The sequence below is a fragment of the Thermoleptolyngbya sp. C42_A2020_037 genome, assembly GCF_015272455.1.
Lineage (GTDB): Bacteria > Cyanobacteriota > Cyanobacteriia > Elainellales > Elainellaceae > Thermoleptolyngbya.
This window is the reverse complement of record NZ_JACYLP010000006.1, coordinates 57,284-114,954: the sequence shown is the minus strand read 5'-3', so window position 1 is coordinate 114,954 and position 57,671 is coordinate 57,284. Positions and strand designations below refer to the sequence as shown.

47 protein-coding genes (2 of these 47 running past the window's edge) are annotated in these 57,671 nt (G+C 56.7%); 17 read left to right on the top strand and 30 right to left on the bottom strand.

What is annotated here, in order from left to right; translation table 11 throughout:
* Together IGS16_RS01780 and IGS16_RS01775 are read left to right on the top strand one after the other, a co-directional pair.
* Positions 1-788 carry the 3' portion of a sodium:solute symporter family protein gene (locus IGS16_RS01780; protein ID WP_297082805.1) on the top strand. It extends 994 nt beyond the left edge of the window, so only the last 788 of its 1,782 coding nucleotides appear in the window; its start codon lies beyond the left edge, outside the window; its stop codon occupies positions 786-788.
* A 64-nt stretch (positions 789-852) separates the two neighbouring features.
* On the top strand, positions 853-1,875 hold the full coding sequence (locus tag IGS16_RS01775; protein ID WP_297082803.1) for an ABC transporter substrate-binding protein: 1,023 nt from the start codon (positions 853-855) through the stop codon (positions 1,873-1,875).
* A gap of 405 nt (positions 1,876-2,280) precedes the next feature.
* On the opposite strand, the gene IGS16_RS01770 is transcribed toward IGS16_RS01775, so the two are convergent.
* The 5 genes from IGS16_RS01770 to IGS16_RS01750 all read right to left on the bottom strand — a co-directional run bounded on the left by IGS16_RS01770 (position 2,281) and on the right by IGS16_RS01750 (position 6,317).
* Positions 2,281-2,817 carry a pentapeptide repeat-containing protein gene (locus IGS16_RS01770; RefSeq protein WP_297082802.1) on the bottom strand — a complete coding sequence of 179 codons (537 nt, stop codon included), beginning with the start codon at positions 2,815-2,817 and terminating at the stop codon, positions 2,281-2,283.
* A gap of 240 nt (positions 2,818-3,057) precedes the next feature.
* Positions 3,058-3,285: a hypothetical protein gene (locus IGS16_RS01765; protein WP_297082801.1), complete on the bottom strand. Its 228-nt coding sequence runs from the start codon at positions 3,283-3,285 to the stop codon at positions 3,058-3,060.
* Between the two features lie 395 nt (positions 3,286-3,680).
* Positions 3,681-3,908: a hypothetical protein gene (locus IGS16_RS01760; protein ID WP_297082799.1), complete on the bottom strand. Its 228-nt coding sequence runs from the start codon at positions 3,906-3,908 to the stop codon at positions 3,681-3,683.
* Positions 3,909-3,981: 73 nt separating this feature from the next.
* On the bottom strand, positions 3,982-5,277 hold the full coding sequence (gene cbiE / locus IGS16_RS01755) for a precorrin-6y C5,15-methyltransferase (decarboxylating) subunit CbiE (protein ID WP_297082797.1): 1,296 nt from the start codon (positions 5,275-5,277) through the stop codon (positions 3,982-3,984).
* Positions 5,278-5,297: 20 nt separating this feature from the next.
* Positions 5,298-6,317 (bottom strand): ATP-binding cassette domain-containing protein, encoded by a 1,020-nt coding sequence (locus IGS16_RS01750; protein ID WP_297082796.1) that lies wholly within the window; start codon positions 6,315-6,317, stop codon positions 5,298-5,300.
* Positions 6,318-6,538: 221 nt separating this feature from the next.
* Between IGS16_RS01750 and IGS16_RS01745 the strand changes: the two genes are divergently transcribed.
* From IGS16_RS01745 to thrB, 3 genes are all read left to right on the top strand, one after another.
* Positions 6,539-6,844, top strand: coding sequence for a carbon dioxide-concentrating mechanism protein CcmK (locus tag IGS16_RS01745; RefSeq protein ID WP_172353681.1), 306 nt, complete (start codon positions 6,539-6,541; stop codon positions 6,842-6,844).
* Between the two features lie 305 nt (positions 6,845-7,149).
* Positions 7,150-7,506 (top strand): carbon dioxide-concentrating mechanism protein CcmK, encoded by a 357-nt coding sequence (locus IGS16_RS01740; RefSeq protein WP_225906729.1) that lies wholly within the window; start codon positions 7,150-7,152, stop codon positions 7,504-7,506.
* A gap of 44 nt (positions 7,507-7,550) precedes the next feature.
* Positions 7,551-8,477: a homoserine kinase gene (gene thrB / locus IGS16_RS01735; protein ID WP_297082794.1), complete on the top strand. Its 927-nt coding sequence runs from the start codon at positions 7,551-7,553 to the stop codon at positions 8,475-8,477.
* An 85-nt stretch (positions 8,478-8,562) separates the two neighbouring features.
* Here thrB and IGS16_RS01730 read toward each other — a convergent pair whose 3' ends face one another.
* The 4 genes from IGS16_RS01730 to apcA form a co-directional block, all read right to left on the bottom strand.
* A complete protein-coding gene (locus IGS16_RS01730; protein WP_297082793.1) occupies positions 8,563-9,087 on the bottom strand; it encodes a DM13 domain-containing protein in 525 nt (174 codons plus the stop codon).
* Positions 9,088-9,537: 450 nt separating this feature from the next.
* Positions 9,538-9,741: a phycobilisome linker polypeptide gene (locus IGS16_RS01725; protein ID WP_068510880.1), complete on the bottom strand. Its 204-nt coding sequence runs from the start codon at positions 9,739-9,741 to the stop codon at positions 9,538-9,540.
* Between the two features lie 306 nt (positions 9,742-10,047).
* Positions 10,048-10,533 (bottom strand): allophycocyanin subunit beta, encoded by a 486-nt coding sequence (gene apcB, locus IGS16_RS01720; protein ID WP_172353678.1) that lies wholly within the window; start codon positions 10,531-10,533, stop codon positions 10,048-10,050.
* Between the two features lie 59 nt (positions 10,534-10,592).
* Positions 10,593-11,078, bottom strand: coding sequence for an allophycocyanin subunit alpha (apcA, locus tag IGS16_RS01715; RefSeq protein ID WP_277773014.1), 486 nt, complete (start codon positions 11,076-11,078; stop codon positions 10,593-10,595).
* Positions 11,079-11,664: 586 nt separating this feature from the next.
* Between apcA and IGS16_RS01710 the strand changes: the two genes are divergently transcribed.
* The gene (locus tag IGS16_RS01710) at positions 11,665-12,828 is read left to right on the top strand and encodes a GuaB3 family IMP dehydrogenase-related protein (protein ID WP_297082790.1); all 1,164 of its coding nucleotides are present in this window, start codon (positions 11,665-11,667) and stop codon (positions 12,826-12,828) included.
* A 406-nt stretch (positions 12,829-13,234) separates the two neighbouring features.
* Here IGS16_RS01710 and groL read toward each other — a convergent pair whose 3' ends face one another.
* Positions 13,235-14,905, bottom strand: a complete 1,671-nt coding sequence (groL, locus tag IGS16_RS01705) for a chaperonin GroEL (RefSeq protein ID WP_297082788.1) — start codon at positions 14,903-14,905, stop codon at positions 13,235-13,237.
* A 188-nt stretch (positions 14,906-15,093) separates the two neighbouring features.
* Between groL and IGS16_RS01700 the strand changes: the two genes are divergently transcribed.
* Together IGS16_RS01700 and IGS16_RS01695 are read left to right on the top strand one after the other, a co-directional pair.
* Complete coding sequence (locus IGS16_RS01700) at positions 15,094-16,689, top strand: glycosyltransferase family 39 protein (RefSeq protein ID WP_297082786.1); 1,596 nt, start codon at positions 15,094-15,096, stop codon at positions 16,687-16,689.
* A 632-nt stretch (positions 16,690-17,321) separates the two neighbouring features.
* Complete coding sequence (locus tag IGS16_RS01695; protein ID WP_297082784.1) at positions 17,322-21,299, top strand: magnesium chelatase subunit H; 3,978 nt, start codon at positions 17,322-17,324, stop codon at positions 21,297-21,299.
* Positions 21,300-21,501: 202 nt separating this feature from the next.
* Here the strand turns inward: IGS16_RS01695 and IGS16_RS01690 are convergent, their stop codons facing one another.
* On the bottom strand, positions 21,502-23,175 hold the full coding sequence (locus tag IGS16_RS01690) for a hypothetical protein (protein WP_297082781.1): 1,674 nt from the start codon (positions 23,173-23,175) through the stop codon (positions 21,502-21,504).
* A 539-nt stretch (positions 23,176-23,714) separates the two neighbouring features.
* Between IGS16_RS01690 and IGS16_RS01685 the strand changes: the two genes are divergently transcribed.
* Positions 23,715-24,065: a hypothetical protein gene (locus IGS16_RS01685; protein WP_297082779.1), complete on the top strand. Its 351-nt coding sequence runs from the start codon at positions 23,715-23,717 to the stop codon at positions 24,063-24,065.
* Between the two features lie 299 nt (positions 24,066-24,364).
* Positions 24,365-25,345, top strand: a complete 981-nt coding sequence (gene msrP, locus IGS16_RS01680) for a protein-methionine-sulfoxide reductase catalytic subunit MsrP (protein ID WP_297082777.1) — start codon at positions 24,365-24,367, stop codon at positions 25,343-25,345.
* A gap of 53 nt (positions 25,346-25,398) precedes the next feature.
* Here the strand turns inward: msrP and IGS16_RS01675 are convergent, their stop codons facing one another.
* From IGS16_RS01675 to gvpA, 4 genes are all read right to left on the bottom strand, one after another.
* The gene (locus tag IGS16_RS01675) at positions 25,399-25,734 is read right to left on the bottom strand and encodes a gas vesicle protein (RefSeq protein WP_297082775.1); all 336 of its coding nucleotides are present in this window, start codon (positions 25,732-25,734) and stop codon (positions 25,399-25,401) included.
* 137 nt (positions 25,735-25,871) lie between these two features.
* The gene (gvpN, locus tag IGS16_RS01670) at positions 25,872-27,146 is read right to left on the bottom strand and encodes a gas vesicle protein GvpN (protein WP_297082773.1); all 1,275 of its coding nucleotides are present in this window, start codon (positions 27,144-27,146) and stop codon (positions 25,872-25,874) included.
* Positions 27,147-27,193: 47 nt separating this feature from the next.
* The gene (locus IGS16_RS01665) at positions 27,194-28,423 is read right to left on the bottom strand and encodes a hypothetical protein (RefSeq protein ID WP_297082771.1); all 1,230 of its coding nucleotides are present in this window, start codon (positions 28,421-28,423) and stop codon (positions 27,194-27,196) included.
* Between the two features lie 147 nt (positions 28,424-28,570).
* Positions 28,571-28,789 carry a gas vesicle structural protein GvpA gene (gene gvpA, locus IGS16_RS01660; RefSeq protein ID WP_068510916.1) on the bottom strand — a complete coding sequence of 73 codons (219 nt, stop codon included), beginning with the start codon at positions 28,787-28,789 and terminating at the stop codon, positions 28,571-28,573.
* 1,165 nt (positions 28,790-29,954) lie between these two features.
* On the opposite strand from gvpA, the gene IGS16_RS01655 reads away from it, so the two are divergent.
* Positions 29,955-32,570 (top strand): adenylate/guanylate cyclase domain-containing protein, encoded by a 2,616-nt coding sequence (locus IGS16_RS01655; RefSeq protein WP_297082769.1) that lies wholly within the window; start codon positions 29,955-29,957, stop codon positions 32,568-32,570.
* Between the two features lie 177 nt (positions 32,571-32,747).
* On the opposite strand, the gene glnA is transcribed toward IGS16_RS01655, so the two are convergent.
* Entirely contained in the window at positions 32,748-34,166 is a 1,419-nt protein-coding gene (gene glnA, locus IGS16_RS01650; protein ID WP_297082768.1) for a type I glutamate--ammonia ligase, read from the bottom strand.
* Between the two features lie 785 nt (positions 34,167-34,951).
* On the opposite strand from glnA, the gene apcB (IGS16_RS01645) reads away from it, so the two are divergent.
* A complete protein-coding gene (gene apcB / locus IGS16_RS01645) occupies positions 34,952-35,461 on the top strand; it encodes an allophycocyanin subunit beta (protein WP_297082766.1) in 510 nt (169 codons plus the stop codon).
* 225 nt (positions 35,462-35,686) lie between these two features.
* Here the strand turns inward: apcB (IGS16_RS01645) and IGS16_RS01640 are convergent, their stop codons facing one another.
* Positions 35,687-36,403, bottom strand: a complete 717-nt coding sequence (locus IGS16_RS01640; protein ID WP_297082764.1) for a hypothetical protein — start codon at positions 36,401-36,403, stop codon at positions 35,687-35,689.
* A gap of 208 nt (positions 36,404-36,611) precedes the next feature.
* Positions 36,612-37,943: a proton extrusion protein PcxA gene (locus IGS16_RS01635; protein WP_297082762.1), complete on the bottom strand. Its 1,332-nt coding sequence runs from the start codon at positions 37,941-37,943 to the stop codon at positions 36,612-36,614.
* Between the two features lie 213 nt (positions 37,944-38,156).
* Here IGS16_RS01635 and IGS16_RS01630 point away from each other — a divergent pair, with 213 nt between their 5' ends.
* Positions 38,157-40,292: a recombinase family protein gene (locus tag IGS16_RS01630; protein ID WP_297082760.1), complete on the top strand. Its 2,136-nt coding sequence runs from the start codon at positions 38,157-38,159 to the stop codon at positions 40,290-40,292.
* A 62-nt stretch (positions 40,293-40,354) separates the two neighbouring features.
* On the opposite strand, the gene opcA is transcribed toward IGS16_RS01630, so the two are convergent.
* The 9 genes from opcA to IGS16_RS01585 all read right to left on the bottom strand — a co-directional run bounded on the left by opcA (position 40,355) and on the right by IGS16_RS01585 (position 49,085).
* A complete protein-coding gene (opcA, locus tag IGS16_RS01625) occupies positions 40,355-41,686 on the bottom strand; it encodes a glucose-6-phosphate dehydrogenase assembly protein OpcA (RefSeq protein WP_297082758.1) in 1,332 nt (443 codons plus the stop codon).
* Positions 41,687-41,794: 108 nt separating this feature from the next.
* Positions 41,795-43,324, bottom strand: a complete 1,530-nt coding sequence (zwf, locus tag IGS16_RS01620) for a glucose-6-phosphate dehydrogenase (RefSeq protein ID WP_297082755.1) — start codon at positions 43,322-43,324, stop codon at positions 41,795-41,797.
* Positions 43,325-43,679: 355 nt separating this feature from the next.
* The gene (gene fbp, locus IGS16_RS01615; protein WP_297082753.1) at positions 43,680-44,753 is read right to left on the bottom strand and encodes a class 1 fructose-bisphosphatase; all 1,074 of its coding nucleotides are present in this window, start codon (positions 44,751-44,753) and stop codon (positions 43,680-43,682) included.
* Positions 44,754-44,977: 224 nt separating this feature from the next.
* Positions 44,978-45,613 (bottom strand): peroxiredoxin, encoded by a 636-nt coding sequence (locus IGS16_RS01610; RefSeq protein ID WP_297082752.1) that lies wholly within the window; start codon positions 45,611-45,613, stop codon positions 44,978-44,980.
* Positions 45,614-45,816: 203 nt separating this feature from the next.
* The gene (gene nblB, locus IGS16_RS01605) at positions 45,817-46,470 is read right to left on the bottom strand and encodes a phycobilisome degradation protein NblB (protein ID WP_297082750.1); all 654 of its coding nucleotides are present in this window, start codon (positions 46,468-46,470) and stop codon (positions 45,817-45,819) included.
* Between the two features lie 49 nt (positions 46,471-46,519).
* On the bottom strand, positions 46,520-46,984 hold the full coding sequence (locus tag IGS16_RS01600; RefSeq protein ID WP_068510933.1) for a CBS domain-containing protein: 465 nt from the start codon (positions 46,982-46,984) through the stop codon (positions 46,520-46,522).
* Between the two features lie 310 nt (positions 46,985-47,294).
* Positions 47,295-48,107 (bottom strand): serine O-acetyltransferase, encoded by an 813-nt coding sequence (gene cysE / locus IGS16_RS01595; protein ID WP_297082748.1) that lies wholly within the window; start codon positions 48,105-48,107, stop codon positions 47,295-47,297.
* Between the two features lie 143 nt (positions 48,108-48,250).
* Positions 48,251-48,973 carry a ribonuclease PH gene (gene rph / locus IGS16_RS01590; RefSeq protein ID WP_297082746.1) on the bottom strand — a complete coding sequence of 241 codons (723 nt, stop codon included), beginning with the start codon at positions 48,971-48,973 and terminating at the stop codon, positions 48,251-48,253.
* The gene (locus tag IGS16_RS01585) at positions 48,936-49,085 is read right to left on the bottom strand and encodes a hypothetical protein (RefSeq protein ID WP_297082744.1); all 150 of its coding nucleotides are present in this window, start codon (positions 49,083-49,085) and stop codon (positions 48,936-48,938) included. Before IGS16_RS01585 ends, rph begins: the two co-directional genes overlap by 38 nt.
* 385 nt (positions 49,086-49,470) lie before the next feature.
* Between IGS16_RS01585 and IGS16_RS01580 the strand changes: the two genes are divergently transcribed.
* Both IGS16_RS01580 and IGS16_RS01575 read left to right on the top strand, forming a co-directional pair.
* The gene (locus IGS16_RS01580; protein WP_297082742.1) at positions 49,471-50,934 is read left to right on the top strand and encodes a glycosyltransferase family 2 protein; all 1,464 of its coding nucleotides are present in this window, start codon (positions 49,471-49,473) and stop codon (positions 50,932-50,934) included.
* A gap of 128 nt (positions 50,935-51,062) precedes the next feature.
* Complete coding sequence (locus tag IGS16_RS01575; RefSeq protein ID WP_297082740.1) at positions 51,063-51,932, top strand: 6-carboxytetrahydropterin synthase; 870 nt, start codon at positions 51,063-51,065, stop codon at positions 51,930-51,932.
* Between the two features lie 21 nt (positions 51,933-51,953).
* On the opposite strand, the gene IGS16_RS01570 is transcribed toward IGS16_RS01575, so the two are convergent.
* The gene (locus IGS16_RS01570; RefSeq protein ID WP_297082738.1) at positions 51,954-52,916 is read right to left on the bottom strand and encodes a hypothetical protein; all 963 of its coding nucleotides are present in this window, start codon (positions 52,914-52,916) and stop codon (positions 51,954-51,956) included.
* A 253-nt stretch (positions 52,917-53,169) separates the two neighbouring features.
* The gene (locus IGS16_RS01565; protein ID WP_297082736.1) at positions 53,170-54,171 is read right to left on the bottom strand and encodes a class I SAM-dependent methyltransferase; all 1,002 of its coding nucleotides are present in this window, start codon (positions 54,169-54,171) and stop codon (positions 53,170-53,172) included.
* Between the two features lie 300 nt (positions 54,172-54,471).
* Here IGS16_RS01565 and IGS16_RS01560 point away from each other — a divergent pair, with 300 nt between their 5' ends.
* Complete coding sequence (locus IGS16_RS01560) at positions 54,472-55,473, top strand: glycosyltransferase family 2 protein (protein WP_297082734.1); 1,002 nt, start codon at positions 54,472-54,474, stop codon at positions 55,471-55,473.
* Positions 55,474-55,529: 56 nt separating this feature from the next.
* Here IGS16_RS01560 and IGS16_RS01555 read toward each other — a convergent pair whose 3' ends face one another.
* Entirely contained in the window at positions 55,530-56,513 is a 984-nt protein-coding gene (locus tag IGS16_RS01555) for a nucleoside hydrolase (RefSeq protein WP_297082733.1), read from the bottom strand.
* A gap of 366 nt (positions 56,514-56,879) precedes the next feature.
* On the opposite strand from IGS16_RS01555, the gene IGS16_RS01550 reads away from it, so the two are divergent.
* A protein-coding gene (locus IGS16_RS01550; RefSeq protein ID WP_297082731.1) for a CHAT domain-containing protein crosses the window boundary here: on the top strand, positions 56,880-57,671 show its start. 3,381 nt of this gene lie beyond the right edge of the window; the window shows 792 of its 4,173 coding nt (coding positions 1-792); it begins with the start codon at positions 56,880-56,882; the stop codon falls past the right edge of the window.

Sequence of the window (57,671 nt, the reverse complement as noted above, 5' to 3'; positions counted from 1 at the left end):
ATCCCCGGCTGATGCTCGACTTTTTGCCACCCGTGCTGCTGGGGCTGGTGGTGGCCTCGCTGCTGGCGGCGTTTATGAGTACCGTGTCCACGCTGATCAACTGGGGCGCGTCGTATCTCACCAACGACCTGTATCTGCGGTTCATCCAGCCCACTGCATCCCAGGCGGAACTGGTGCTGGTGGGGCGGCTGGCATCGGTGCTGGTGACGGTGCTGGGTGGGGCAGCAGCGTTTTTCGCGGCCGATGTGACGACGGTATTTCGTCTGGTCATCGCGATTGGCACCGGGCCAGGGTTGGTGCTGATCTTGCGCTGGTTTTGGTGGCGGATCAATGCAGCAGCGGAATTGGCGGCCATGCTGACAGGGTTTGTCATTGGGCTACTGACAAGCGTTGTCCCTGTGCTGCGAATTGACGATTTCGGCGTGCGGCTGATGGTGACTTCGGCGATTTCGGTGCTGGTGTGGGTCAGCGTCATGTACCTCACGCCACCGGAGTCAGACGAAACGCTGGATGCCTTTTATGCCAAGATTCGCCCCGGTGGCCCCGGCTGGGCCCGGCAGCGATCGCGCACTGGCCTGGCCCCAGCTCAGGATTTGCGAAAAGACCTGCTGCGGACGCTAGCGGCCAGTTTCCTGCTGTTTGGCGCGATGTTTGCCATCGGCGGCTTTTTGCTGCTGAAACCAATCACGGGTTGGGGAGCGCTGATTGTTGCCGTGCTGGGCTGGGTAGGCTTAAGAAAGCTAAGGGGCGATCGCCCGTCGCTCGACGCTTCCCGCATAGCTCCATAGCTCTATAGACGTTCACAATCCTAGAAATCAGCTCTCTCCACTGTTGTTGTAGTTGCCAAACGCCATGTTCAGACTGACCCGTCGATTCATCCAGTTTTGTCTGCTTGCAATCGTCACCTTCGGGCTGCTGGTCGCCTGCAATCCCCAGCAGTCTGCCACCGATTCGACCACGCCTGCTGCCTCTGCCCCCTCTGGCAAACCGCTGGTCGTGGGTTCCTCGCCCTGGCCAGGCTTTGCGGGGCACTATGCCGCCGTTGCCAAAGACTTTTTCAAAGAAGAAGGCATCACCGTCAACGACACCTATTTTCAGGTCGCCACCGATGTCAACACGGCGCTGCTGGCCGATCGCCTCGATCTCGCCTGGACGGGCGGCCCCGATGCCGTTGTCATGGCGGCTCAAGACCCGTCGCTCAAGATCATCATGATCTCGGACTATTCCGACGGGGCAGACGGCATCCTGGCCCGCGGCGTAAGCAGCCCCGCCGACCTGAAGGGCAAGACCGTCGCCTGGGAAACCCTGCCCCTGCAAGCGCTGCTGCTGCGGAAATATCTGGAGCAGGGCGGCTTGACCGAGAAGGACATTCAGCTGCAGGTGATTCCCGCTGCCGAAGCCGCCGCCGCCTTTGCTGCAAACAAAATCGACGTAGCGGTGACCTACGAACCCTGGCTGACCACCGCTGCCAAGGAAGGCAACGGTCAGGTGATTTTTTCTTCAAAGGGAACCAACATTATTCCCGTCGCGCTGGTGGCAAAAGAGTCGGTGATTCAGGAGCGCAAGGCCGACATTCAAGCCTTTATGCGGGCCATCGACAGAGGCGTGAAGCTGGTGCGCGAGAATCCCGATGAAGCAAACGCCATTGTCGCTGCCAAGCTGGGCGTAAAACCGGAGGAAGTGCCCGAACAGCTTGCTACAGTCCGCATGTTCGACGTAGCCGAAAATAAGGAAATTATCTTCAATCCCAGTCACCCGCTCAATGTAATGGACAGCCTCGCCTTCGCTGCCAAAACCAGCCAGGAAATCGGGCTGATTTCTGCTCCGCTGGATGCGTCAAAACTGTACGACGATTCGCTGATTAAAAACCTGTGATAGCGCCTTTTAGTAAAGGACAGAGGAAAATCTAAGCTCTTCCTGCTCTACGAGCTTCTCTCTGACACGGCGACTGCTTGTTGCCTTTGTTTCCGAGACACCGCTGACCCTGGCAATACCGGCTAATGGAATTTTTTCCAACAGCAGTAGATTGACGAAAGCCCGGGTGTCCTTATCTTTCGGCTTCCACTGGGGATCTTCTACGAATTGGCGGTTGAGTCTCGGCACTTGTAGTTTTGCTTGCCACGCCGAGTGGTGCCGTTCTTGGAGATGTCGTGAACCCACAGGTTGGACAGGTTCTCTCGATGGTCATGGAGCCTACTCCCCCAAAATCTGCGAATGCGACAGCGTTACCTTGTTTTTCTACATCCTTTACGATAATCTGCTACCCCTCACCAGTCCTCACTAATCCTCAAAGACCGCACCCTTTTGAATGAGCTGTCGCCGCGTTTCCTTTGGAATGCCCTGATTTTGACGGAAGCGGGCTTTTTCAACCTCTACACCGTCCAGGTTCGCATCGTTGAAGTTGGCATAGTACAGGTTTGAACGACAAAGATTTGCACTGTAGAGGTTTGCGCCCCGCAGATCTGCACTCATCAAGTTGGCGCGGCGCAGGTTAATCCCCAACAGCATCGCCTCTCCCAGTTTGGCGCGGCAGAGAGCGGCTCCTGTCAAATTGGCGTAGCGCAAGTCCGAGGCAAACAGGTTTGCATCTGACAAATCTGCACCAATCAAGTTCGCCCGCATGACCGTGGCGCTGGTCAGATTTGCGCCGGATAGCGTTGCACTGGTGAGGCTGGCATCGTTGAGCTTGGCGCTGATCAGCACTGCGTTATTGAGCATGGCGCTGGTCAGGTTTGCGCCGCAGAGGTCAGCGCTACTGAAATTTGCGCCCCGCAAATCCGCACCAATGAGGACGACCCCTTTGAGATCCGCCCCCATAAACATTTTTCCGCTCAGCCCCAGCTTGGGTTGAGCGGAACCTAAAACATTTCCTGTGTAGCCTAGCCCGGCAGCTTTAAGAAGTTCGGCGGGATCGTCAGTCTCAGCGTTCTGAACCCGGTTGATTGCCTGTAGAAGCCCTTGAAGCGAGTCCTGTATCTCTTGACTCTCCAGACCTCTATCACCCCGTGCAAATTCTTGTAAAAATCTCTTAAGGGCTTGATCGTCGTCACTCACGTCTCAACCCATCTGCTGAAGGTACACCCTTGGGTTTGCTTCCCATAGTTTAATCAGGGTTTCAATCACTGCCCGCTTGCTGGGGCTGACCTCTTTGGCTAAAAGCTCTTGCAGGGCTGCTGCGGAACTACACGCTTGAAGCTGCGTTTCGGTTTTGGAAGAAACATCAGAACCAGAAACAACGTACAGATGCCTGGGCAGGGTGCCCTCGAAACGATCAGCGTGCAGCATAACAGCTTACCGGAGATGGGGTGGGATTCTAGAGAAGGGAATGACTGGGTAGAGGAACTCGGTCAATCGAACTGCTCAATCGAATATAACTTCAAACTAAACCCAAAGCTTCAGTTAACACATCATCCAACAGGCATCATTCGACAGCAGGATTGCCTCAAGAGATACCAAAGAGATAACGCTAAACTGCATCAAGGTTCTGAGTATAACTACAGAACTCTCTAAGAGAAACTAACCTGACTTCTCAAAGGTACAAGCTTCTGACGCTACAGATACTCTAACGCCAAAGTTATAACTATACTCCCTACACTATAGCAGCAAACTCTTGCCAATGCCTAATAATTTGTTGTCAATAGATTTCTGTTGACCCGCCGAGCGCCTGATGGACTAATCTCTTACGCAGCGCGGGGTTGACGCTTCATCACCAGCGCGACAAGCAGCGCCGCTGTGCCGCAGGTTAGCCCCAGAAATAGCCAAAGTCCGAGGTTTCGCCCTTTGTAATAGGCAACCGCCGTTGCAGCCAGCCCAATGACGCAATGCAGCGCGAGGAGGAGGTAAAGGGTCTGATCAGCGGGCATGACGGGGGCGATCGCCCTGATATCTGTTTCTAAAGCAGTGTCCATTGGGAAGGGGGTGGGAAGGGGGTGAGGGGTGTGAAAAGACGGCTCGGTGAGGATTGTAGCACTGCGGGCTGGCTTAGCTGAGTATCGGGGCGCGATCGCTGCGCTGGAGCGTGATCAGCGTGACGGGGTTGAGGGGGGCAAAGCGGGTGAGGGCGGCGACGGGCACCGTGCGGGCAAGGTTGACCTGGAGGGCGTGCTGTTGCCAGGTGGAGCGGTTCACCTGGAGCCAGGTTTGGGCGATCGCCAGGTGGTCAAGGGTGGCGATCGCCAGCACCATCCGTCCTCCCGGCTTCAGCACCTCGGCACAATCATCCAGAATTTCGCCCAACTGCCCGCCGCTGCCGCCAATGAAGACGCGATCGGGCGCGGGCAGCGCAGACAGCGCATCGGGCGCTCTGCCCTGCATGGGCTTGAGGTTTTTGACCTGAAAGCGTTCGGCGTTTTGCTGCACCAGGGAGAATCCGGCGGCAGTTTTCTCCAGGGCATATACGGTGGACGTGGGACAGAGGCGGGCTGCTTCGATGGAAACCGACCCCGTGCCCGCGCCGATATCCCACACCACTTGCCCCGGTTGCAGCGCCAGTTCTGCCAGCGCCAGCACGCGGACATCGCGCTTGGTCATCAGGCCGGGGCGATCGCCAAAGCTGAGAAACGCCGAATCGGGAATACCCAAAATCGGCAATGTCGCCAGATCGGGCACGTCTGTCTCTGCATCGCGCAGCAGGATGACCACATTCAGCGGCGCAAACTGGGTGTCTTCTTGGGCCGCCAAATCCACTGGTGAAAACTGCTGGACTCGCTCCTCAGCGCCGCCCAAATTTTCGCAGACCCAGAGGTGATACTGACCTGGCAAATCCAGATCGCACACCAACCGGGCGATCGCTGGGGGCGTGTTGTGTCCGTCGGTGAGGGCGGCGATTTTGGCTGCGCCCTGCTGCAAGGCCTGCATCAGCGTGTCGGGCGATCGCCCGTGGGCGCTGACCAGCCGCGCATCCTGCCAGGGCACTTTGACCCGGCTGAAGGCAAGCTGGATGGCGCTGAGGTGGGGATGAAAGGTGAGCCAGTCGGCAGGAAACTCGGACAACAGCAGTCGCCCCAGCCCAAAAAACAGCGGATCGCCCGACGTGAGAACGGCGATCGCAGGCTGTGGGCGGTCTGAATCTGCCGCAGCGCTGACGTAGGCGTGAATTTGCCGCAGGGTGTCGTGAAAATCTGCCAGGGGAATTTTTGGGGCGGCGTGGTGGGGGAAATAGGCCAGATGGCGATCGCTCCCCACCAGCAGCGTGGCGCGATTCACCGCCTGCTGTGCTGCCGCCGTTAACCCTGCTGCACCGTCCAGCCCAATGCCAATGACGTGAATTGAAACCATCGCAGGCCGCACCCGGCAAACTAGCGCATATTCTGCTTTTTCTCTTTTTTGGGATCGCGCTTGGCAGCAGCGGCGATCTCGGCATCCAGGATGGTTTTTCCGGTAGCGGCAAGGTACACGTCATCCAGGCTGGGGCGCGACTGCGACACGCCAAAGATGGGCAGCCCGTTATCCTTTAGCACCTGCTGAATCGTCAGCAGCGCATCGCTCTGGGTGTCCACAACCAAATTCAGCGAGTTGCCCTGGGCTTCGTTCAAAATCACCTCTTGCACAAAGGGCAGCGTTTTCAGCAAGTCCTTGGCCCGCTGGGCTTCGTCTGCGGGGGTAAACTCGCGCAGGCGCAGGGTGATGCGATCGCCCCCCAAGCCATCCTTCAGTTCCGAGGGCGTACCCGATGCAATCACTTTGCCCTGGTCGATGATGGCGACCCGATCTGCCAGCGCGTCTACTTCTTCCAGGTAATGGCTGGTCAGCAAGACCGTCGTGCCGCCCTCCCGCAGCTTCCGCAAAAAGTCCCAAACCGCCGAGCGGCTTTCGATGTCCAGCCCCACGGTCGGCTCGTCTAGCACCAGCACGTCCGGCTGATGCAGCAGCCCCGCCGCCAGATCCAGCCGCTTGCGGATGCCGCCGGAGTAGGTGCCCGTTTTTTTGTCGGCATAGTCGGTCAGTCCCAACAACGTAATGACTTGATTGATGCGATCGCCAATGGTCGCCTTCGGCAGGTGATACAGCGCCGCTTGCAGTTCCAGCAGTTCCCGACCCGTCAGCACCTTATCCAGCGCCACTTCCTGGGCGACGTAGCCGAGTCGCTGCCGCGCCAGTCGAGGATTCTCCAGCACGGAGTCGCCTGACACCTCAATGCGGCCTGCATCCGGCATAGACAGCGTGCAGAGACAGCGGATCGTCGTCGTCTTCCCTGCGCCGTTGGGGCCCAGCAGCCCAAAGATTTCCCCTGGCTCGATTTGGAGCGATACGTCCTTGACCGCTTCTACGCTGCCGTAGCGCTTTTGTAAGTTTTCGATGAGAACTGCGGAAGCCATGCCAGTTTTAGTGAGCAAGTCACTTGAGTTGACGACACTTCATATTCTACAGAGTGCCGACTAGGGAAGGGGAGGCGATGGGCGATCGCCCGCTGTTTGTCCTCTAACCCTTTCATCCCACAAACCATTCGTCCGCACCCATGCGCCCGCGCAGCAAACTCCGTACAATATGGTGTTGAGATAGAATGCTGAGATTTTCAATGTGAGCCGGGAGCGCCAGTATGCCAGCAGCCGTGGGAGTAATTCAGACCGTCGGGTTTCCAGGGATTTTGGCGGCGGCGGATGCGATGGTGAAGGCGGGCCGGGTAACGCTGGTATACTACGGACTGGCGGAACGGGCTGAGTTTCTGGTGGCGATTCGCGGCAGCACGTCGGAGGTGAAACCGGCGATCGAGGCGGGGGTCGAAGCGGTAAATCAGGTCTATGGCGCGGAACTAGTGGACTACTACATCATCCCCAACCCACCGGAAAACCTGGAAGTGGTGCTGCCAATTAAGTACACCACCAAGGTGCAGCAGTTTATGTGACGGGTCTCTTATGTGACGGGTCTATGGACTGGATTGAGGGGCGATCGCCCGTCAGGTTGCCCGCCTGCCAGTTCTTACATCCCTCAAAAAAACGCAATCACCCTGGTAACGAATGCTTATCGATTGCGCGGGTTAACACCTATTTCCGTGCATTAAGCGTTTTTGTAGATATGACTCGAAGCGTGGGGAAAGCCATCGACTTTTTTCGATAGGGCATCACTTGACCGTACAATGTGGGTTGGATTGGGTTCGATTTTTACCCGCGATTTTGAGTATCGGGCGAGCGATCGCCTCTGGAGAGAATCATGCCGGTTGCAGTTGGCGCACTAGAAACGAAAGGTTTTCCTGCCGTGTTGGCAGCAGCAGATGCGATGGTGAAAGCGGGTCGCGTAACCCTGGTAGGCTACATTCGCGCCGGAAGCGCCCGCTTCACGATCATGATTCGCGGCGATGTATCAGAAGTGAAGCAGGCAATGGACGCGGGCATCGAGGCGGCGCAAAACACCCCCGGCGGCACGCTGGAAACCTGGGTGATTATTCCCCGTCCCCATGAAAACGTAGAAGTGGTACTGCCCATTGCCTTCACCCCGGAGGTCGAACAGTTTCAAGACGCTATCGGTGTGCCGCGTCTGCCGGGTCGTGGCAATGGTGCGGGGCAATAACTGACGGGGCAATAGTTTAATCGAGCGATCGCCAAGCCTGCACCATGACCCTGCCCGAACACGCCATTGTTTCTGTACCTGCGACGACGACCAACATCGGGCCAGGGTTCGACTGCTTGGGCGCAGCGCTATCGCTCAGAAATCACTTCACCTTTACCCGCCTAGACCAAAGCATCGAGCCAGTCCAGATCTCGGTTTCAGGACTGGAAGCAGCGCGGGTTAAAACCAACGAAACCAACCTGGCCTATCAGGCTTTCTCCAGGCTGTTTCATCATCTGAAGCAGTCGCCGCCGCTGATTAAGCTAGAGATTCGCCTGGGCGTGCCTTTGGCGCGGGGGTTGGGCAGTTCTGCCACAGCCATTGTCGGCGGGCTAGTGGGCGCGAATGTGTTGGCTGGGTCGCCGCTGAGCGAAGCCGAACTGGTGGCGATCGCCGTGGAGATGGAAGGCCACCCAGATAACGTTGTGCCTGCCTTGCTGGGCGGCTGTCGGCTGGCGGCAACCGATCTGAACGGAGAATGGGCGATCGCCCCGGTTGCGTGGCATTCTGACATTGTGCCCGTCGCCGCCATTCCCGATTTTGAACTTTCCACCGCCGAGGCCCGCCGCGTCCTGCCTACGGAATACAGCCGCGCCGATGCGGTGTTTAACATGGGTCACTTGGGGTTGCTGCTGCGCGGACTGGAAGCCGCCAATCCCAACTGGCTGCGGGCCGCGCTGCAAGACCGTGTGCATCAACCCTATCGGCGATTGCTCATTCCCGGCTTTGATGCCGTAGAAGCCGCCGCCGTTGCTGCGGGAGCCTATGGGCTGGTGATCAGCGGTGCCGGTCCAACCCTGCTGGCCCTGGCCCACGCCGATATCGCGCCCCTGGTTGCGGAAGCCATGAAAGCCGCCTGGGAAGATCAGGGCATTTCGCTTCAGGCTCAGGCGCTGCACCTCGACCCAACGGGGGTTTCGGTTCAGGGCTAGCCGCGTGGCTGACTGTTTACACTGGCTTGACTGTTTACACTGGCTGATTGTTTACACTGGCTGACTGTTTACACTGGCTGACTGCTTACAGCAGTTCCGCCGCGCCAAAGGTTGCGTTAAACCGTCGGCACCACACGGCTGCTGAGTTAAACTCGTCCAGATTTACGCTATTGGGAATTGCGTAGCGCTGTGCCCCCTGGGTTCGCTGCAATTCTGCTAGCACCACATAATCGCCCTCCTGGATGGCATGGGCAGGCGGAGGGGTGGAACCAATCACATTCCCGCTGCGATGCAGAATTACCGTTAAATCGGGACCGCTATTCGTGCGGAAGTCATTGCCCAATTCTAGAAACCGTTGCCCATTTTCAGTCACGATTTGGGCCGCCCCTTGCGTTGGATGTTCGCCGCTCACAAAGGTTCCAGACTTCACAATACTCGGACCTGCGGCGATCGCCCCAGGAGATGCAGCCGGAGAAGATTGCGGTGAAGCAGCAACGACCTCCGAAGTCGCCGCGACAAATGGCTCAGCGGGCGGTTCCACGTCCACCTGAGCGGTACAGCCAATCCCAGTTAGCAGCATCAAACCCAAACAAGCTCGATACAGGTTCATCAACCCTCCTCCCAAGCAAAGTTCTCAGCAACTTTCTCAAACAGCGATCGCCCCTATCCTGGCAGGCATCGCCGGATCAAAGCTGATAATCAGATGAGAATTGCCGAAGCAGAAGTGGTGGATTGGATCGAAAATCCTACAACCATACTGGGCGCTCGGCTCGGAACTTCTGGTTCTTCAGGTAGGCTAGGATGCTATTTTCATGATTGCTCATGCCTTGCGCCCGCGAGAAGTCGCCCGCCTGCGGAAGTCCGTAGTTCGCCGACGGAAATAAATTTCGGCAAAAAAAGAGACCATAATGGCCTCGTTTACCTCAGTGGAGTCTTCAACTCGGAAACCAAAAGCTTGATCATGCTGGCGGGCAATGGGTTACAACCCGACCAATAGCCTCACTTCTATAGCGATTTCCATAGCCAAAACTTAAAAGCTAGCTGGGAAGGGCGATCGCCACTATGCCAGTCCAGTATTTGAGCCAGGCTTACCCGTCGCCAGCTCAACCTTCACAATCTTGCCGCCCATTTTTTGAATGCGCTGCTGCTCCCGGAACCAGCTATCGTAGGGAACCAGCTTAGTGAAATAGGTATTTTGCAGTTCGCGCTGAGTGCGAATTCGGGTCTGGCTGGGAACGCAAGCCGTAATCTTGAACATCCGCATGGGTTACATCTCCTAACCGGAAAGAAGCAACGAAGTAATTTAGTCGCACCTGTTTCAAAGTGCCCGTTCTGAGTAGGCAGAACGTTGAGGAAAAAGTCGAATGATATCAACCCAAAAAATTCTTAAATGCTGGGAGCCTAGCGTTAATCTCAAACCCTCGGAGCCGCTTCTTTAGAGAAAAAGCCTGCGATCGCCTGAAACCAACACCAGAACTCCCAGCCAAAAGTTACCAAATTCAGAAGTGTAAACCGTAAGGCTCGAACCCTTTCAATTCAGCCCTTCCGGTTCAACCTTCATCCTTTGAACCTAGCTCAAGCCAGAGCAGATGTAGTCGAAGTACACGCCCATTTCCTTGCCAGCGTCAGCACCAACCAAGCTAGCGGTCACTTCCTTCATGGCTTGGATTGCTTGCACCGTCGCAGCCACAGGCACACCCAGCGAATTGTAGGTTTCCTTCAGACCGTTGAGCACGCGCTCATCCAGAATGGAGGGGTCGCCCGCCAGCATGGCATAGGTGGCATAGCGGAGGTAGTAGTCGAGGTCGCGGATGCAAGCTGCATAGCGACGGGTGGTGTACATGTTTCCGCCAGGACGGGTAATGTCCGAGTACAGCAGGGACTTGGCGACCGCTTCCTTCACGATGGCAGCAGCATTGGCGCTGATGGTGGTGGCGGCACGAACGCGCAGTTCACCCGTGGAGAAGTAGCCCTTCAGCTTTTCGAGAGCGGCGGTATCCAGGTATTTGCCCTGAACGTCAGAAGAATTAATAACAGAAGTAATTGCGTCTTGCATGGTCTCGCTTCCTTAAAAAGTGAATCTTGATGCATTCAGGCAACAGTTCGGGAAAGACCCTACTGCATTGCGCCGATAACGTAGTCGAAGTAAGCGCCAGCTTCAGCCGCATCTTCGCCAGACATCATGGACGTTGCCACGCTCTTCATTGCGCGAACGCCTTCTGCCACTGCTTCGATGGGGGTGCCCAGAGACTTGTACATCTCGCGCACGCCCACGATGCCGATTTCTTCGATGGGGGTAACGTCGCCCGCAACCACACCGTAGGTCACCAGACGCAGGTAGTAGTCGAGGTCACGCAAGCAGGTAGCGGTCATTTCTTCACCATAGGCGTTACCACCGGGAGAAACCACGTCGGGACGCTTTTGGAACAGTTGGTCACCCGCTTGCTTCACAATCCGCTCGCGAGAGTCGGTCAGCACTTGGGCAATCCGCAGACGCTTTTCACCAGAGGTGACAAAGCCTTTGATCCGGTCTAGTTCACCCGGGCTGAGATAGCGAGCCTCAGCATCGGCATTCACGATTGACTTCGTGACAATACTCATTGATGGATTCCTCCGAAAAGCAAAATGTAACCAGATGTGTCTAAACTGGCGTTCATGTCTGAACGACTGAGCCGCTAGCCAGGTAACCTCCAGAGCGCCGCACAGGAAACCCTATGCAGGAAAACCCATGAGAAAATCTCTGAGAAGGCTCGCTAAACAAACTCAACTGAACTCATCAAATTCATACAGTTGAGCCTTTTGCGGACTGGCATAGTAACTTTCCATACTCTACCCCTAGTGCTACCCCTCCACACGAGTGTGACCAGAAGTACATAAGGGTTGAGGCTCAGCTACCTTCCGCAAACATTTTGCGGCATCAGGTTGTCATTCTTAGTTTTGTCGCAACATTTTGTAATCTTCTTCCTCAGGATTGACAGAAGTGCTGCCCTTCTGCTGTTTGGGTCTTGCGTCATCGTTTGGTTAAATAGGCAACAGATCACGCCCAATTTTTGGTAGTCTAGTTCCTTATTGGGTTGAGAAAAGTAGCTTGCATTCTAAAGTCGTGAGTGAATTCTCGCTTGCGCGATTTGGAGTTGTAGTGCCTACCGATTTCAGCCTCGATGTTGGGTCAAGCAGAGGGTGAATAGTGGACATCCAAATTGGTAAGGGTAAATCTGCCCGCAGAGCCTACGGTATCGATGAAATTGCACTGGTTCCAGGTTCGCGCACGCTCGACCCATCTCTCGCCGATACCCGCTGGACGATTGGCGGCATTGAGCGGGAAATTCCGATTATTGCCAGCGCGATGGACGGTGTGGTGGATGTTCGGATGGCGGTGGCGCTGAGCGAACTGGGCGCACTGGGTGTACTAAATCTGGAGGGCGTGCAGACGCGCTACGACGATCCAAATACCGTCTTAGATCGAATTGCGTCGGTGGAAAAGCATGAGTTTGTGCCGCTGATGCAGGAACTCTATGCAGAGCCGATCAAGCCAGAGCTGATTGAGCGGCGGATTCAGGAAATTAAGCAGCAGGGTGGGATTGCGGCGGTGAGCGCGACTCCGGCGGGTGCGTCTCGGTTTGGGCAGACCGTGGCCAAGGCCGGCGCAGACCTGTTTTTCGTGCAGGCGACGGTGGTATCAACGGCACACCTCTCGCCGGAGTCGATCACGCCGCTAGATTTGGCAGACTTTTGTCAGGAAATGCCCATTCCGGTGATTTTGGGGAATTGCGTGACCTATGACGTGGCGCTGAATTTGATGAAGGCGGGCGCATCGGGCGTGCTGGTGGGCATCGGGCCGGGCGCGGCCTGTACCTCGCGTGGAGTGCTGGGGGTGGGTGTGCCTCAGGCAACGGCGATCGCCGACTGTGCGGCCGCCCGCGACGACTATCATCGTGAAACCGGAAACTATGTGCCAATCATTGCCGATGGTGGCCTGATCACGGGCGGCGATATCTGTAAGTGTATTGCCTGCGGTGCAGATGGGGTGATGATTGGGTCGCCCTTTGCCCGCGCCGCCGAAGCGCCCGGCCGTGGCTATCACTGGGGTATGGCAACGCCTAGTCCGGTGTTGCCTCGCGGCACCCGGATTCGCGTGGGGACGACGGGGACGCTGCGCGAAATTTTGCGCGGGCCGGCCAAGCTGGATGACGGCACGCATAATTTCCTGGGTGCGCTGCAAACCAGCATGGGCACGCTGGGGGCTAAGGACATTCGGGAGATGCAGCAGGTCGAGGTGATCATTGCACCATCGCTGCTCACAGAAGGCAAGGTCTATCAGAAGGCTCAACAGCTGGGTATGGGTAAATAAGCCGGGATGGGTAGATAAACCTATTCGTCAAGTAACAATCTGATAAATTTTTCGCCTGTATGGGGCGATCGCCCCATAACCTCAAGTCCAGTCCTTTACAATAAGTATAGCGGAGACGCATGTTTCCGTTCACTCCTCACACCACACTCCGCCTGAGCATCCGTGTTCAGGCGGTTCTTATTGCGGGTTTTTCCCTATTTTGAGAGGACTTTGGGCGATTTTTAAGACTATTTGAACTTGTTGAACTTGCACTGAGGGCGATCGCCCTCTTTCAGAGACATTACTGAGAGCAACCTGTTCCATACTCCATCAAAACTTAAAATCTCTGCCTGAGTCAAATTGAATCAAGCAGAGATTTTTTGCAGGATGGCAGGGTTTTAGTTCCCAATCTCAGGATTGTTACCTTCTACATCATGCCCATACCGCCCATGCCGCCCATACCGCCCATGCCGCCCATACCGCCCATGCCGCCCATGTCGCCGCCAGGAGCGGGAGCCGCAGGTTCAGGCTTTTCAACCACCAGTGCTTCCGTCGTCAGCACCATCGCCGCCACCGAGGCCGCGTCCTGCAAGCCAGAGCGCACGACCTTGGCTGGGTCAAGAATCCCCGCCGCGATCAGATCTTCGTAGGTATCGGTGAGCGCGTTGTAGCCCTTGCCAAACTCCATCGCCCGCACTCGTTCCACCACGACTGAACCCTCTACGCCAGCATTGTCGGCAATCTGGCGCAACGGGGCTTCCAGCGCTTTCATAATGATGTTGGCTCCGATTTGCTCCTCTGCCGAGAGCGTGTTTTTGAGGTCAGCCAGCTTTTTGCTCAGGTGCAGCAGCGTGGAACCGCCACCGGGCACAATGCCTTCTGCCAGCGCGGCTTTCGTCGCGTTCAGCGCGTCTTCAATCCGCAGCTTTTTGTCCTTCAGTTCCGTCTCGGTGGCTGCGCCGACCTTAATTACGGCCACACCGCCTGTCAGCTTGGCTAGGCGCTCTTGCAGTTTCTCGGAGTCGTATTCTGAATCCGTTTCGCTTAGCTCCTTGCGGATTTGAGCGATGCGCTTGTCCAGAGCCACCTTATCGGGGGCTTCGGCAACCAGTGTGGTGGTGTCTTTCGTAATGGTGACCTTGCGGGCGTTGCCCAGCATTTCCAGCGTGGCGGTGTCCAGGCTGAGGCCAATTTCCTCCGCAATCATCTGGCCGCCCGTCAGCACGGCGATGTCTTGCAGCACGGCTTTGCGGCGATCGCCAAAGCTCGGAGCCTTCACCGCAACCACGTTCAGCACGCCTCGCAGACGGTTGACCACCAGCGTTGCCAGAGCTTCGCCTTCGATGTCTTCAGCGATAATCAGCAGCGGCTGTCCGGCCCGGGCAATCTTTTCCAGAACGGGCACCAGTTCACCAATCGAGCCGATTTTCTGCGTGGTGATTAGAATCGCAACATTCTCCATCTCGCAAATCATCCGCTCCGCATCGGTGACAAAGTAGGGCGAGATGTAGCCGCGATCGAACTGCATCCCTTCCACAACTTCCAGTTCTGTGGTCAGAGACTTGGATTCCTCCACGGTGATCACGCCATCGCGGCCGACTTTCTCAACGGCTTCGGCAATAATTGCGCCAACCTCTTCATCACTACCTGCGGAAACCGTGGCCACCTGGGCGATCGCATTTCCTTCGATAGGCTTGGCGACGGCTTCGATCTCATCCACCAGCTTGGCCACGGCTTTTTCAATGCCGCGACGCAGACTGATGGGGTTCGTCCCCGCTGCCACATTCTTCAGCCCCTCGTGGATGATGGCCTGGGCCAGCACCGTTGCAGTAGTCGTGCCATCACCCGCCAAATCTTTTGTTTTGGAGGCAACTTCCCGAATCAACTGCGCCCCCGTGTTCTCTAGCGGATCTTCTAGCTCGATCTCTTTGGCAATCGTGATGCCGTCGTTGACAATCTGCGGCGCACCAAACTTTTTCTCTAGCAGCACGTTGCGTCCCTTCGGCCCGAGCGTCACGCGCACCGCATTGGCGATCGCATTCACGCCGCGCTCTAGCGCCTGCCGAGACTCTTCCTCAAACACAATGATCTTAGACATACCTTTGTTTTCGTTAAGCGCTCCTTCCAGAATTTAGCACTCTAATGGAGGAGATTGCTAAATCTCAGCGGCGATCGCCCCTTGCAATCCTTCTCTGGCCAGACGGTAACCGACAACCCGCTTTGCTATGCTAGGTAGCTTGCCGTTTGCATTCATGCACCTTCGGATTGATTGGGAGGAGATTGCCTGTGAACCGTCGCGCCATCCGCCCTACTGCCCTCACCCCCAGACTGCTGACCCTAGTGCTGGTGGCGCTGATGCTGGGGCTTTTCTTCCGCGTCATCAACATTGACAAAAAGGTGTATTGGCACGACGAAGTGTATACCTCAATGGAAATGACCGCCCAGCGGCGCTCGGAGGTCGTCGAGCAGCTCTTCACCGGGCGCATTGTGACTCGCGATGAGCTGCAAGCTTTTCAGCGGTTTCGCCCAGAGCGCGGCTTGGGGCAACTATTAACTTCCCTGGGACAAGAAGATCCACAGCATCCGCCCTTGTATTACATCCTTGGGCGGTTTTGGGTGCAGTTATTTGGCGATTCGGTGGTAGCGCTGCGGAGCCTGGCGGTTGTCTTTGGGCTGCTGATGCTGGTCTGCGCCTACTGGCTATGCATCGAGCTATTTCAGGCTCCGGCGATTGCCCTGATGACGGTCGGACTGCTGGCCATCTCGCCCTACCATGTCCTCTACGCCCAAGAATCGCGGGAATACAGCCTGTGGGCGGCGCTAATCCTGACCTCCAGTGCGCTGCTGCTGCGGGCGCTGCGGCTGGGTATCTGGCCCCACTGGGCGCTCTATGCACTGAGCCTCACAGCAGGACTCTACACGTTTTTGTTCACAGGTTTGGTGGGCATTGCCCACGGCGTATACGTGCTGCTGAATGGCGGCATCTCGCGCAAGTGGGAAAAATGGCGCATTACCCGCGCTGGCACCGCATACCTGGGATGGTCGTGTGTGGCGATCGCCGCCTTTGCGCCCTGGCTGTATTTCCTAGTGAAATATCGTGACGTTTTAAGCAACACCACGGGATGGGCAAGAGAGTCGCTACCGCTGTGGGTGATGGTGAAAGCATCGGTGCTCAACTTCAGCCGCATTTTCATGGACTTTGACTGGAACCCGGACACCTTTTCGCTCTGGTGGCTCAGTATTCCGCTGCTGGTTTTGGAAATATTTGCGCTGATATTTATCCAGCGAAATGCGCCGCGCCATGTTTGGATCTTTGTGTGGACACTGGCTCTGATTCCTGTGTTGATTTTGGCGCTGCCGGATCTGATTTTGGGTGGACAGCGCTCGATTGTCGGACGATATCTTGTGCCCAGTTTTCTGGGGCTGCACCTCGCAGTGGGCTATCTTCTAACGATGAAAATTGAGTCTTTTGGGGCAAAAAATCGCAAATTCTGGCAGGCGATCGCCCTCTCCCTGTTCTTCCTAGGCTTCCTGTCCAATTTCATTAGCTCCCAGGCAGAAACCTGGTGGAACAAGGGGATTAGCTACCACATTCCGGCGATCGCCCAAACGCTGAACGAGGCGAATCAACCCATCGTGATTAGTGATGACTTTGGGATCAATATCGGCAATCTGATCGCCCTCAGCTATCGCACAAACGATGCCGTCCAGTTCTACCTGTTAAACCATGAAGCCGAAGCAAACGTACCGCCAGAGCAGTTTCCTGATGGCTCCGATGTCTTCGTGTTCCATATGCCAGAAGCTGAGCGAAATCAGATCCAACAATCTCTCGGAAAGCATTTAAGTGAAGTGGGTTGGTATCTTTGGAAAGTCGAGCAGTGAAAGTCTTTAAAAAGACTAGAATTCTGAGATCAAGTCCGAAAGATTGATGGATTATCTATTAGCAAAGAAACCGATTTTTGAAATTTATTTTTGCTGTCAAATCCGTTTCAGCCCTTTAGTTTGGTATTCGCAGATCTGGGTGAACCCGATTAACCCAGCAGTGCGATTGCACTAGGCGATCGCACTATTAGAAAATGAGGCTAGAAAGTGGATGTTTGGACGTTGAGGGTGCTCACGTCCGGCTTAAACCTGACTCAGTTCGTGGCCAAAAGAACCTGCGGGGTTTGCAATTTATAAGTTTTTCCTATTGGGTGCATCAGTAAATTGTTTTACATTTATTTGCAAAACAGTGAGCAAATACTTTTTTTGATGCTATCGCTCGTAAATAAATATCTCAGCTTGTTTATCAATTTGTATCACTTGCAGCGTGAAGCCTCCATTTGACAAGCGTTTTCTGGTAAAACGACAGATGTAACACTTTTTAAGCGGTTACGGTTTAGCGCTCTCCTGGCCCACTGCGGCAGCCTAATACTGCTGTCTACTGTTCTGCGTTGTCCAGAGTTTCGGAGCCTACCCTGTTCCGCCCATAGCCAAAGCTGATTGCAAAACCTGTTTGAGAGGAGCCGACCTGCATGTTCACTCACGTCAAGCCCACGGTCAGACACATTGTTCCCGACAATCTCAACGGGCGTGCGCTGATCAAGGTGGTCTATGTCGTGCTAGAGCCGCAATATCAAAGCGCCCTGTCTGCGGCGGTGCGTTCGATTAATGAGAGCAATCCCGACGTGGCAATCGAGATTAGCGGCTACTTGCTAGAAGAGTTACGTAGCACTGAGAACTACGAAGCCCTGCAAAAAGACGTTTCAGAAGCGAATATCTTTATCGGCTCGCTAATTTTCATTGAGGAGTTAGCAGAAAAGGTCGTGGCTGCGGTGCAGCCCGTGCGCGATCGCCTCGATGCCGCCATCGTCTTCCCCTCCATGCCCCAGGTGATGCGCCTGAACAAGCTGGGCAGCTTCTCCATGTCGCAACTGGGGCAGTCCAAAAGCGTCATCGGCGAATTCATGAAAAAGCGCCGCCAGAAGCAGGGCGCGGGCTTTGAAGACGCAATGCTGAAGTTGCTAAACACCCTGCCCAAGGTGCTGAAGTATCTGCCGATGGACAAGGCGCAGGATGCCCGGAACTTTATGCTCAGCTTTCAGTACTGGCTGGGCGGCTCGTCCGAAAACCTGGAAAACTTCCTGCTGATGCTAATCGACCGCTATTGCGACGTGCAGGCGCTGAAATCTGCGACGCTGCAATATCGCGATCCGGTCACCTATCCCGATATGGGCATCTGGCATCCGCTGGCACCCCAAATGTTTGAGGATTTGAAAGAATACCTCAACTGGCATGGCTCTCGACGAGACATTGGCGCAGATATGAAAGATCCCCTCGCGCCGACGGTGGGGCTGGTGCTGCAACGGACGCACCTAGTGACAGGCGATGACGCGCACTATGTGGCAATGGTGCAAGAGTTGGAAAGCATGGGCGCACGGGTGATTTCCGTGTTCGCAGGCGGACTGGATTTCTCGAAGCCGGTCGATAGCTACTTCTACGACCCGCTGACGAAGCAGCCGATGGTGGACGTGGTGGTATCGCTGACGGGCTTTGCGCTGGTGGGCGGCCCGGCGCGGCAGGATCATCCCAAGGCAATCGACTCGCTGAAGCGGCTGAATCGTCCCTATATGGTGGCGCTGCCGCTGGTGTTCCAAACGACCGAAGAATGGCAGGATAGCGACTTGGGTCTGCACCCGATTCAGGTGGCGCTGCAAATTGCGATTCCTGAACTGGACGGCGCGATCGAGCCGATTATTGTATCGGGTCGCGACGGCGCAACGGGTAAGGCGATCGCCCTGCAAGACCGGGTAGAGGCGATCGCCCAGCGAGCCATGAAGTGGGCAAATCTCCGCCGCAAGCCCCGTCTGCAAAAGCGGGTCGCCATCACCGTCTTCAGTTTCCCGCCGGATAAGGGCAACGTGGGTACGGCTGCTTATCTGGATGTATTCGGCTCCATTTACGAAGTGATGAAGGCGCTGAAGACCAATGGCTACGAGGTCGAAGACCTGCCAGAGTCGGCCGAAGCGCTGATGCAGGCGGTGATTCACGATGCCCAGGCGCAGTATGCCAGCCCCGAACTGAACATTGCCTACCGCATGTCGGTTCAGGAATACGAGCAGCTCACGCCCTATTCCACCCGCCTAGAAGCAAGCTGGGGGCCGCCGCCCGGCCACCTAAACACCGACGGGCAAAACCTGCTAGTGTTTGGCAAGTCTTTCGGCAATGTGTTTATCGGTGTGCAGCCCACCTTTGGCTATGAGGGCGACCCCATGCGGCTGCTGTTCTCCCGTTCTGCCAGCCCGCACCACGGCTTCGCTGCCTACTACACCTACCTGGAAAAAATCTGGAAAGCCGATGCGGTGCTGCACTTTGGCACCCACGGGTCGCTGGAATTCATGCCTGGTAAGCAAATGGGCATGTCCAACGAGTGCTATCCCGATAGCCTGATTGGCACGATTCCCAACCTCTATTACTACGCGGCGAATAATCCGTCGGAGGCAACAATCGCCAAGCGTCGCGGCTATGCCGAAACCATCAGCTACCTGACTCCGCCAGCGGAAAATGCGGGGCTGTATAAGGGACTGAAGGAACTCAGCGAACTGATCGCGTCTTACCAAACCTTAAAGGATTCGGGACGCGGCGCATCCATCGTCAACGCAGTGGTGGAAAAGTGCCGCCAGGTCAATTTAGATAAGGACATCGTGTTGCCAGATGGCGACGCGGGCGACCTGTCGGCAGAAGACCGCGACACGCTGATTGGCAAGGTCTACATCAAGCTGATGGAGATTGAGTCGCGCCTGTTGCCCTGCGGTCTGCACGTCATCGGCAAACCGCCGACCGCAGAAGAGGCGATCGCCACGCTGGTCAACATCGCAGGACTCGATCGCCCCGAAGACGGTATCAAGAGTCTCCAGCGGATTATCGCCGAAAGCATTGGCCGCGACATGGATGAGGTATACAAAGGGGGCGATCGCGGCGTTTTGACCGACGTGCAGTTGCTCTACGACATCACCCAAGCGGTTCGCAAAGCCGTCGCTGCAATGGTGCAAGAGCAGATCGACGCGGACGGGCGCGTGTCTCTCGTCACCAAGCTCAACTTCTTCAACCTGGGTAAGAAAGAACCCTGGATCGAAGCGCTGGCAGAGGCGGGCTATCCCAAGGTCAACGCTGAAGATATCAAGCCGCTGTTTGAATATCTGGAATTCTGCCTGAAGCAGATTGTGGCAGATAACGAACTGGGCGCACTGCTGCAAGCGCTGGAGGGCGAGTACGTCCTGCCTGGCCCCGGCGGCGACCCGATTCGCAACCCCGATGTGCTGCCTACCGGTAAAAACATCCACGCCCTCGATCCGCAGTCGATTCCCACCCTGGCAGCGGTGCAGTCGGCCCAGATTGTGGTCGATCGCCTGCTGGCTCGCCAAAAAGCGGAAACAGGCACTTACCCCGAAACGATCGCCTTCGTCCTCTGGGGCACAGACAACATCAAGACCTACGGCGAATCCCTGGCGCAAGTCATGCTGCTGGTGGGCGTGCGTCCGGTTCCCGATGCGCTGGGCCGGGTCAACAAGCTAGAGCTAATCCCGCTTGAAGAACTGGGTCGCCCCCGCATCGATGTGGTGGTGAACTGCTCTGGCGTGTTCCGCGATTTGTTCATTAACCAGATGAATCTGCTGGATCGCGCCATCAAAATGGCGGCCGAAGCGGATGAACCGATCGAGATGAACTACGTTCGCAAACATGCGATTGAGCAGGCGAAGGAGTTGGGTGTAGACGTGCGTCAGGCGGCAACTCGCGTGTTCTCCAATGCATCCGGTTCCTATTCCTCCAACGTGAATCTGGCGGTGGAAAATAGCACCTGGGAAAGCGAGGCCGAGCTTCAGGATATGTACCTGTCGCGCAAGGGCTTCTCGTTCAATTCCGACAATCCGGGTGTAATGGACGATTCGCGCCAGATTTTTGAAACCGCGCTGAAGACGGTAGATGTGACGTTCCAAAATCTAGATTCCTCGGAAATCTCGCTGACGGACGTGTCCCACTACTTCGACTCGGACCCGACGAAGGTGGTGTCTCGCCTGCGGAAAGACGGCAAACAGCCCACCGCCTACATTGCCGACACGACCACGGCCAATGCTCAGGTGCGAACCCTGTCGGAAACCGTCCGGCTGGATGCCCGCACCAAGCTGCTAAATCCTAAATGGTATGAGGGAATGCTGTCCCACGGCTATGAGGGCGTGCGGGAACTGTCGAAGCGACTGGTGAACACGATGGGCTGGTCGGCAACGGCGGGCGCAGTGGATAACTGGGTCTACGAAGACGTGAACACCACGTTTATCGAAGACGAGGAAATGCAGAAGCGCCTGCTAAACCTGAACCCCAACTCCTTCCGCAAGATCGTCGGCACGCTGCTGGAGGTCAACGGTCGCGGCTATTGGGAAACCAGCGAAGAAAACCTAGAGCGCCTGCGCCAGCTTTATCAGGAAGTAGAAGACCGGATTGAAGGGATTGAGTAGTCCGTTCTCCGGCGCTTCGCTTGCGGCGTGACATGGATACGGCGTGACATAGATACGGCGTGACATAAAAATCCCCTGCCTTTTGGAGCCGTGCCAGAAGCAGGGGATTTTGCTTGAAAGGAGCGATCGCCCCGCCTATACCAGCCAGCCTAAAGCAGGTAGACCAAGCGCGATCGCCCTTATTGTTGATTAACGCGATCTCCTAACGACGGCGACCGGGTCGGCGGCCACCCTCATCATTGCTGCCACCCCGCGGACGCGAGTTGCCAGGATCACATCCTTCTGGCCCATTGCCAATGCCCTGATTGCAATTACTGCGGTGGCCGCGACGATCATCATCATCATCGTCCCAGTCATAACCCCAATCATCGTCATCCCAGTCATCATCGTCTTCGCAGGCAGCACTACAGTAGCTATAGTTGCCATCGGAGCCAATCAGCACAATGGAGCCGCTCGACGTACCGATGCGCTCGTATTCGCGGATCAGTTGGGTCACTTCGTAAACCGTTGTGGTGCTGACATCAACAACCCTAAAGCTGCTGCCTGGAAAAGAGATGAGAGCAGGAGCCAGCGCCGAGCGGAATACGGAAATTGTGCGGCTGACCAGGGAGAAATTGCCCGTTTGGAACGAGCTAGTGTAGGTGCAGGTCACAGGCGGGTTGGGCAGCCCGCGCACTGCAAACAAGCGCGTGTCGATTCCCTGAGTGCTGGGCAAGAAGGTAACGCGGCTTTCCTCGTAGCGGCTGCTGCTGATGCGCGTAAAGTAGTCATACACCGTTGCGCCCTGGTCGATAGACCCGTTGCGATCGCTGTCTAGCCCATAGACCGTCCGCACAATCCGCACGTCTGACCGCTGGCTTGGCAGCACCAGGCTGACGGCTGTAAAGTCTGACAACAGTTCAAACTCGCTGTAGCCAATGAACTGGTTTTGCGGCGTGTAGAGGCGCACCACGACGCGATCGCCCCGTCGCAGCCCGCGCACAAACTGCGCCCGCTGGTTCATGCGATAGCGGAAATCCCCTAGCAGCCGCTCCTCCCGGTAGCCCCGTCGCGTTCTCGACTTCACCGACAGCCGCGCAATCACCTCTGGATACGTGACCTGAGATTGCAAAATCGCCAAACTAAAGTTGCCATGCTCATGACGACGACCATGACCCGGTGTAGGACGGGGGCGCGGACCTCTAGCTTCCCGTGGGTCTGGGCGGCGGCTCGGCGGCGTGGGGCGGGGGCGGCCCGGGCCGCGGTCGTTAACGGTTTCGGTAATCACCGTCTCGCGGACAATCACGACCTGACCATTTTCCACCTGTGTAACGGTCGTTTGGGGCAGTGAGGCGTAGGTCTGGGTCGATTCCCAGGAAACTTGCTGGTTGCGACGACCCTGCACGTCGTAGCTGACTCGCGCAATGGAGCGGAATTCCAGCGTGTTCAGGTTGACCGATCGCCCAATCTGAGTCTGCAAATCGCTCCAGCGGATAAATTCTGGCGGCAGCGTGAGCCGACCGCTGGGGCTGGAAATCAGTCGTGCGCCTCGCGTGGTGTAGACCTGCTGCCAGCGGCCGTTGACTCGCGCAAAGATTTGATACACCACATTGGCATAGGTGGTCACGGGCTTGTCCAGCACGTCTAGCTGCAAGACAATTCCTGCCAGATCCTGGCGACTATCTAGCACGCGAGCAACGGTTAGTGCCGCATCCCATCCCTGCTGGCGCTGGCTCACGCGCACTGGCGCATCGGAACGGGTTTGGGCGTGCAGCAAGGGGGCGTGCCCGCTTACCATCAGCGTGGCCGACAGTAGGGCGATCGCCAGCCTGCGGGCAGATCCGCGAGTTAGCGCCAGCGCAGGTAGCGAGAGATGAGGCTTGACTGGTTTCGTCATTGTGAAATTCCTTGAGAATTAAGTAAGGTGAACGAACGAAATCGGCCCGGCGATCGCCATCTTGCAATCGATAAACCGACTGGCAAGACAATGGGCGATCGCGAGCATTAGCAGACTCCCTGTTGAGCGGGGCCATGCTCGACCAACCTATTAGCTCCAGGCTGGGAGGCAACCAAACACGCTGCTAAAATCCTCAACGGCTGAAATAGCGGATGCACCAGCAGGCAGCACCCCCGACCAGCACAGAGTCAGGTTTCCCAAAAGTCGCTGGAACCGCTCATGTCTGCCGTCACCGGGTGCATACGGCTGTCGCCGCTATTTGTTTGCCATGACCACAAACTTTTTTCAAATGTTCCTGACGGATATATGAAGACTGCGTAAACCTCTAGGGGCAAATCTCAAACTTCGGCAAAGCAGCGCTTTTGGGGCTATCGTTTTCTGAGAGTTTTTTCGGAAATCTGCCCATACTAGGGATGGGGTGTAACTAGGCTCGTCCTCATACAACGCCCTATACAGAATGCTTGAGAGCGAGTGTCGCCGTGTTGCCGCCAGTTGTTGATGAAGGGAATTTCTTTCCGTTCAAGTTTTGGTTTAGGGACAGCATTCAAGACGGGATGTACTATCGCAGCGAGTTGTACTACCGTCTGCAAACGGTCGATGCTCAGCAGCGATCGCGCCTTTATCATTTTGCCTGCCGTCTTGCCCAGCGCGAGGCGGTGGTTGTGACGGCAAGCCAGCGGTCGTGCAGCCTGTGGATCAATCTCCGCAGCAGCCTGGCCCGCGATGATCGGGCGATCGCCCAACTGCTCGATGAATTGGCAGAAGCCTTGGTGCGCCCCAACTACATACCACCCTCGTTTAATGGGCGATCGCCCTTCGAGCTAGAGTAAGCAATCCCAACTCTGGGGATACCCCGGCTGACTGACAGGACTCGAATCGCTCACCGCTCCAAAGCTGCAAAGAAGCAAAGCTGCAAAGAAGCAGGCTATGCCCCAACCCCGTCCCCTAGAGCAGGAGAGGTCTCGCAGAAAGCTTTCTCTTAGCAAAATATCAGCCCTGCTTCAGCCATTCATGCCAAAATACAAAAAGATTGAGAATTGTTAAGCTTGCTGAGTTTTCTTAGCCCTCTCAACTCTCTTGGCCCTCTCAACGTAAGTCTTCTCAACGTAAGTCTTCTCAACGTAAATCTATGGCGTTCCTGCATGTGCCTCCCGCATGGCGGCTTTCCGAAAATGCTGTGACCTCCGAAGCGGTATTTCTAAACCGGAGACGGTTTCTAAAAACGATGATTGGCGGCGGCATCGCAATGGCAACCCTGCCGCTGACGGGTTGCCAAACCACCCAGGCCCCCATTGCGGAGGAACTGACCGGTACGAAGGCCCTGAGGGCGATCGCCAATCCCACCTTTCAAGACGCTGGCCGCCCCCTCACAGGCGAAGTGCTGGCCGCCACCTACAACAACTTCTACGAATTCGGCAGTTCCAAAAATATCTGGCAAGCCGCCCAGTCCCTGCCTACCGATAACTGGACGTTAGAGGTCACTGGACTCGTCAACAACCCCAAAACTTACGACCAAGACGACCTGCTCACCCGCTTTCCCCTGGAAGAACGAATCTACCGATTCCGCTGCGTCGAAGCCTGGGCGATGGTCGTGCCGTGGCTTGGTTTTCCCATGAACGCCCTGCTGCAAGACGTAGACCCCAAATCTTCAGCAAAATTTGTCCGCTTTACGTCCTATTTCGACCCTGCTGTGACCAAAGGCCCCAGCTTTCCGCCTGCCCGCTTCCTGCCCTTTCCCTACACCGAAGGGCTGCGGATCGAGGAAATGGCCAACGACCTCGCCTTCTTTGCCGTCGGCATCTACAGACACACGCTGCCCAAGCAGCACGGCGCACCCATCCGCATGGTCATCCCGTGGAAATATGGCTTCAAGGGTGCAAAATCCCTCGTCAAAATCGAGTTTTTAGACACGCAGCCCGCGACTTACTGGAACACCCTCAGCCCCAATGAATACAAGTTTGAGGCAAATGTGGAACCGGACGTGCCCCATCCGCGCTGGTCGCAGGCCAAGGAGCGACTCATCGGCCCTGGCAATCAGTATTCTTGGGAAGAGGTGCCGACGCTGCCCTACAACGGCTACGGCGAGTTTGTAGCCGGTCTCTACGCTTAGCCCAGTGGCAAAAACGCTGGCAAGTTCTAGGATTCTGGCTTCCGCTCGCTGGGCTAGACTGCGCTGGCAGACCGGAGCGATCGCAGTTCGGTCTCTAAGCTGGCAATCCGGGCTTCAAGCTGCTGGTTGGTTTCCAACAATTTCTGCGACTGGCTGCTGAGGAACGGATCGCTCTCCCACCAGTTGATGCCAATTTCCTTTGCCTTATCCACCGAAGAAATCAGCAGACGAATGCGAATGCTGAGCAGTTCCGTAGAACCCACGGAAACCGAAATGTCGCCTGCAATCACGATGCCTTTGTCCAGCACGCGCTCTAGCACGTCTGCCAGCGTCGAGCCTTGGGTAACGGTGGGAACGGGGCGGGTTGGTTGAGCAGTTGAGTAGGGCATAGTTGGGGGTTGGAAGGGAAAGGGGCAAGCGTTGCGGAGGGTCAGGTTCAAATCGAAAGTTCCCCTTAATTCAAGGAGGAAATTCAGGGGGATGTAACTGATGTCAGTCTTGTGTCAGTCCTGCCCCAATCTCTGAGCTAAGCGCGTTCTCCCTCGCAGACGCGATAGGTATTTGCCCGGCCAGCGCCGCCTCGATTGGTGACCAACCCCTTGTCGCGCAGGGCGTTGAGGGCGTTGATAGTCTGAAAACGGGTGATGCCGAGGGCCGTTTCAATTTCCGAGGGGCGCACGTCGGGATGGCGCTGGAGATACTCGAAGATGTCGCGCTCGTAGGGAACCGCAGGAGACTCAGGCTCTTCTTCGGATTCGTCTGCCGCAGCGTCGGGGGAGGAGAGGGGCAGGGTGTTGAGCGGCAGCCGGACTTGGGGTTCGGGCTGGGGGGCGATCGCCGCTTGCAGGTCTGGCTGGGGGTCTGGCTCAACCTCAGTGACGCGCAGATCGACAGAGGAGCGGGCGGCATCTGTATTTAGCCGAATCATCTCGTTGAAGGTGTCCCAGAGGATTTGGGTGGCTTCGGAGAGCGATCGCCCTGCGCGAGACAGCAGCACATCTTGGCAAATGTCGCGAAACTCCGCATTTTCCGGCGTAGCAATAATTTCATGCTCCTGGCAAATCTTCGCCAGGATGAGGCAAGACCGCAGCCCTGATGAGGTTTCTGCACCCGTCTTGGTACGAAACATCCGCACCAATTGCACGATAATGGCAGCGCTCTCTCGATCGATGCCCGTTTTTTGCACCGCGATTTCCTGCTGCGTCAGCTCATCCGGCTCCGGCATGTTGATCGTCACTAGCCGATCCAGCAGCGCGTCCTGCGTCGCGTGAACGCCGCAATACTCCTCCGGGTTTGAGGTAAAAATGGCGCGAAACTGGGGATGCACGCGGATGTATTCCGTGCGGTTGTGGCTGGGCGGCAGCACCAGCAGCTTTTCCTCTAGCGCCGACAGCAGCACGTTGTTCACCTCTGGGCGCGATCGGTTGAACTCGTCATAGACCAGCGTGAATCCTTCCCGGCAGGCCAGCGTCAGGCGGGCATCCACCCAGTTCTGCCGGAGTTCGTCTTCTACCTTCACCACGCTATGAATGAAGTTGTCCACGACTTTTTTGCGGGTATAGCCCGCCTGATTGCCGATCAGGTCAGAGGTTTTGAACTCATCATCGCCAAACAGCAGCATGATCGGCCGCGCAATCATGTCCGCCAGGTGCAGCGCTAGGGTCGTCTTGCCCGTGCCCGCCGGGCCACGCAGGTGGACAGGAAAGCCCGATTGCAAATAGCGCAGGGCGCGAGTGGCAACCCGTTCGACAGCGGGCGTACTGACAAATCGGCGGGGGCTGGCGCGAAGAACGGTAGTCACGGGTGGTTTTCCTCTGATAATGAAATGGGCTTACGTAGGGATGGAAATCAGGCTTGCTCTTGAGCTAGGTAGAGGCGATCGCGCTGGACGATTAGCCCTTGCTTGATGAGCGATCGCAGCGTATCGACAGCCTGGAATCGGTTCATGCCGAGGGCAGATTCAATGTCCGTCAGCTTGGCCCCGTTGGACGACTTCACATAGTCATAGGTGGACTGTTCCAGAGAAACTGCATCTTTAGCGGCGGGCTGGCTACCGTTGCGGGTGGGCACAGCGGGCGCAACCGTCACCCCTGGCACGGGCACGGCAGGCTGACTGTCAAGCGTGACGGCGGCGACGGGTTCGGCCACGGCGACGGGGGCCACCGAGGGCTTGAAACCACGAGCGGGCGGTCTACTTGCAGGTGGTTTAGCTGACTTGGCAGGCGACGACTTGAGGCGGGCCACCGTGCGCGGGCGGGCGGCAGATGCTTTTGCGGTCGGGGCGGGCGCAGGCGTTGCCGCAGCAGGCGTTACCGAGGGAATCGCTTTGGCAGCGGGCTTTGCTGAGGCGGTCGATGCGGCTGGGGCTGCGGGAGTTGCGGCGGCGGATTTGCCCCAGACTTGCTGCTGCAACTGGGCCCGAAACTGGCGAAGCTCAGCCCGAAATACGCCCAACCGCTGCATCAGGTCTACGGATTCGGATCGACGCTTGGCGCGGCTTTCGTTCAGCAAAGCTTGCACGTCCTGGGCCCGCTCCTGACGCTCCTGCGCCAGATCACCCAAATATTGCTGCACATCCGCTTGCAGGGTTTCGACAAATTCGGTCAATGTTGCTACCCGCTCAGCGTGCATTGACTGCAAGTCTGCCCGCGCTTCGGCCCGCAGCATGGCCACATCTGTCGCCAGTGCGCCCAGGTCTTGCTGATGGCTGGCCCGCAGCGCAGCAACCGATTCGCGGAGTTCGTGATGAAACTGGTCTAGCTCTTGGAAAATCTGTTGCGACAAGAGCGATCGCTCTGCGGCGGTAATGTCGAGAAATTGAGCGGTTTGCGTCTGCAACTGTTGTCGAAACGCAGCCAACTGCGCCATTTGCTCCGCAGCCTGAAGCTGGCGCTGCTGAGCGAGGTCGGCGAGCTGAGCCTGAGTCACCTGCTGAAGCTGTTGGTGAAACTCAGCGCGATCGCGACGAAGTTGGGCAGAAACGGTCTGACGCAGGTGGCGAAAGGTGTCCAGCAGATGCTCAACCGCTTGTTGGCGCTGCTGCCTCTCGGCCTCCCATTGGTCTTTCAGAGCAACCACAAGATAACCTCCAAGTGATGCGGAAAGAGAAGCGGGGAGCCACAAGACTCCCCAAACGTCTCCTGCTGGGTGGGAGCGCAAGCCTTAGCGAAATTGCCTGCCACAGGAGTTGGAATAGACACACCCAGCAGGGACGAAGATCAGCCTCTAGGCAGCGGGGACGGCGGCTTGGGTGGTCAGACCCACGGCTTCGGCGTACTTCAGGTAGGTTTCGACGGAGGCGATCACCACGCGGGCTTCGACCGCCAGCAGTTCGATACCCACCAAAGACACGCGAACCCAAGCATCAACCACGATCCCTTTGTCCAGGATGCGATCGACCACTTCAGCCAAGCTAGAGGAAGAATTTACTTTTTCAACTGCCATGATTAGTCACCTACAGATACTTGAGTGGATGAGAATTGAATCTGCCTGTTTTCCCCAAATGCGGGACGGAGGCATCGGTTTCTTCGTACAGCATAGAGAGTGAAAATTGAAACGCTCCCAGCAAAATTGCGGAAAGTGTTTGGATTTTCAGTCCGCGTTTTTGATGCGGCAAAGACCTGCTCCAGCCCAATCGAAGTGACTCCGGAAGACCCTTCATCAGACAGAATTTCCAACCCAGCGCAGGAGCTGAATAGCTTGCAGCCTTGCACTAGGTCAAGATGTTTCTATCGTTCCCAGACAATGTTCATGACTAACAAGCGATCGCAAAATATCAGGAAAGGGCGATCGCCAAGGTGGCTTAATCTCCTTCAGCAGTTCGATTCCAGCATTTCTGCGGGCTGCTCATCAAATATGAAGCTTTGTTTTAAAGGTTCCTCTCTGGACTGAAACATCGATTCTTTTCAATGGTTGGCTCGGTCAGGATTAACGGCCTAAATGCAGCGTTAGGATAGGACTAAAAAAGAGCTTAAATAAGCAAAAATACAATCGCTTTTCATTAAGAGATACGATATTCAGACATTTTTTTCGTTCGGCTATTTCTGTCTGAAAGACTCTGAAATGGTTCCGTATGATTACGGAATCAAGGATTTATAAAACGTCATTTTCGCCGGATGTAATTACAAAATGACAAAAGCTGCGATCGCAAGTCGAGTCGCTACACCCCACCGAACATTGCCGGACTGAGTGTGCCCTCATCCCCCAGCCTCTTCGGGTGCATCCCAGTTCTGCAAGTTTGCCCTCATCCCCCAGCTCCTTCTCCCAAAACGGGAGAAGGGGAGCCGGATTGGAAGTCCCTCTCCCGCTGTGGGAGCGGGATTTAGGGTGAGGGGTACAAAAGTGGGATGCACCCTTTCAGACACAGTTTGCCGATTTGCTGACAAAAGGTGCCATTCCTAATGCAATCCCTTTGGGGGCAAGCATCTGTGGGTATTGCCCACCTGCAATCTGCAAGGGGATCGGTTAGGCTGAAAAAGGGGCATCTCATGCGTTTACCGTTTATTTGATCCATATCTGACCAGTCCTAAGGGAGACCCTGAGCCATGTTGCCCAGGGCAGCCTTCCCAGACGGCTTTTACAAATGCGTTGCCCCTAAGCATTGAAGTCTATGGCGGATTTCTCCTCATCTGTCTCCCCTTCTGATAGTCTGCTGGCCCGCCTTATTCAACCTGACCTGACGCGCCACGTCGAATCTCTGTCAGACGACCAGTTTACCCAACTGCTCCAGCAGCTAACGCAAGAGTTTCAGTACTATCTGCGGGCGATCGCCCTGATCAACAACGATGCCCTCGAAACGCTGCTGGAGCAAGTCCTAGAAGCGATCACCTTGAAGGTGGGGCAGGTGTTGCAGGCGGAGCGCACCACAATTTTTCTGGTGGACGTGGAGAAGGCGCAACTCTGGTCCAAGGTCGCCCAGGGCGACTGTTTTCAGGCGAACTCAGAGGGCGATCGCACGATCGAAATCCGCCTGCCGCTGAACGAGGGCATTGCGGGCTATGTTGCCACGACAGGCAAGAGTCTGAATATTTCCGATGCTTACCAGCATCCGCTGTTCAACCCCAGCATCGATCGGCAGACGGGCTATCGCACGCGCAATATCCTGTGTATGCCGATTTTCGACACGCAGGATCAGGTGGTGGCGATCGCCCAACTGCTGAACAAGCGCGGGGTTCAGCCCTTCGATCCGCAAGACGAAGCCCATTTTCGCAACTTTGCTCACTCCATTGGGGTGATTTTGGAAAGCTGCAATTCGTTTTACATGGCAGCACGAAACCAACGCGGCGCAACGGCCTTGCTGAATGCCACAACACTGCTGGCCCAAAGCCTAGAGTTGGAAAAAACCCTCCAAGCGGTGATGGACGAAGCCCGTAAGCTCATGCGGGCCGACCGCAGCACGCTGTTTCTGCTCGATCGCGATCGCCAAGATCTCTGGTCCAAGGTGCCCACTGCCGACCGCACGCAACTGCTTGAAATTCGCATTCCCATGAACCGAGGCATCGTCGGCTTTGTTGCCAGCACCGGGCAGGTCGTCAATGTTGAGAATGCCTACGAAGACCCGCGCTTTGACCCTACCACCGACCTCAAGACCGGGTACAAAACCCGCACCATCCTCTCCATGCCCGTGTTCAACTCGGCAGGAAAGCTGATCGGTGTAACGCAGCTCATCAATAAATATCAGGGCAGCTTTACCCGTTCCGATGAAGAATTCATGCAGGCCTTCAACACCCAGGCCGGCATCGCGCTAGAAAATGCCCAACTGTTTGAGCGAGTGCTGCTGGAAAAGCAATATCAAAAAGACATCCTGCAAAGCCTGTCTGATGCAGTGATTTCAACCGATTTGCAGGGCAATGTTGTGACCATTAACGACGCAGCACTGGCGCTGTTGGGATGCCCAATTGGCGATGCCAGCGCTGAGGCAGATTTATGGCGCGAGCATCTGCTGCATCGCCCCGTGTGGGAGGTAATTCCCATCGACAATCTGCAATTGCGCCTGCAAGACAGCCTGCAATCTGGCGCTCGCCACTACGTGCCTGAACAAAGCCTAGAGGTGGGGCTATTGGAACTCCCTAAGCATTCGCCGCTTGACCCGACGGTTTCTCCCGCTCTCTTGCTGCCGCCGGGCCTCACCCATGCCCTGGTGGTGGGCGATCGCCAAACCCCAGACCAATATCTGCTGTGGAACAATCCCGCCACGCCGCTCACACCCACGGCCGCAGGACTTGGCGTGGTGCCCTCGATCCGCCCCATCGAACACAGTGTCAACCTGACGGTGAACCCGCTTACCAATCCCGACGGCAAGGTGCTGGGCGGATTGGTGGTGCTAGAAGACATTAGCCAGGAAAAGCGGATGAAGGCCACTATGTATCGCTATATGACACCGGGCGTGGCGGAACGAGTCATGGCGCTGGGCGACGATGCGCTGATGGTGGGCGAACGCAAGGACGTGACGATTCTGTTTTCCGACATTCGTGGCTACACCTCGCTCACCGAAAAGATGGAAGCGGCGGACGTGGTGACGCTGCTCAACGACTATTTTGAGACGATGGTGGAAGCGGTGTTTACCTACGAGGGCACGCTGGATAAGTTCATTGGCGACGCGCTGATGGCAGTGTTTGGTGCGCCCTTGCCCCTACCTAACCACCCCTGGATGGCGGTGCAGTCGGCGCTAGACATGCGGCGACGGCTGAAGGAATTTAACGAACACCGCCGTCTGGCAAACCAGCCCATCATCCGCATCGGCATCGGCATTAGCTCTGGCGAAGTGGTTTCTGGCAACATCGGCTCTCAAAAGCGAATGGACTATACCGTGATTGGCGATGGCGTGGACATTAGCGCCCGACTGGAAGGCGTGACCAAGGAATACGGCTGCGACATTATCCTCAGCGAGTATACCTACAAGCTCTGCCGCGATCAGGTGTGGGTGCGGGAACTCGACCGTATTCGCGTCAAGGGCAAGACGATTCCAATCAATATCTACGAGCTAATTGGCGATCGCACGCAACCCCTCCCGCCAGAGACCGCCGCGTTTCTAGAACACTACGCCGCCGGCCGCGTTGCCTACAACCATTTGCGGTTTTATGAGGCATTGCAGCACTTTGAACGGGCACAGGACATCAAGCCGGGCGATCGCGCGGTTCAGGTTCACCTAGAACGGGCCCGCGAATTTCTGCTTACCCCGCCAGCCGACGACTGGGACGGCGTTCACACCATGACGACAAAGTGAGGGGTGAAGTATCCAAAGAGCAGAAAAAATCTAAAAGGCAGAAAAAATAAAAGCGCCGCATAACTCCAGTGGTTACACAGCGCTTTCGTGACTCAAAACATCAGGAGCAGTCAGCGTGCGGCTCAACGAAACCACAAGCCGCTTCCAATACTGGCTCCTGTTCTCTGAACCCCAACCTTAGCAATCGTAGTAGAGCGAGAACTCGTAGGGGTGTGGACGCAGACGCATCGGGTTCACCTCGTTGTCCAGCTTGTACTGAATCCAGGTGTTGATCAGGTCTTCGGTGAAGACACCGCCCACCGTCAGGAACTCGTGGTCTTTCTCTAGGCACTCCAGCGCATCTTCCAGCGAGCCAGGGGTCGAAGGAATCTTCGCCAGTTCTTCCGGGCTGAGGTCGTAGATGTCCACATCCAGAGGCTCACCCGGATCGATCTGGTTCTTGATGCCGTCGATGCCCGCACAGAGCATGGCTGCAAACGCCAAGTATGGGTTAGAAGTCGCGTCGGGGCAGCGGAACTCCAGACGCTTTGCCTTCGGATTGGAACCCGACAGCGGAATCCGCACCGACGCGGAACGGTTGCCCTGGGAGTAGGCCAGGTTCACCGGAGCCTCGAAACCGGGCACCAGACGCTTGTAGGAGTTCGTCGTCGGGTTGGTGAAGGCCAGCAGCGCCGGAGCGTGCTTTAGAATGCCGCCGATATACCACAGCGCCATCTGGCTCAGCCCCGCATAGCCGTCGCCCGCAAACAGGGGTTGCCCGTCCTTCCAGATGGACTGGTGGGTGTGCATTCCGGAGCCGTTGTCGTTAAACACGGGCTTGGGCATGAAGGTGACGGTCTTGCCATACTTCCGGGCGACGTTCTTGATGACGTACTTGTAAATCATCAGGTTGTCGGCCGATTGAACCAAGGTGTCAAAGCGAATGCCCAGTTCGCACTGGCCGCCCGTTGCCACCTCGTGGTGATGCTTTTCGATGGGCACACCGCACTTGGCCATCGTCAACAGCATTTCGCTCCGTATGTCCTGCGAAGTGTCAGTCGGCGCAACGGGGAAGTAGCCCTCTTTGTAGCGGGGCTTGTAGCCCAGGTTGCCGCCCTCCTCTTTGCGGCCAGAGTTCCAGCGGCCTTCGATCGAGTCTACGTAGTAGTAGCCTTCGTGCTGGTTCTGGTCAAAGCGCACATCGTCGAAGATGAAGAACTCAGCCTCTGGGCCAAAGAAGGCAGTGTCACCAATGCCAGTGGAAGCCAAATAGTCTACCGCTTTTTGAGCAATCACGCGGGGGCAGCGAGAGTAGGGTTCGCCCGTGCGGGGTTCTTTGATGCTGCAAATGATGCTCAGCGTCGGCTCTGCCATAAAGGGGTCGATCCATGCGGTGTTGGGATCGAGCACCATGCTCATGTCCGACTCGTTGATCGCCTTCCAACCCCGGATGCTGGAACCGTCGAAGGCGACCCCATCGGTAAAGCTGCTTTCGTCGATCTGGTTCTCGTATACGGTCAAGTGCTGCCAGATGCCGGGCAGGTCGATAAACTTGAGGTCAATCAGCTTAATGCCTTGGTCTTTGATTAGGCTTAAGACTTCTTGCGGGGTCGTCATGAACTACTCCTTCAGTGATTTGAGCCATCTCGACTCGGATGTTGTTTAGCAGTGAGACTGGTGTGCGATCGCCAAGCGCCTGACACCTGCTTGCCTGGGCATAAGGGAGAAGCATCCCCTAGCGGCCCCTTCCTCCAGCCCGTTCTAGCTAGAAGCGCCGCCTAGACTACACTCAACACTCAGAGCAGCGTCATACAAAATGCAGTCTTCAATAAATGGAGCTATACATCTCTGATGCTGATCAACAACAGGAGTTGATCAGTAGTCAGAGGTGTTAGAGTCCAGGCCTTAATTACACCTGAATCATCCTAAGGAGAGGCGTAGGCGGTTTTTGTATAATAGGCAACAAAAGCGGGCTTAACCCTGGAAATCAGTTTTGTACGATTTGGAACAGTCAGTTTTGTACAATTTGGAACAGATTGCCACTGCGATAAAGTCCTGAATAGGAGTCTTCTTAGACCCGAAGCTTGAGACAGCGGATACTCCGAAGGGTGATACAAAATAGCGATACAAAACTTAATTGCAAACCCGGACTATCCAGAGCAGTGGGGCGAAATAGGGCCCAATCTTGCGTGATAGACTTTACCATAAGCAATTTAATAAGCACGTTTTGAAACGCCATAGCCAAAGCGCGTTTCAGGCTGAGCAGGGGTATCTTGAGTGCTGTTTTAGCGCTCGTTTCAGGCTCCTAAGTCATGACTGTGTTGCAGCTTTGGCCTATTTCAAAGCGTTGCATTCTGTGTTGGCAAAAACCTAGATTTTGTCGTGTTGGGAGATTTTGTTTCATGCGGGACGCTGTCACAAGCCTGATTGAAAACTACGATCTGAAAGGCCGCTACCTCGATCGCGATGCGCTAGACACGCTGAAGTCCTACTTCAGCACCGGGGTTTCCCGAGTGCAAGCGGCGGCTGTGATTAATTCAAATGCTGCGGGTATCGTCAGGCAGGCTGGGTCGCGCTTGTTTGAAGAGGTGCCTGAACTGATTCGCCCCGGCGGCAACGCCTACACGACGCGGCGCTATGCGGCTTGCCTGCGTGATATGGACTACTACCTTCGCTATGCCAGCTATGCGCTGGTGGCCGGCAATACCAACCTGCTGGATGAGCGGGTGCTAGAAGGACTGCGGGAAACCTATAACTCCCTGGGTGTGCCGATTGGGCCGACGGTGCGCGGGATTCAGATCCTCAAAGAAATGGTGGCAGCGCAAGTCGCTGAGGCCGGCATTGCCGATACAGGTTTTCTAGATCAGCCCTTTGATTACATGATCCGCGAACTGAGCGAAACCAGCCTCTAAGGGGTTTATTTTTGGGGCTTTACCTACAGATCTCTAGATTCTGTGGATAGAGCGATTGATATAAAGCTATTGACTAGCGCTATTGACTAGCGGGGTGAGGCGTTGCTTTATCCCGCTTTTTGCTGCTATTTTGCTGCTCATTGGATGGAGGGCGATCGCCCCTACTGTTCACAAAAACGCCCACAAAAACAAGGATTCACAGAACGGGCAACGGATTCATGGCGGTCAATCCATGCAGGCATCGGGTTCCAACACCCACAGGCTATAGCCCCTGGCGTTTTTGGTAATAATCGTTTCGTTGCCGCGATAGTTGAGCTTTTTCACGATCTGAACCGCCTGCTGTACGTCTTCAAGGGTTTTGAACAGGCTGTAAAACAACCCATCTACACAAATGGCCATGAGCCGCTTGTCCAGATCGGGGACGCGAATGTTGCAGAACTTGTATTGATCGGGAGAAACCAAAATTCGGTACGGCGCAACGGGTGCATCTGTTGCAGCATTTTCTGAAGGAGCGCCAGTTGAGAAATTGAGGGATGAATTGGGGGTTGGGCGGCTTGAAGTATTTGAAGTATCAGACAATCTGGTGTCGGACAATCTGGTGTCGGACAATCTGGTGTCGGACAATCTGGTGTTGGACGATCCGGTGCCGGACAATCTGGCTGAAGTAGCCTGGGTCGCAAGCTGGGCATTGGGTTCCAGCGTCCACACGACAAATCCTTTGGGGACTCGCGTGATAACGGGTCGGTGTCCTCGCTGCATCAGTTTGGCGCAGATTGACTGAGCGCGGGCTTCGGACTTTTCAACGCGAAAGAAGCTGTAGTATTCCCCAGCGAGGGCGATCGCCGCTGTGCGTTCGTTCGAGTCGGGTAGAACAATGTGGCAAGAACGATAATCAGTCCGGAGTTCCAGGATTTCAACTGTCGGCAACCTGGAGGAGGACATGTTGGGCAAACCAGATGGGGACGGGGGATTGAGGGATTGCATGGCGGTAAAAGAGGGCAGCACCAGTCAGTACTACAATTCTTGGTTTATCACCAGAGTTCTGCCATCCGGCAAAGTACGGGAGTAGGAGGGTTGCGAGGATTGCTAAAGCAGCTAATTTTTCCTGCACGAGTGTCCAGCCATTAGCCCTTAAAATTACTCGTTCAAATTACTCGTTCATGTTGCGGTAGGTGGCCACGGCAGAGGGCGAGATGCGATTGAGATAGCGGAAAATCCAGTATTTGAAAATGGTGTCGAGGATGACGGGAAAGGTCGCAATGAAGAGGAAAATAAAGTCGCGGCTTTCAGGAATGCCAAAATGCCGGGAAACGCCCTCTAGCAAAACTTCCCAACCGTGGGGCGAGTGGAATCCCACAAAGATATCCGTCAGCAGGATGATAATAAATGCTTTGGCGCTGTCGCTCAGCCCGTAGACGATTTCATCCATAAAGGATTTCAGCACCTCAATCTCGCGGCGGCTGCTTAGTAAGACAGCGCCAAAGACTAGCGCTGAGAAGATATCTGCAAAGACATTTTTGACTGCGTTGTTGCTCTTGGCCATAGCCTCAAGCTGTAGCTCTTTGGCTTTTTCCTGGAGCCGGGTATTGATTTCGGGTTCTGATAGGGGCGGTGTCATGCCCACTAGACTGGAAAACCGCAGCCGTTCTTCAAAGCGCCGCAGTTCGTCAAAGGCTTCGTCTTCAATATCCACATTGAGGAATGCGCCCGTGGTTTCGGGCGTGCGGTAGTGATCCACAATGGGGCTGATCAGGAAGTTTTTCGTTACCTGTTGGGTTAGCAGCGGCAGAATAATCAGCAGCAGCACTAGCCGCACCGAAATAAAGGTGCGCCGTTTGGAGATGTAGAAATCCTCCATCACCTCTTGCTCGGCGTTGGGGTCTAGCTCGCGCTTGATGCGGTCGGCTGTGCGGAGGATGGAGCGAGGCAGCACGCCCGTTTTGTCGGCAATGGATTCGAGATCGGCCGGGCGCTTGGGCGATCGCCCTGCCCCTCGATCAAAGGGCTGCATTCCGTTGCGCCCCGGCTCGACCTCTGGGCGGGCAGCAAGCACAGATGCGGGCACAATGCCATCGGCGTAGCGGGCCAGCATACTGTCTACGAAGGCCAGCTTTTTGGGAATCAGCGATGCGCGATCGAGGATGTTGATTTCGGAAGATCCTGGCGTTTGTTCGTCAATGCGGACTTCGGTGGGCGGGCGATCGCCCTGCAAAATGGAGCTGCTGGTGCGAAACTCGGCCAGCCGCAGCTTGGCGATGTTGAGATATTTCCGCAGCTCGGTCTGAAAATAGGCGCGGGCGCTGCTGCTATAGTTCCCCTGCTGAAACGAGATGCGATCGCCCCCAAAGTACGTATCCTCTAGCGCCTTGATGCGGAGCGCTGCTTCGTAAGCATCATCCAGGGCACGTTCTGGGGTGCCCATCAGCCATCGCCGACTAAAGCGGAGGTACGCCTGGACACCAGAAACAATTGGGTTTGTCATTGCCTATGCACACAGATTAACCTTCACAGCGATTAATCTTCACAGCGGGAGTGGAGATGGGCGCTGCGAAGCGGGATGAGAGGCGTTGTGTCACAAGTCTGCCCTGTCTCAGCAATCAGCCACAAGCTGACCCAGAATCAGAGCCACCAAAATCAGAGCCAGAAGTATAGTATCGTAGCAAATTCTGTTTTTTTCACGGGGAGGGGCGTTCCAATGCAGCCGTCGATCTGGATCACCGGGCCATCTCGCAGCGGCAAAACAGAACGCCTGGTGCAGCATTTTGGCGAGTGGGTGAGTTCGCTGGCAAGTGTCTCGGAAAACGCTCCGGCGATCGCCTTTGCGGCCATCGGCGACAATCGCCTCGACCTCTCCGATCGGCTGGCGGCGCAGCAGGCGCAATATCCCGTGGAAACCGCCACGCCGGCCGGATTTTTCCTCAGCGAGGTGGTGCTGTTTTATCCGCTGCTAGTCGAGCGGGGCGTGGTGGGCACTCAGTTTCCCCTGCGGCTGCGTCCCGAAACCGAGCAAGCCCTGGCCACGCGCCTCTGGCAGCCTGGGCTAGACGAGGGCACGCTGATGCTGCCCGGTGTGGCGGACTATTTTTTGGTGCGGCGGATGCTGGATATGCTGCAACTGGCGGCGCTGGCAGAGGTTCCCCCAGAAGACATTGCGCCGCTGCTCCAGCAAGGGCTGGCTCCGCCCGAAACGCAGCCCGATTTATGGCTACACATCGGCGGGGCGATCGCCCAGTGGCGTGACTGGTGCCTGGAGCGGGGGCTGCTGACCTACGGCGTTGCAACGGATCTATACAGCCGCTATCTGCTGCCCGATGCCACCTACCAGGCTCGACTGGGCGATCGCTTCAGTGCGCTGCTGGCAGACGACGTGGACGAATATCCGGCGATCGCCCACACGCTGTTCTCCCATCTGCTGGACATGGGGCTGCCCGGATTTTTCACCTACAACCCCCAGGGAGCCGTGCGTTGGGGATTGGGAGCCGATCCGGCGCGGCTGGCAACCCTGGCAGAACGTTGCAGCATAGAACCCCTCGACCCGCCTGCCGGAACCCTGGGCACCGACTGGGCCGATGCGCTGGCAGGCTGGGTGCGGGAACCCGTGCTGCTGCCAGACCTGCCAGCCACGATGCAGTCTATCCAGACCATCTCGCGGGCCCAACTGCTGCGAGAAACGGCAGAGCAAGTGGCTCAGGCGATTCACAGCGGGCAGGTGCGTCCCGATGAGGTGGCGATCATCGGGCCGGGGCTGGATGCGATCGCCCGCTACACCCTGCGCGAAATCCTCACCCGCCGGGGCATTGCCGTAGAAGCGCTGAACGACCAGCAGCCCCTCGCCGCCTCGCCCATGATTCGCGCCCTGCTGACCCTGTTGGCGCTGGTCTATCCGGGGCTGGGACGGCTAATCAACCGAGAGGCGATCGCCGAACTCCTGATTGTCCTCAGCCAGACCCCCGTCCAATCTCCAGCCTCCAACCTCCAACCTCCTGCCACTCCCGAACCCGCGCCCGCAATCGATCCGGTTCGCGCTGGGCTGATTGTCGATCACTGCTTTGTGCCCGACCCCAATCGTCCGCATCTGCTGCCTGCGACGGCTTTCCCACGGTGGGATCGGCTGGGCTATCGGGCCACCCAGGCCTATGAATCGATTCGCCTGTGGATCGAGACGCAGCAAGCGCAGCAGCAGCAGCGGTTGATTCCCAGCCCTGCCACGCTGCTCGACCGCGCCATTCAGCAGTTTCTCTATGGCGGCAGCACCTTGCCCTACGATCGGCTGGCGGCACTGCGTGAACTCATGGAAACGGCACAGCACTTTTGGGAGGTGGAGTCTCGCCTGCGGCAAACAGATGCGCTACGAAATGCCGCACCGCTGTCGGAAAGCGTGCAGGACTTTATTGAGCTATTGCGCGGCGGCACGATTACTGCCGATCCCTATCCTGTACGTCCGCTGATTACCCGTCCGGCGGTGATGCTGGCTACCATCTTCCAGTACCGGGCCAATCGCTGCGCCCACCGCTGGCAGTTTTGGCTGGATGCGGGTTCTCCCCTGTGGCTGACGGGGGGCGGCGGGCTGTTTGCTGCGCCACTGTTTCTCAGCGATTGGTCGGGGCAGCGGTGGACGGCGGCCGATGCGCTAACGGCAGACCAGAATCGGCTGGAGCGCCAGATTCGGGATCTGCTCTATCGCGCCGATGAGCGCGTGTTCCTTTGCCACAGCGACCTGTCTACGAGCGGGCAAGAGCAAAGTGGGCCACTGCTGACGCTGGTGAATGCGGCGCGGGCGATCGCCCTTCCAGTTATGCCCCCAGAAGAGGCGATCGCCGCCGAACTATAATGCAACCGCTAATGCAAACTGCTAATGCAAACCGCGCTAGAGGACTAATCCAGCCAATCAATCTACGCCTTCAGCCGCAAAATGCTGGTCGTCATCGCCAGACTTTCTTCATACAGCACGTCGCGGCCCCAGCGCTGAAGCTGCTGGCTCACCAGAAACTCCGCCTTCTGATCGTTGATCGCCGTCACCTGCTCCGTCCGACAGTTTTGAGCGCTGCCGCCAGCCTCCATTCGCATACAGCCCGTCGTTTCCGAGCAGAGGATGGTGCAGCAGTTGGCGTTGGCGTTGCTCGAACTCAGGCGAAGCCCAATCAGGTCACCAATAATCTCACCCGCATCGGCAATCGGCACACCCGCCAGCTCGGCATGAACTTCCTGGTCGTTGGGCCCCTTGAACAAAATCGTGGTGATATCGTAGTCACCCGGTGTATCAGTAACAGATACCGGCTTCCAGCCCAGGCGGCTCGCAAACCAGCCCAAGTACATGTAAGCCTGCGCCGGATTGCCTTTTTCGTAGTCGATGGTGATTTTGTCTACATCGGCCAGGGCGACGCGCCGCTCTGGTGGGTCAAACGCAGCCGCAGCCAGCTCTTGCCACACCGACAGCCGATGCCAGTTGAGGTCAGCAATGTATGTATCTGACTCAATCAGTTCCTGCATTTTCAGGAATTCCGTCGCTGGGTCGGTGAAATAGGACGAATCGAGAATCAAGCAGTTACAAGCCGCCGCCAGCTTGCGAAATAGCTCATGCTCTGGGTTTGGCGTTGCCTTCCACCAGACAAACTTCGGCAGGCTAGGAATCATCAGCGTTGCCACCAAGTCACCCACCCGGTTCAGCGCCTCCTTGGTGCCCTTCATCGTGATGTATTCGCCGCAAATCGACGCTGCGTTGCCGCCCTTTTGAATCGGGCAATAGGCCGACACCTGCGCCGTCACGCCCGTATCTTCGCCCAGCGTAGGAGCCAGGGTAATCACACGGCAGGGATTTTGAACGGCGATCGCATCGCTGATCGTCGAACCACGATCGTCTCGGTTTTGAAACACGCGCTTCTCCGGCGGCAGCTTAGCCACCTCTTCCCGCAGTCGCGCCAGCGTCTCTGGATCAAAACGCCCTGTCATCCTCAGTCCCAGAGACTTTTGGGCTGCCAGCACGGCTTTTTTGGTACTCGGGCCAAAGTAGCTATCAATCTCTTCGGTATAAAAGCCCAGGATCGCCAGCAGTTGTTGAAACTCCTCTGGCGCGTATACCACGATGCTAAAGGTCGCCGCACGAGTCGGTGCAGGCATTCCCTTTGAGCCACTCTGCATCCGCCAAATCTGACTCAACTCCGCCTCAATCTCGCTGAGGGAAATATCCTTCGGTTGCTGTAAGGTAACGAGCGGTGTAGTAGTCATGGGTAATGTCGTGGAGAAATGTTGAGAAAACTAAGATTCAAGTAAGATTCAAGCCAGTTCGAGCCTCAATGCTTGTCTTCGAGCTTGTATTCGATGCCTAAGCCCTTTCTACAGCCTCCGCCAGCGCCGCCCGTCTCGATTGAGCAGCAGTTCTGCCTCGATCGGGCCCCAAGTGCCTGCTTCATAAAGTGGAATTGCGTCAGGGTCGGCCGGTGCATCCCAGACCCGCAGCAGCGGCGTGAGAATGCGCCAGGAGGCTTCTACCTCGTCGCCCCGGGTAAACAGGGTTTGATCGCCCAACATACAGTCAACCAAAAGTCGGCTGTAAGCGTCGGTGTTGGCGCTACCAAAGGCCGTATCGTAACGAAAATCCATGTCTACCGAGCGGGTTCGCAGCGACGTTCCTGGTGTCTTCACCTCAAACTTTAGCGAAATGCCTTCATCTGGCTGAATCCGCATTGCCAGCACGTTGGGATTGGCCTGGCGCGAGGCAGACTGGAACATCAGGTACGGCACCTCCTTGAACTGGATGGCGATTTCCGATACCTTTTTGGGCATCCGCTTACCGGTTCGGAGATAGAATGGCACCCCCTTCCAACGCCAGTTATCGATGTTGAGCTTGATAGCGGCGTAGGTCGGGGTTGTCGAAGTCGGGCTGGCCCCTTCTTCTTCACGATAGCCAGGAATTGCCTTTCCGTCTTGCCAGCCCGCGGAGTATTGTCCCCGAATCGCACCCTTGCCGATTTCAATCTCTTCAGCCAGGTGAGTCGCTTGCAGCACCTTCACTTTTTCGTTGCGGATGCTGTCAGCATCGAGCGAGTTGGGTGGCTCCATCGCCGTTAGACAAAAGAGCTGCATGAGATGGTTCTGCACCATATCCCGCAAAGCTCCAGACGTTTCGTAGTAGCCTGCTCGTCCCTCCAGCCCGACGCGCTCTGCCACCGTGATTTGCACATGGTCTACGTATTGACGGTTCCACAGCGGCTCAAAGATGGCATTGGCAAAGCGAAACACCATCAGGTTTTGGACTGTTTCTTTGCCGAGGTAGTGGTCGATGCGGTAGACCTGATTTTCGTTGCACACATGCTGCACAACTTGGTTGAGCGCCTGAGCAGAGATCAGGTCTTTGCCAAAGGGTTTTTCAATCACTAGGCGATGCTTTTCGGGATCGGGCAGCATTCCGGCTGCGCCCAGTTGCTCGATCGCCCCAGAGAAGAAGCGGGGGGCCACCGCCAGGTAGAATACCCGGTTGCCACGGGTACCGCGGGTATCATCCAGGTTTGCCAGGAAGTTCTTCAAGCCCTGATAGCTCACTGGGTCGTCCATGTCGGCGGGAAAATAGTACAGCCCGCGAGCAAAGTCGTCCCAGACTTCTTGTTTGCCTAGCCCACCGCCAAACTCTTCGACCCCAATCCGCATCTGCTCTCGGAAATAGTCGTTGCTCCAATCCCGTCGGGCTACGCCAACGATGGTGAGTTCGGGCGGCAGACGACGCTCCAGTTTCATTTGGTAGATCGCAGGGATCAGCTTGCGCTGGGTGAGGTCACCGCTGGCACCAAAGATGACTAGGATCTGGGGTTCGGGAATGCGGTCTTGCTGAAGACCAACGCGGAGGGGGTTTTCTAGAAGCGTGACCATAGACAAGGTTGGGGGTGCGTAGAGTGTGCGTAGATTGGGTTGGATGGGAGGTTGAGGACGGGTGGAAGAAGCTTTGAGGGGCGATCGCCCAGATGTTATTTCCAGATATTGCTTCTAGATGCCAGCCCGCAGGACGCGCTCACCCTTGACCTTTGATCCTGACGGGCGTTTCTGAATCTGCCCTGCGCTCCAGATGAGATTTCGCAGATTCCATCAACAGGCTCTAGACCGAAAACCTCGTGAAACAGCGAAAGCCATTCCTTATCACACCACCTTCTTCCGGTTCAACTTGGTTTTCTGTTTGACAACCCAGCAAACCTTAATGTGGGCTTTAGGAATGGCCGGTTGCCGCCCACTAAGACCGCACGGAGATCACAGGATTTTGCTGTTCACGCTGCCGCTCACGGATGAAGGATTCCACCAGCGCCACATCCTCGGTGCTGCCGATAATCAGCGGCGTGCGAGCGTGAACCTGATTGGGCACCACGTCTAGAATGTCCTGAGTGCCGTTGCTGGCGCGTCCACCGGCCTGCTCGATGAGGAATGCCAGCGGCGCAGATTCGTAGAGCAATCGCAGCTTGCCTTCGGGCTTTTTCACCGTGCCGGGATAGAGGAACACGCCGCCCTGAAACAGAATGCGGTGAAAGTCGCCCACCAGCGCCCCACCGTAGCGGGCGGTGTAGCCTTCATGGCGATGCACATAGCGGATATAGTCCCGAATCGACTCGTCCCACTGCCAGAAGTTGCCCTCGTTGACGCTGTAGATGGGGCCATGCTCCGGCACGCGGATGTTCTCGTTTGACAGGACAAATTCGCCCAGGGTCGGGTCGAGCGTAAAGGCGTGAACCCCTGTGCCAATGGAGTAGATCAGCATCGTGCTGGGGCCATAGAGGACATAGCCCGCGGCAATTTGCCCGCGCCCGCTTTGCAGCAAGTCTTGCCCGGTTTCATCTATATCTGGGTCGCTCTGTCGTCGAATCGCAAAGATTGACCCGACGTTAATATTCACGTCTAGATTCGAGGAGCCGTCGATCGGGTCATAGAGCAGGGTATAACGACCGATGGGGCAGTTTTCGGGAATGTGATAGGGCTTCTCCATTTCTTCGGACGCAAGGCGGCAGACCAGCCCGCTTTGTTCAAACACGGAGATAAACACCTGGTTGGCGTATACGTCCATTTTTTTGACGGCTTCGCCCTGGACGTTAGTTTGCCCAGTGAAGCCGAGAGCGTCGTCCATCAGGCCAGCCCGCGTGAGGCGACGGGCGATCAGCTTGGCGGCCAGGGCGATGCGACTCATCAAGGCGCTGAGGTCTTGGGCTTCGGGCGAAAAGTCCTGAAACTGCTTGAGGACGTGCCGCGATAGGGTCATGCAGTCGCGGTCGAGGGCCAGCTTGTGGCTTAAATCCAGCATGGGATCGCCTTCAGACATGGGATTCTCCTGCAAAACGCTCCCGGTGATGTGGCGATCGCCCATGTCTTCGCCAACTCAACAGGGCGATCGCCTCCGGATTTCACCCTCTATCTTAGGGAGGTCTGTTCGGAACTGACTCGAACTTTAGACGAACTATAGAAAGCCGCGATGGAAAACTGCAACGAAAAAAGCAGATACGCCGTACCTGCCTTTTCATCGAGTTTTACCAGCTCACGCCGCGCCTACTTGTTGGGCTGGGGGGTCATCCGCAGGTAGGGGCGAATTTCGTTCACGCCTTTGGGGAACTTCTGCTTCGCCTCTTCAGTGGGGATCGAGGGCACCACCACCACGTCTTCGCCGTCCTTCCAGTCGGCCGGCGTAGCCACACCGTAGTTGTCGGTCAGTTGCAGCGAGTCAATCACACGCAGAATTTCGTCAAAGTTGCGGCCGGTGCTGGGGGGATAGGTCAAAGACAACCGCAGTTTCTTGGCGGGGTCGATCACAAACACGGTTCGCACCGTCAGCATGGCGTTGGCGTTGGGGTGGATCATGTCGTATAGGTCAGATACGACGCGATCGGGATCAGCCAGGATGGGATAGTTTAGCTTCGTGTTTTGGGTTTCTTCGATGTCGCCCACCCAGCCTGCATGAGAATCCACATCATCGACGCTGAGGGCGATGACTTTCACGTTGCGCTTGTCAAATTCGGGCTTGAGGTTTGCCACGCGGCCCAGTTCGGTGGTGCAAACGGGGGTAAAGTCCTTGGGGTGAGAAAAGAGAACCACCCAGCTATCGCCAGCCCACTCGTAGAAGTTGATATCGCCTTCGGTGGACTTTTGGGTGAAGTTAGGAACGGTGTCACCAAGTCGGAGTGCCATAGTAAAGAATTCCTGTAGTAAGAGTAACAATCTGAGGGTATCTACATCATCCCACAAAGTACAGTATTCCGAGCGGGATTAGCCACTTTACACCATTTTATCTTGGCAGTTGCGGCAGGAATCTTAAAAAGGAATTAGGAATTGAAAGGGGACTGTAAAGGGGCGATCGCCCGATTTGCCAAGAGATGCCGACCCATTTCCCCCTAAAGATAAAGCTTTACCTCTTGGGCCACCGCGCTATTGTCATCGTTCACCATGCTCTCCAGTACAGCGCGGGCTTCTGGGGTTTGGAAATGTCCCAAGGCCTGCACCACGCGATGGCGAATTTGCCAGTCGGGGTGCGTGGCGTAGGCCGTCAGCAGAGGAATGGCGCGGGGGTCACCCAGTTCTCCCAAAGAGCCGATCGCCGCCGTCCGCACCAGTTCATTGGTAGAGCCGAGGGCTTCTTGCAGCAGGTCAAAGCTCGACGGATCGCCCAGTTCACCCAGCGCCGCGATAATGCTGAACTGCACCAGCCATTCCGCACTTCTGTGATAAAGCGCCTTTAGGTCTTCGTAGGCCGCCGTCAGCTTTAGCGCCCCAATCGAGTCGGCCGCAGCCGCCTGCACGTCGGATTCAGGGTCTCGCAGGCTAGTTCGCAATAAATCCAGCGCCAGGTCGGGGTTTTGGCTGCCCAGGCTGGCCAGTTGGCTGACGGCGGCATAGCGCACTCGCACACTGGCATCCGTGGCGGCAATCTGGATGAGATCGAAAGCAATCGCCGGATCAAGCTGCCGCATTTGGTTCACCGCACGGAGGCGATCGCCAAAATCCCCAGACTCCAGCAGGGCTTTCACAGATTCAGGAGTAATCGTCATCTTCTTAAACTTGGGATTCCTAAAAGACTGGAATTGATTCAGCCGAACGCTATTCCACTGCCAAATGCCGCACGATATCGCCGCGCGTCAAAATGCCAATCACCTTGCCGCTGTCGTCCAGGACGGGCAGGCGCGTCGTGTCTCGGTCGTGCATTAACTTGGCGGCGCTTTGCAGCGTTTGGCTCGGTTTTGTGGTGACGATTTCCTTTTTGCCCGTCATGACTTCGCCAACGGTCTGTCCTAGAGCCTTGTGCAGCTCTCGCTCATGCTTGCCGGGGTTTTCCAGATAAATTACGCTGTCCAAAATCATGATGTAGGGCGGCGGCGTGGGCCCTGTTTCGCGCCACATCAGGTCGGCCTCTGAGAGAACCCCCACCAGCTTGCCATCGGCATCGACCACAGGCAGCCCGCTAATCCGCCGCTCGGCAATCAGCTTGATGGCCTCATTTAGCGGCGTTTCGGGATGCACCACAATCGGGTCGGGAGTCATCACATCAGCAACGGTTACAGTCATATCGGCAAATTAAAAGAACGGTTTGAGGAACGGCTGAAAGCAGGCTCTAGGCTCATTGTAGGGAATGGCGTGATCCAACCCAGAGGCGATTTACAGGTTGTTACATCGGTTGGGCCGATGCCCAAGCATTGATGTGCCTTGCGCGAAACAGCCGGAGGTCGTGGGACTTCCGGCTGCGGGTAGCGGCAATCTTAATACAGCGTTTTTGAAGCTAGTGAGGCACACGGATGGTCAATAAGCCCTTGCCTCGTGAGGCACATGCTGCCCTCACGAGGCAAGAAAATGCTGTAGAAACCATCGAAGCAGGCCGTTAGATACCTGCACCGTTCAGAAATTCTTCAATCACGCGATCGCTCAACCGACACTTTGCCCCCGACTCGGCTGCTGATGCTTCCTGTCGCTCGGCCACTGCATCAAACGACGGAACAACGGCAGCAACTAGCGAACGCTGCGCTGCTGTGGAGCCACTCAGATGCGGCGTTTGCGCCCGCTCCCGTTTCAGGCTTTCCATCTGCTGTTCCAGGCTTTCGATGCGGTCGAGCAGGGCGCGAATCACCTCAGCTTCCGAGTCGGGCAGGCGGTTGTGTTCCAGTGGATCGACCCGTTCGCCGCCGCGATACACCACCCGTCCAGGCACACCAACCACCGTGCAATCGGCGGGCACGTCGCGCAGCACCACAGACCCCGCCCCAATTCGCACGTTATCACCAATGTTTAGGTTGCCCAACACCTTTGCGCCCGCGCCGACAACCACGTTTTCGCCCAGCGTCGGGTGGCGCTTGCCGCTTTCTTTGCCCGTGCCGCCCAGGGTCACGCCCTGGTAAATTAGCGCATAGTTGCCCACGATCGCCGTTTCGCCAATGACCACCCCCATGCCGTGGTCGATAAACACGCCGCTGCCAATCTGTGCGCCGGGGTGAATCTCGATGCCCGTCAAAAAGCGAGCCAGGTGAGAAATCAAACGCGGCAGGAAAGGAAGCCGCATCTGATAAAGACGATGGGCAAAGCGGTGCATCAACAGGGCTTGTAGACCGGGATAGCAAAAGAGAACTTCTAACCAGTTTCGAGCGGCTGGATCTCGCTCAAAGATGACGCGAAAGTCGGCGATGAGTGTCTCTAGCACTAGAAATTAACTCCGATCTTTTCGGAAAGTTCATCCCTTATCTTAACGTTCTGGGGTAAGGCTTTGATAAGCCCCAGACGGGGGATTCTTGGGAAGGATTTTGAGCCGATAAAAGGGGGGCGATCGCCCGTCCAGGGTCTTGCTTAGCTGCTTCGCAATGCCTGCTGCTGAAGCTTGAGCAATTCGCCAATGCCCGTTTCGGCAATATCCAAAAGCTGGTTGAGCTGAGTCCGGCTAAAGCTGCCCTCTTCGGCCGTGCCCTGTAGCTCGATCAGCGCCAATTCTTCCGTCATCACGACGTTGAAATCAATTTCGGCCGCCACATCTTCGGGATAGTCCAGATCCAGAAAGGCTTCGCCGTGCAAAAGCCCCACAGACACCGCCGCGATCTGATGCCGCAGGGGTGAAGCCTCCAGTTCACCCGTGGACAGGAGATGGGCGATCGCATCACATAGGGCCACATATCCTCCGGTAATCGCCGTGGTGCGGGTTCCCGCATCCGCTTGCAGCACGTCTGCATCCACCGTCAGCGTCCGTTCTCCCAGCGCCTTCATGTCTAGGGCTGCCCGCAGACTGCGCCCAATCAGCCGCTGAATCTCCTGCGTCCGCCCCGACAGCTTCATAAACTCTCGCGCCTGTCGCTGGGGCGTGGCGCTGGGCAGCATTCGATATTCCGCCGTCAGCCAGCCCTGGCCGCTGCCTTCCAAAAACTTCGGCACACCCGGCTGCACCGTTACCGTACACAACACCTGGGTTTCGCCACAGTGCGTCAGCACCGACCCCGCCGCAAATCGGGTGAATCGCCGCTCAAATCGAACCGGACGCAGCTCATCTGCCTGCCGCCCGCTGGGCCGTGTCCACGCCATAAAACCATTCGCCTCCAAGAACCTTCATCAGAATATCAGTCTGGTTTGCCTGGGTCAGGTTCGGCTGGGTCAGCGGTTTGAGAAGCCCAGCGGGTGAGACGGGAAGCCACACTACTGAATCGAGCGATCGCCTCACAACCTAGCGCATGATGGAAAGGTTTGAATTTCGGGCAATCTAACGATGGTTTGCCAATTTCAGTTTTAGGATTGCTTAATGATTGGTAGACTACTGCTGAACGAGTCCTGTAACGAGTCCTGTACTAACAAGTGTCCTGAAGGATTTTCAAATCGTCCATCCGTCCTGGTTAGGATGGAGATCGGCGGCGCAATGTCCGCTCAACAGGTTTCCCAAACCGCTAGTTTAGTCCAGAGCATTTAGACAAATTCATACCTACTCATAATCCTTTCGACCTGATTTAACAGACAGATTTAAATTTGCTTAGATTTGACTGATTTAGACCTCTGCATCACGGCGGAAGCCGTCAAAGGGTGAACCTATGCCGCAGCAGTCCTGGTATGACGATGAATTCGATGAGCTAGAGCCGATTCACGCCATCGTGTCTGACTTGTCAGATGCAGACGATCCGCAGTCGCAGTTTTATCGCGGGCTAGCAGGGCGCAGGGGCAAGGCCGCCCTGGCGATGACGATTGTGTGGAGTAGCACGATCGCCCTCCATCTCGTTTCCTGGGGGGCGTGGGTGGTGTATGGTCTAACGGCGCTGATGGGGGTTCACATTTTGCGGCTGATGGCAGCGCGTCCCCGTCCCCTGCCCCACCCGCTGACCAGCGAGAATCCGGCGGATCTGCCTTTTGTATCGCTGATGGTAGCGGCCAAAAACGAGGAGGGCGTAATTGGGCCCTTGGTGCGGGCGCTTTGTGGAATCGACTATCCGGCCAGTCGCTACGAACTCTGGGTGGTGGACGACCACAGCACCGATCGCACACCCCAAGTGCTGGACAAGTTGAAAAGTGAGTATCCCCAACTGAAAGTGCTGCGGCGCGGAGCCGAGGCCAGCGGTGGCAAGTCGGGCGCATTGAACCAGGTTTGTGCGCTGGCAAAGGGCGAAATCTTTGGTGTGTTTGATGCCGACGCGGAAGTGCCTGCGGACTTGCTGCGGCGGGTGCTGCCCTTGTTTCAGTCGGCGCGGGTGGGAGCAGTGCAGGTGCGAAAGGCGATCGCCCAGGCCACCAACTATCCCGATTCGGGGAATTTCTGGATTCAGGGCCAGGTTGCTGAAATGGCGCTAGATGCGTATTACCAGCAGCAGCGGATTGCCGTAGGCGGCATTGGCGAACTGCGCGGCAACGGTCAGTTTGTGCGGCGGGCGGCGCTAGAGCGCTGTGGCGCGTGGAACGAAGAAACCATTACCGATGACCTGGACTTGACCATTCGCCTGCACCTAGACGGATGGGACATTGACTTTTTGCCGATGCCTGCGGTGCAAGAACAAGGCGTAACGCGCTTGGGCGGGCTGTGGCATCAGCGCAACCGCTGGGCGGAGGGCGGCTATCAGCGCTATCTCGACTATTGGCGGTGGATCGTCCGCAACCGCATGGGCACTCGAAAAACGATGGATCTGCTGACGTTCTTCATGTTTCAGTACGTTATGCCAACGGCAGCGCTGCCGGATTTGCTGATGGCGATCGCCCGCAGTCGTCTCCCCATCTTTGGCCCGCTCACCGGGTTCACGCTGGTCATGTCGATGGTGGGCATGATGATCGGCCTGCGTCGCTTCCAGACCCGCACCGAGGCCAAAGCAGAACTGGAAGACGTGCGCCGCGGCCGCGCCTATCCCGGTTTCTCACTCCTGCTGCAAACCCTGCGCGGCGCGATTTACATGCTCCACTGGCTGGCGATCGTGGCCAGCACCACCCTCCGTATGTCGATTCGTCCCAAGCGCCTGAAGTGGGTGAAGACGGTGCATCATGCCAGCGACGAGCTTTGGTTGGAAGAAGGATAACGAGGCGTTTCAGGCAGCAAGTCCGTGTTTTAGCGCCACTGCCCCATCCCCCATATTCGCAGCCAAAACGCTAGTATCTTTACAGAACGTTACAACTGTCCAGCGGCTTTTCTACCAGCAGCTTTTCTATGAAATGCATCATCAATCGTCGGGCTGAGTTTTCGGCTAGCCATCGCTATTGGCTACCGGAGCTAAGCGAAGACGAGAATCGACAACAGTTTGGGCTGTGCGCCCAGGCCCCAGGACACGGGCACAACTACGTGCTGTACGTAGCAATGGAGGGCGAGCTAGATGACTATGGCATGGTGCTAAACCTGTCGGATGTGAAGCAGGTGATTAAGCGAGAAGTGACGAGCCAGCTTAACTTTGCCTATCTCAACGACGTGTGGGACGAGTTTCAGCAGACCTTGCCCACGACAGAAAATATCGCACGGGTCATCTGGCATCGCCTCGCGCCCCATTTGCCCATCCTTAACATTCAGCTTTTTGAACATCCCGAACTCTGGGCCGACTACACAGGAAACGACATGGAAGCCTACCTCACGATCAGCACCCACTTCAGCGCGGCACACCGGCTAGCACTGCCGCACCTCACGCTAGAGCAGAACTCAGAAATCTACGGCAAGTGCGCCCGAATTCACGGTCACGGCCACAACTATCACCTAGAGGTAACGATCAGGGGCGAGATCGATCCGCGCACGGGCATGATCGCCGATTTGGTTGCCTTTCAGAACGCGGTCGATGAACATGTTGTGGAACCGTTTGATCACACATTTTTGAACCACGACATTCCCTATTTTGCCAAGGTGGTGCCTACGGCGGAGAATATCGCGGTTCACATCCGCGACCTGCTGGAAGACCCGATTCGGGCAATCGGCGCAAAGCTGCACAAAGTCAAGCTAATCGAAAGCCCGAACAACTCCGCCGAGGTCTACGGGCTGCCCGTGCAGGAGAGCGGGTTATCGCAGGCAGAGGAGCCAGCGCTGGCGAAGGTGTAGCTCACTCTCTACTCTCATTTCCTACTCTGCTGCGCCGCTGCCAATGGCGGGCTGGGTCAGCACAGGCTGCGGGTGGGTTTCGGCTTCGACCGTGTTGCCAGGGGGATTTGTGGCAACCCACAGGAGGGCACTCGTGAGGATGCCGCTGACGCTGATCAGGGCGATCGCCAGATAGTTCACGCGCGATCGCAGTCGGGCAATCTCCTGACGATAGTCCTCCATCACCGCCAGTGCCGCCGTGCGGGGCATCATGTCAGACTCTTGCAGCGAAATGGAAGAGGCGGTGGGGACGGGCACAACGGACGCAATGACCGTAGACTGCTCGACCGGGCGGGTAACCGAAGGCGCAGCGGTTGCCAGGTGCAGCCTGCCATTTTGAGAGAGCGACTGGGCAGGTTGGGCGATCGCCGTCTTGCCATTCGTCTGGTTCGTCTGCAACTCTCTTGGCTGCAACTCCAGCGCCACGGGGCTGTAGGTCGCTTCGTCAGGCGAGATGGGCTGAAGCAGCGGCGCAGAGCCTTCCGATAGCAGAGCCGTTTGATCGGGAGCCACCGCTGCGGGTTGTACCAGTTCAGCGTGTGCCGCCGTTGCCGTCTTTTGCAGTTCTGCCTTGACCGCTTCGGCAGCGGGTTTTGCTGGCTCCTCTGGCTCAAACTGAACCTTGCTGTGGAGCCATTCGGTCAAAAGCTGGGGGACATTTTTGTGGAACCAGCGAATGGCGATCGCCGTAAACAGCGGTTTCGACAATCGTGCTGTGCCCTTGCCCAAGCGGTTCAGCGGGCGAAAGGTCAGCTTCTGGTTGATTAGGTTCACTGCGCCCACGTCATACAGACAGCCCAGAACCAGCTTGACGGTCGCCTCTTCCCGATGAAACAACTGCTCCAGCAGAAACAGCACGTCATACATCCGCTGCTTTTCGCGCTGAATTTCTTCGGGCGACTTGGGCACCTCAGCCAATTTTGCAGAAGCGTTAGTTTTTGTCATCAGAAGCCCCCATTGGGCGATCGCTCATGTTTCCAAAATTTTGGGCAGACTCGCGAACAGCTAATCTAGCGCAACCAGCCTATGGCTTGCCTGATGCATCAGCGCTACTCACCAGTATGCCCAATTTCAGTATGCTTGGGCGGTTCTGATTTTTCCTCGACCCGACGATACAGCAAGGGGTTGACCGCGCTCTCACAAAAGGCAGAAATTCAGCCAATTCACCTCGCCTGTCCTAAACCTTGGGGCTGAAGACCTAGCGGGCGCGGGCGATCACCGTGCGGTGGCGCGGCGTGTTGCAGGTGATGATGGGCGGCTCGAAGCCTGCTTCGACTAGGGCTTGCTCCAGATCGAGCGAAAAGTATTGATCCAGGTATGGCTCGGTGCTTTTAAGCAAGGTCAAAATGTAGGGCGGCATCTTGGCGTAGATGTCCGAGCGGGGGTTCATGTCCATCAGGGCAAACGTGCCGCCGGGCCGCAGCACGCGCCGCGCCTCCTGCAAAATCTGCACTGCCGCAGACTGGGGCAGTTCATGGAAAATCAAAAACGCAGACACCAGATCGAAGGAGGCATCGGGCAAGCCCGTCTCTTCTGCGGCGGCGTGCAGCCAGCGGGGCGCAGGCGCGTCGGGTTTTGGCCCCATGACTTGCAGCGTGTGCAGGCTGCTGGGCTGGCGACCCGTGCGGGCCCGGTGGCGGGCGATCGCCAAAAAGTAGGGCGACAGATCCACCCCCGTCAGCGCTGCCTGCGGGTAGCGGGATTGCAGCGCAAAGGTACTCATGCCCACGCTGCATCCCAAATCGAGAATATCTTGGGGATTTTCGGGGCCCTGCTCCTTTAGGATGTCCAAAAAGCTCTGACGCAGCCGCGTATCACCCTCTGCGCCGCCATCGGGCCAGATGCGGGCATGAACCGCGTGGGCGGCTACTTCCACCTCCATTGCAGGCTCCCAGCCCAGGTTGCCCTCTTCGTAGGCGTGAAAGGAACAGCAATAATAGTCGGGATAAACCAGGTCGGGATTTTGCACCGCCGCCAAGTCTTCTTCCCAGGCGGGCGAAAAGGCCGCGTCTTCGCCCCGCGTCCGCAGCGCTTGCACCTCTTGCCGCCAGTACACGCCGATCGCCTCCGCCCGCTTGATCATCATGTTGCGGGCATTGTGCTTGGCCAACAGCGCCAGGGGCTTGATGGACAAGATCACATTGACTAGCCGTGAAGTCAGCGGCAGCGGGGCAGATTGTGAAGAAAGAGCAGCAGTCATGGACTAAACCTGTGATGTGACCAACGAGATTACTAAGCTGGATTGCTAAACCGTGGATACTAAGCCCCAGATCAACACTGGCTAACGCCATCCCAGGTAAAATTTTAGTCTCAAATGCACTGCAAATACAGCATGGCTCCGCACCGCAAATTGGCGCTTCACGGGCGATCGCCCCAATGCCAAAACCATGCTTTAGCGAACTATCCCATAGGGCAAGTTTCCATTAAACTCTTATCAGGATTTGCATGGTAGCACTCGACACCAGCGGCAACACCACATCAGCAGGGACATCTGCCCACTATGCCCTCTTCTGTTTCTGTCTGCATTCCCACCTATCGCCGCCCCGATCTGGTGTGCGAAGCGGTGAGGTCTGCGCTAGAGCAAGGGTATCCCAACCTGGAAGTTTGGGTGAGCGACGATTCTCCTGATGACCTGACGGAGCAAGCGCTGGCAGGCTGGATTGCCAACCAAAAGGTGCGCTACGTCCACAACAAGCCCGCACTCCGCCAGGCCAGGAACGTCAGCCAGCTTTTTCATCTGGCAACGGGCGACCTGCTGATCCTGCTCCATGACGATGATCTACTCGTGCCGGGGGCGATCGCCAAACTTGCGGCTTGCTTCGAGGCCGATCCGTCCATCAGCGCAGCGTTTGGTAAACAGTATTGGATGGATCACCAGGGTCGTGTAGATCCGGCTGCCTCCGTAGCTCTAAACGCGAAATACCGACGAGTCGCGGCGCGGGCAGGGCGACAATCTTGCCCGATGGAGTCGGCGCTGGTGGCGCAGTTTCCCAATGACGGATTTATGGTGAAAACGGCGATCGCCCGTCAGGTCGGCTATCGCGATCGGGCCGAGGTGGGCAGCGCCTGCGACCTCGACTTTGGGCTGCGGCTGGCGGCTGTATCCGAAGCGTTCTATTTCCTAAACGAATACACAGCCAGCTACCGCGCCACAGACGCATCCATCACTGCCACCCAAAACTATACGCACCTCACCTATGATCTGCTGCGGCGAGTGAAGTTGCCGATCGACCTAGAGCCAGTCCGCCTGGTGCAGTTGCAAAAATACGCCACCCCAGCGGTCAACTGCTGGCTCTCCCTGGGCGATCGCCTCTCTGCATTTCAAGTCTATTGCTCGGCGGGCTATGGCTGGCGCAACCGCCTCTCGCTCAAGGGGCTAGCACAGGGAGCGCTACTACTCTGCCCGCCAGCCCTAAGCCAGCGACTCGTGGCACGTCTACGGGGACTACGAGACTTGCTTACCCACAGCCTGCCCTCTCCCTCTCTAGCCCGGAAGAGCTAGAGCATCAGTGAGATGCCTGAATCAACCATCCATCCAGACTGCTGCCATTCGCAGCGTCAATCTTTAACCAGAATCTTCAAGTCCTCAATCATCAGCGCCAGCAAATTCACGCTGTCGATCTCTGTCGCCACCCAGGCGTTTGCACCCGGTTTGACCTTGTGGCGATTGTCCAGCAGCGTCTTGCCCCGCGTCCATTGACCCAGAATCTCAATTTCCACCTGCCCCCGGCGAAAGCGCAGCGTTTCAGGATAGAACAAATACGCCAGCGTCGAGGCATCGTGTACCAAAAAGCCCTGCTGCCCTTCGGTTTCGCGAAACGCCAGCGCCGTGCCCACCATGAATTTGCACAAGCCCACCACAAATTTAGAAATCGGGCTGGTTGGCGCGACCTCCATTACCTGCTCTGCCATCGCTGGCGTAAACACCACATGGCGCGTCACGTCCAGCGGCAGCACGATCAGATTGTCGCAGGTCGCAAAGACCAACTGCGCCGCCTCTGGGTCGTAGGCAATGTTGAATTCGGCTTCCGGCGTGATGTTACCTGGTGCCACAAACGCGCCGCCCATGATCACAATTTCCTTCGCCAGCTTCAGCACACCGGGCGACTTTTTTTCGGCGGCGGCTAGATTGGTGAGCGGGCCAATGGCGATGATCGTGATTTCTCCTGGAGCCTGCTTCAGTTTTTCGATTAGCACCTCGTCCGAATAGCGGGCGGCTTCGTAGCTCTGGGCGGGTTCCGGCAGCGTGTGCGACAGGTTGCCCATGCCGTCTGCGCCGTGGATATCGCCCGCATCTTCGGCATCACCCTCCGAGCCGCCAATCACGCCCCGCGCCACCTCGATCGACTCATAGCCGCACAGCGCCAGCAGCTTTGCCGCCGCCGCAAAGGTCAGCCGTGCGTGGACGTTACCATCCACTGCGGTCACGGCCACAAGTTCTGCGAGTCCCTGTTTAACCAAGCTCAGCAGCCAGAGAAATGCGAGGCTGTCGTCGCCGCCGGGGTCGGTGTCTAGAATCAGCTTGGGGGTGGAGGTTGCCATAGGGGTTCAGAAGGATTCCAAAACTTATGTGAGACCGTATGCCCGTGGGATAGTTTCGACTGCGTTGCATTGATGCAACGCCAAGTTTGACTCCAAACCTACCAGAATTGCTCTGAGAGTTTTGTTGATCCACGGAAGTTTTTTAGGTTTTGGATTTTGGATTTCGGATTTTGGATTTCGGCTGTTGACGATTGTTGACGATAGTCATGGGAAAGTTTGAACTATTCATCTCCAATCCCTGGGTTAAGTTTTGCGATCGCCCATAGTCATCCAGCAAAACCCTGGCGTAACGTGTGGACAGCCTGGATTCAAGCCTGGATTCAGCAGTTCACCCAGCATTCACCCAGCATTTGAGGCAATTGCCCTATGCCCCGCCCCTCTGTGGTTTTGCCTTGCGATGACGGCGATCGCCATTTAACCAGGGCGATCGCCCCCGTGCGTCAGCTAGCCGCCCCCGATTTTGAAGGGCTGGTGCGAGATGACCGATCGACGGGCAGTTCGCTGGAGCGCGACCAGGGTTGTGCTGCACCGGCTCGACAGGGGCGTAGGACGACAGTCTACGGCGGCGCGGCGGCAGCTAGAACCGCAGCAGCAATGCTGGCCACGCTCTTGCTGCTGGGGTCAGGTTTCAACCAGTCCGCGCTGGCCCAATCGGCCTCCCAGACCGTGCAGCCCGGCCGCAACACCCGCGTCACGCGCCAGGGCAATCGGCTGGATATCTCCGGCGGGCGGCGATCGCGCGATGGTCGCAACCTGTTCCACACCTTCCGCCAGTTTGGGCTGAGCCAGGGCGAAATTGCCAATTTTCTATCCACGCGGGAGGTTCGCAACATCCTCGCCCGCGTCAATGGCGGCAGCGCCTCACTGATCGACGGCATTCTGCGCGTATCGGGCAGCAATGCCAATCTGTACTTGATGAATCCGGCAGGCGTGATTTTTGGGCGCAATGCACGGCTGGATCTAGCAGGTTCCTTTACCGCCACCACTGCCAGCGGCATTGGCTTTGCCAACGGCTGGTTTAGCGCTGTGGGCGATGCAGACTATGACACGCTAATCGGCAATCCGCAAAATTTTGCCTTTGCGATCGCCCAGCCAGGAGCCGTTGTGAATGCAGGCGATTTAGCCGTTGCGCCAGGCAACCACCTGACCCTGCTGGGC

Excerpts from the sequence above, each read along its gene's own strand:
- IGS16_RS01775 (WP_297082803.1), top strand. The coding sequence starts at position 853 with ATGTTCAGACTGACCCGTCGATTCATCCAGTTTTGTCTGCTTGCAATC.
- IGS16_RS01770 (WP_297082802.1), bottom strand. The coding sequence starts at position 2,817 with ATGGGGGCGGATCTCAAAGGGGTCGTCCTCATTGGTGCGGATTTGCGG.
- IGS16_RS01765 (WP_297082801.1), bottom strand. The coding sequence starts at position 3,285 with ATGCTGCACGCTGATCGTTTCGAGGGCACCCTGCCCAGGCATCTGTAC.
- IGS16_RS01760 (WP_297082799.1), bottom strand. The coding sequence starts at position 3,908 with ATGGACACTGCTTTAGAAACAGATATCAGGGCGATCGCCCCCGTCATG.
- cbiE (WP_297082797.1), bottom strand. The coding sequence starts at position 5,277 with ATGGTTTCAATTCACGTCATTGGCATTGGGCTGGACGGTGCAGCAGGG.
- IGS16_RS01750 (WP_297082796.1), bottom strand. The coding sequence starts at position 6,317 with ATGGCTTCCGCAGTTCTCATCGAAAACTTACAAAAGCGCTACGGCAGC.
- IGS16_RS01745 (WP_172353681.1), top strand. The coding sequence starts at position 6,539 with ATGCCAGCAGCCGTGGGAGTAATTCAGACCGTCGGGTTTCCAGGGATT.
- IGS16_RS01740 (WP_225906729.1), top strand. The coding sequence starts at position 7,150 with ATGCCGGTTGCAGTTGGCGCACTAGAAACGAAAGGTTTTCCTGCCGTG.
- thrB (WP_297082794.1), top strand. The coding sequence starts at position 7,551 with ATGACCCTGCCCGAACACGCCATTGTTTCTGTACCTGCGACGACGACC.
- IGS16_RS01730 (WP_297082793.1), bottom strand. The coding sequence starts at position 9,087 with ATGAACCTGTATCGAGCTTGTTTGGGTTTGATGCTGCTAACTGGGATT.
- IGS16_RS01725 (WP_068510880.1), bottom strand. The coding sequence starts at position 9,741 with ATGCGGATGTTCAAGATTACGGCTTGCGTTCCCAGCCAGACCCGAATT.
- apcB (WP_172353678.1), bottom strand. The coding sequence starts at position 10,533 with ATGCAAGACGCAATTACTTCTGTTATTAATTCTTCTGACGTTCAGGGC.
- apcA (WP_277773014.1), bottom strand. The coding sequence starts at position 11,078 with ATGAGTATTGTCACGAAGTCAATCGTGAATGCCGATGCTGAGGCTCGC.
- groL (WP_297082788.1), bottom strand. The coding sequence starts at position 14,905 with ATGTCTAAGATCATTGTGTTTGAGGAAGAGTCTCGGCAGGCGCTAGAG.
- IGS16_RS01695 (WP_297082784.1), top strand. The coding sequence starts at position 17,322 with ATGTTCACTCACGTCAAGCCCACGGTCAGACACATTGTTCCCGACAAT.
- IGS16_RS01690 (WP_297082781.1), bottom strand. The coding sequence starts at position 23,175 with ATGACGAAACCAGTCAAGCCTCATCTCTCGCTACCTGCGCTGGCGCTA.
- msrP (WP_297082777.1), top strand. The coding sequence starts at position 24,365 with ATGGCGTTCCTGCATGTGCCTCCCGCATGGCGGCTTTCCGAAAATGCT.
- IGS16_RS01675 (WP_297082775.1), bottom strand. The coding sequence starts at position 25,734 with ATGCCCTACTCAACTGCTCAACCAACCCGCCCCGTTCCCACCGTTACC.
- gvpA (WP_068510916.1), bottom strand. The coding sequence starts at position 28,789 with ATGGCAGTTGAAAAAGTAAATTCTTCCTCTAGCTTGGCTGAAGTGGTC.
- IGS16_RS01655 (WP_297082769.1), top strand. The coding sequence starts at position 29,955 with ATGGCGGATTTCTCCTCATCTGTCTCCCCTTCTGATAGTCTGCTGGCC.
- glnA (WP_297082768.1), bottom strand. The coding sequence starts at position 34,166 with ATGACGACCCCGCAAGAAGTCTTAAGCCTAATCAAAGACCAAGGCATT.
- apcB (WP_297082766.1), top strand. The coding sequence starts at position 34,952 with ATGCGGGACGCTGTCACAAGCCTGATTGAAAACTACGATCTGAAAGGC.
- IGS16_RS01640 (WP_297082764.1), bottom strand. The coding sequence starts at position 36,403 with ATGTCCTCCTCCAGGTTGCCGACAGTTGAAATCCTGGAACTCCGGACT.
- IGS16_RS01635 (WP_297082762.1), bottom strand. The coding sequence starts at position 37,943 with ATGACAAACCCAATTGTTTCTGGTGTCCAGGCGTACCTCCGCTTTAGT.
- IGS16_RS01630 (WP_297082760.1), top strand. The coding sequence starts at position 38,157 with ATGCAGCCGTCGATCTGGATCACCGGGCCATCTCGCAGCGGCAAAACA.
- opcA (WP_297082758.1), bottom strand. The coding sequence starts at position 41,686 with ATGACTACTACACCGCTCGTTACCTTACAGCAACCGAAGGATATTTCC.
- zwf (WP_297082755.1), bottom strand. The coding sequence starts at position 43,324 with ATGGTCACGCTTCTAGAAAACCCCCTCCGCGTTGGTCTTCAGCAAGAC.
- fbp (WP_297082753.1), bottom strand. The coding sequence starts at position 44,753 with ATGTCTGAAGGCGATCCCATGCTGGATTTAAGCCACAAGCTGGCCCTC.
- IGS16_RS01610 (WP_297082752.1), bottom strand. The coding sequence starts at position 45,613 with ATGGCACTCCGACTTGGTGACACCGTTCCTAACTTCACCCAAAAGTCC.
- nblB (WP_297082750.1), bottom strand. The coding sequence starts at position 46,470 with ATGACGATTACTCCTGAATCTGTGAAAGCCCTGCTGGAGTCTGGGGAT.
- IGS16_RS01600 (WP_068510933.1), bottom strand. The coding sequence starts at position 46,984 with ATGACTGTAACCGTTGCTGATGTGATGACTCCCGACCCGATTGTGGTG.
- rph (WP_297082746.1), bottom strand. The coding sequence starts at position 48,973 with ATGGCGTGGACACGGCCCAGCGGGCGGCAGGCAGATGAGCTGCGTCCG.
- IGS16_RS01580 (WP_297082742.1), top strand. The coding sequence starts at position 49,471 with ATGCCGCAGCAGTCCTGGTATGACGATGAATTCGATGAGCTAGAGCCG.
- IGS16_RS01575 (WP_297082740.1), top strand. The coding sequence starts at position 51,063 with ATGAAATGCATCATCAATCGTCGGGCTGAGTTTTCGGCTAGCCATCGC.
- IGS16_RS01570 (WP_297082738.1), bottom strand. The coding sequence starts at position 52,916 with ATGACAAAAACTAACGCTTCTGCAAAATTGGCTGAGGTGCCCAAGTCG.
- IGS16_RS01565 (WP_297082736.1), bottom strand. The coding sequence starts at position 54,171 with ATGACTGCTGCTCTTTCTTCACAATCTGCCCCGCTGCCGCTGACTTCA.
- IGS16_RS01560 (WP_297082734.1), top strand. The coding sequence starts at position 54,472 with ATGCCCTCTTCTGTTTCTGTCTGCATTCCCACCTATCGCCGCCCCGAT.
- IGS16_RS01555 (WP_297082733.1), bottom strand. The coding sequence starts at position 56,513 with ATGGCAACCTCCACCCCCAAGCTGATTCTAGACACCGACCCCGGCGGC.